This window comes from Flavobacterium rhizophilum (assembly GCF_046000485.1).
GTDB lineage: Bacteria > Bacteroidota > Bacteroidia > Flavobacteriales > Flavobacteriaceae > Flavobacterium > Flavobacterium rhizophilum.
Genome location: NZ_JBELQB010000008.1, coordinates 115,344 through 173,014, shown reverse-complemented (window position 1 = coordinate 173,014; position 57,671 = coordinate 115,344). Strand labels below are relative to the sequence as shown.

Below are 57,671 nucleotides of genomic sequence, written 5' to 3'. Positions count from 1 at the left end.
GAAAAACTGAACGGTTTTTTCAATAGCCTGTGTTGCGGCTCCATCCACATTGGTAGCGGTAATTCCCCAAACTCTTTTACCATACTGTGCCAGCTTTTCTTTTTTAGAATCAAACATTACCCTGTACAGGTTAGGGCCTATTATGGCAAGTGTTCTCGCGTGGTCTATTTCATATAGTGCTGTAAGCTCATGACCAATCATGTGCGTAGCCCAATCGGTAGGAACACCTTTCTGTATAAGTCCGTTAAGCGCCATAGTACAGCTCCACATAAAGTTGGAAGCCAGTTTGTAATCAGTTGGATTCTCAACAACATCAGGACCTATCTCAATTAGTGTTTGCAGTATACTTTCGGCAAAACGATCCTGAAGCAAAGCATCGTGGGGATAGGTTAAGTACTGTTCCATTACATGGGTATAGGCATCTATCACCCCGTTTTGTAACTGTCTTTTAGGTAGCGATGAGATAACGGTAGGATCACAAATGGAGAACTGCGGGAATACTGCCGGTCCGCCAAAGGATAGTTTTTCCTGTGTCTTATCAATAGTTACTACTGCTCCCGAATTCATTTCACTACCTGTGGCAGGTAGGGTAAGCACGGTACCAAATGGCATGGTATTGTTTTCAATTCGTATCCTTTTTACAAGGATATCAACCGGGTCACCTTCAAAGTTTACGGCAGCCGAGATAAATTTTACCCCGTCTATTACCGATCCTCCGCCTACTGCCAGTATATAATCCAGTTTCTTTTCACGGATTAGCGTAACAGCTTTCATCAGGGTCTCATAACGTGGGTTTGGCTCAATACCACCAAACTCGGTAACCTCATATCCTTTTAGTGCTTCGGCAACCTGAGCATGTACACCATTTTTAAAAATACTTCCGCCACCATAGGCTAAAAGTACTTTTGCATTTTGAGGTATAAGTTTAGACAGTTTTGCAATTTGTCCCTTGCCAAATACCATATTGACAGGGTTATAAAGTTCAAAATTCAGCATGATTATAAATGTATTTTACCCAAAGTTACAAAATACCTTAAGATTTGCTGATAATGGAATGTTAAGTGTCTGCTTTGTAGCTATTTTTAAACAGAAGCTATTTTTTGTAGAAAAGATTATGGTCTATGTATTCCCAAACCTTTTGAGGCAGTAATGGTCTTACCTCTTTACCGTCCCTTATACTGTTACGTATAAAAGTAGAAGAGATCTCGATAACCGGAGCGTCAATTTTATGGATTTTATGATTGTTTATAAGCTCTTCGTTGGCATTTTCGTTATTAATGCGCGGATATACATAAATATCATGGTTTTCCAGTATTACCTCATAATTCTTCCATTTGTGAAGGGAATTAAGGTTGTCTTCTCCCATAATCAGGGAAAATTCATACGCCGGGAATTTTTCCTGCAGGTGTGCCAGTGTATGCACGGTATAGTTAGGCTGTGGCAGTCGAAACTCAATATCGGTAGGTTTTAGTCTGTCGTAAGTTTCGGTTGCCAGGAAAACCATTTCCAAACGGTGATGGTCTTCCAGTAGCGTACTTTTCTTTTTAAGCGGATTGTGAGGGGTAACCACCAGCCATACCTGATCCAGGTCGGTAAACTCGGCCATGTGGTTAGCGATAATCAAATGTCCTGTGTGTACAGGGTTAAATGTCCCGAAGTACAATCCTATTTTCATCAGTTTTTATATTTTCAAGTTCTTCAATGAATTCTTTTTCACTGAATTTTTGATTCTTGTATTCAATTGGGTGAACAATATTAATATCGTTATCCTCATGCTTAATTATTAGCAAAAGATCACCATAAATAGTTTTATACACATTTGTATAAAATACAGCTGTGTATTTTAAGCCAATATGATTAAATACATGCTGTTTTTTACAGAAACTAAACCTGTTCTTTTTATCGTAACGATACTCAATAAGGTTTTGTTCAATATAGTTATACGGGCTTTCTGAAAAAAATCTTTTTTCCTTATTGCCTGCTATATAGAAAAGAAGCAGCATGTATGAGGGAACAAATAAAGCAAAAGCAAACGACGCAATAACTGAATATAATAACGGCTTCGGGCTTAGGTTCCCCGTTGATACTATTACAATAAAAGACAAGCCAAAAGTGATAGAAAAAATTAAAGCAAAGATGTTACTCAATGCTTTGCGGTTTCTTTTAATCTCTTCTGTCATAAAGGTTACTTTATTTTATAAACTCTTTTACAAGGTTATAGGCATCTTCCTTGGCAGTATCAAGGTCATAGTTTTTAATAATGGTATCAAACTGAGGGGCTGTAGCTAATTCTACAGATGCCTTTGCGATACGCATATTAATCTTGTCTTCACTTTCGGTCGAACGGTTTTTAAGGCGTCTTTTCAGTTCGTCAATACTTGGCGGTTTAACAAAAACAGCAAGGGTTTCTTCCGGGAATTTCTTTTTAATGCGAAGTCCTCCGGCTACATCAATGTCAAAAATCACGTTTTTGCCCTGTGCCCATATACGTTCTACCTCGCTTTTAAGTGTACCGTAAAAATTATCACGGTATACCTCTTCCCATTCTACGAAGTCTTCCTGCTTAATATGTTTTTTAAACTCTTCAAGTGATATAAAGTAATAGTCTTTCCCGTTTTCCTCGCCATCCCTTGCGCTTCTTGTAGCTGCCGAAATGGAGAACTCCAAATTAAGTTCGGGTTGTGCCAAAAGGTGTCTTACAATGGTGGTTTTACCCGACCCTGACGGAGCGGAAAATACTATCAGTTTGCCTTTGTTCATGTGTAATCTTACGGCGGTGCCGTTATTATAAAATATTTAAAACCTGTTCTTTAATCTTTTCCAGCTCGTCTTTCATCTGTACTACCAGCTTCTGCATTTGTGCATGGTTAGACTTAGAGCCCATAGTGTTTATTTCACGGCCTATTTCCTGAGTTATGAAGCCAAGCTTACGTCCGTTTGCCTCGTTACCGGCAAGGGTTTCCATAAAATAGTTAAGGTGGTTTTCCAGTCTTACTTTTTCCTCGGTAATATCCATTTTTTCAAGGTAGTATATAAGCTCCTGCTCAAAGCGGTTCTCGTCTACATTTACCTCAAGTTCTGCAATAGCGTTGCTTAGTTTGGTTTTTACGTTTTCTATACGCTCGCTGTCATATGAAACCGTTTCTTTCATCAGTTTAAGGATGTTTGATACCCTTATAAGAAACTCTTTTTCAAGTGCAATACCTTCAGAAACACGGAAACTCTGAATGTTATCAAGTGCCTGATCAACAACCCCCTGAATACTGGTCCATTCGTTTTCGTCTATCTCCTCACGTTCTGTTTTAAGAGCGTCGGGCATACGTACAGCCATTTTAAGCAGTTCGGTCTCATCGCCGTCCACTATCTCTTTCATCTGGTTTATATAGGCCTTAACGATAGGAATATTTACTTTTGATGAAGTCTCTTCGCCTGTTATTTCTACAAACAGGGAAAAGTCTACTTTGCCTCTTTCCAGCCTTTGGGCAATCTGGTTGCGTAGCTTCAGTTCCATTTCGCGGTATGCCGATGGCATTCTTACGCTTAAATCCAGTCCTTTGCTGTTTAGGGATTTTATCTCAACAGTAATTTTTTTTGTGGGTAGTTGTAAAGATGACTTTCCAAAACCCGTCATAGATTGTATCATACAAAAAAATTTGTGGACACAAAGTTAAGTAAAATTCACAAACGCACGGTTATGAGTTAAATATCACTTTTCGCAGTTTGGTTTATAACCGCTTTTTTAGGCGGAGCCGTTACCAGATATACTCCGGCAAATATTAATGCGGCCGATATTATTTTAACCGGATTAAGAGTGTCTTTTCCGAGGCTTACCGCAAAAACAGTGGCAAACAAAGGTTGCAGGTAAATAAAAACAGCAACTGTTGTAGGCTTTAGTTCTTTCATGGAAAGTAGGTTAAGCAGGTAGGTTAAAAAAGTAGAAAACAGTACCACAAAGCCAACTTTTATAGCAATATCCACAGGCATGATTTCCCATTGTACCTGCGATAACTGTTCCCAGCCAAAAGGTAGTACCATAATAAAACCAAATAGGTAAATCCATTTTACAAAAGCAAACGGATTGTATTTGTCCATGAGTTTTTTAACTACAATAAGGTAGAGTCCGTAAGAAACGGCGTTTACAAAAACCAGGAAATTACCCCATAGTTCGTTGTTGCCACCACTAATGCTTTTGCCGTAAAGTATAAGCATTACGGTCCCCACAAGCCCCAGTAGTATGCCACCCACTTTTTTGCGGATTATTTTTTCCTTCATGATAATGGCACTTAATATCAGTACTATCATAGGGGTAGTGACCATAAGTACCGATGCCATTATAGGCGATGTTTGGCTAAGTCCTTCAAAAAAGGTTAGCATATTAAAGGCCACACCAAAAAAGGCAGCAGCTATGATACGGGGGAAATCTTTGAGGGCTATTTTTTGTTTAGTGGCAAAAAGAGCCACAAGCCAGAAAAGAATAACCGATCCGCCCACACGAAGAGCTATAAACCCGAAAGGTTTAATAAAACCCGGCATTACATCTTTGGCAATGGTAAAAGTAACACCGTAAATAACAGAGACCATCGTGGCAGCTGTTAAGGCCAAAAAGCGTTTATTCATTACTTAGGTACTCAATGGCTGCGGTTACGTTTTTAGGGCTGTTGCCTACAAATATCTTATCGTTTGTAATAATAACAGGGCGGCTTAAAAAAGTATAGTGTTCCAGTATGTATTGCTTAAAATCGTTTTCTGTAAGGTTCATGTCTTTCATACCACGTTCCTTATAGAGTTTAGCCCTTTTGCTGAAAAGCTTCTCATAGCTTCCTGTCAGGGCATGCATTTCCTCCAATTGCTTTACGGTAATAGGTTCCTCTTTAATGTCCTGTAAAATAAAACCGTCGGTATTTGGTAACGACTTGATTATCTTTTTGCAGGTATCGCAGGTTTTAAGGTAGTATATCTTTTTCATGTTATGTTTTTATACTTGTTTGCAAAAGTAAGATGTTTTTGTATAATTCTGTGTTGTGGGAAAATCGCAAATTGTAATCGTCAGGTTTTAAGCGGGTAAACATTAACTTTTTTTTTAAAATAAATATTCGTTAAAAAAGTTAAATTTTGTAGCAGACCATTAAAGACCAACTAATTATATCCAATCACCGTTATGATAAGAAAGCTTTGTCTAACTTTTGTATTTTTAGCTTTATCTGCTACGGTTAAAGCTCAGGATAAGCAAAAGGATACTATTAAGGACTATTCTGCCTATAACAGGAAAATTTCTACAGCTGTTTTTTTGTAGGGAGGTATAACGTTTCTTTTGATGATAATGTGGATTATAAGGGTACACATCATGCTGACCCTGCCCAATCAATTTCCAATTCTTTCGACCTTAAGTACGTGAGGCTTCAGGGAACTTTTTATCTTAACGATAAGATAAGTACCAGTGTATTGGTTAACCTTGCCGATTTTAAGCAGGAGCCTACCTCTAAAGTGCTAGAAAACGCTTTTGTGAAGTATGCTTACAACAAATATATAGTATTGCAGTTTGGTCAGTTCAGGCCTTATTTCGGGCGGGAAGATGTTTTTGCCTTTCAGCTCGAAAACTCGTACGACTGGTCTAATCAATATTCACTTTTTGGTAAAAACAACTGGCAGTCATTTCAAATAGGTGTTGCTTTTTTGGGTACGCTGGAACAATCAGGTATACCTCTTAGGTACTTTTTTACGATTTATAACGGCAACGGTAAAAACCAGATAAGTGACAATAATGACCAGAAAAACTATACTCTCAGGTTTGAGTACGATTTCTTACCTCATTATACGCTTGGCTTAAACGGAGGTACATCAAGATTGGCTGCTCAAACAGGTACGGCTTATGGTGTAGATATACAGGGGTTGACCAAATTTTCTCCTTTGTTTGAGTTAAAAACCGCTGCCGAGTATAAGAGAGGAACCAACTTTCTGGATTTTACGGCATCAGAACTTGAAAATCCTAATATCAATGATTTTGAAATGCAGGGTTTTTACATTGTCTCTAAGCTTAGGTTTAATTATAACAAGCCACGAATAAGGGCTTTTGAGGCCAGTTTCAGGTATGAAATACTGTATCCTGATATCTCAATTAACAGAAATTCATATCAAACCTTTACACCAATGTTGAGTATAATAGGGTCTGGGGACTATAATGCTAAAATCTCTATCGTAGGAGTTTTTAACCGATACAAAACCAGTATACCAGATAGTAATATGCATAACAGTAGCCTATTTATTACACAAATACAGGTTCACTTCTAACTAAAAGCCAAAGCCTATGAAACTGGAAATAAATTACAAAATGATGCTGCTGGCAGCAGTAATAGGGATAGTTTTATGGTTTATACCAACTCCCGAAGGTTTGAAGGATAATGCATGGCATCTGTTTTCCATATTTGTTTTTGTTATTGTGGGTATAATTGTAAAGGCAGCACCTATGGGTACCATGGCGATTTTAGGTATTGCCCTATGTGCTTTCTCATTGGTACTGGCTTCTCCGGATGCTAAAAATCCGGCAGCAGAGAGTATAACCAATGCACTGAGTGGTTTTGGCAATTCTATTATCTGGCTTATAGGAATGGCATTTTTTATAGCACGCGGATTTATAAAAACAGGACTGGGTTCTCGTATTGCCTACTATTTTGTAAGTCGTTTTGGTAAAACTACCCTGGGGTTATCTTATGGCCTTAACTTTGCAGATTTGCTCCTGGCCCCTGCAGTGCCCAGTAATACGGCAAGGGCAGGGGGTATAGTTTACCCTATAATGAAATCGGTAGCAATGAGCTTAGGTTCTGATCCTGCAAAACCTGAAACGAATAAGAAAGCAGGGGCTTTTTTAACCCTTAGCACCTATAATGCGAACCTGATAACGTCGACCATGTTTTTAACAGGTACGGCCAGTAACCCTATGGCACAACGTTTTGCTGCCGAACTGGGTGTGACCATCACTTGGGGAAATTGGGCAATAGGGGCTTTGGTGCCGGGACTTTTATGTTTGCTTTTAATGCCTTTGGTATTGTATAAGTTTAGTGCTCCTACTATGAAGAATACCGGAGATGCCCCGTTAATGGCAAAAGAGAAATTAAATGAAATGGGACCTGTAACCCGGAATGAATGGATAATGATAGTGGTATTTTTCCTCTTACTTGTTTTATGGATTTTCGGGCAGCAAATATCTATTGATGCTACTACTACAGCTATTTTGGGCCTTTGTATATTACTGCTTAGCAATGTGCTTACCTGGGAAGATGTAAAATCAGAAAAAGGGGCATGGGATACCATAGTATGGTTTTCTTCTCTTGTAATGATGGCAAGCTATCTGGCGAAACTTGGCTTTATACCTTGGCTGTCTGAAAATATTAAACATTATATTAATGGTTTTAGCTGGTATTATGCCTTCCCTATAATTGTGCTTATTTACTTTTACCTGCATTATATGTTTGCCAGCGCCACGGCTCATGTGGCAGCATTGTATTTTGCACTGTTCTCGGTAGGGGTTAGTGTGGGTGTACCTCCTTTAATGCTGGCACTTTTTCTGGGGTATTGCGGTGGTATATTTGGTACATTAACCCATTACGGGCACGGGCCTGCACCTATATTGTTTGGAAGTGGATATGTAGATATTAATAGTTGGTGGAAAGATGGTTTTGTACTTAGTGTGATATACCTCCTTGTATTTTTTATTGTTGGAGGAGCTTGGTGGAAGCTATTAGGCTACTGGTAAGAGGAAAATGTTTTGTAGTATTGTAGTGCTTTTTAAACTATACACATAATGGACTTACAAACTTCTTTTAAAATAACCCGTACCAGCAGGGAAATATATGCAAAATGGCTGGATAGCTATACGCTGGAACAGCTTAACAAAATACCACAGGGTTTTAATAATAACCTTATATGGAACATAGGGCATATTATGGTATCACAGCAAATACTGGTATATGGCGGAGCCGGATTACCTATGAATGTAAGTGAAGAATTATTAGCTAAATACAGGCGTGGCAGTAAGCCTGAAAGCGATGCAACACAAGAGGAAGTAAACGAAATAAAAAATCTTCTGTTCTCTACTATTGAGAAAACAGAAGATGATTATAAAAATGGCGTATTTACAACATATAACGCAAGGAAGTCAGAGCTGGGCTTTGAACTCTCTTCAACAGAAGATGCCATTACGTTTAACAACTACCATGAGGGTATACATCTTGGTATAATGATGCAGTTAAAAAAGTTTATTTAACCTTAAGATATTCATTTACTTCGCTGTAGGGTAAAAGCAATTCCTTTTGCCCTTCGGCGTAAGATGATATTTCGTAAGAGTTGTAGAATAACAGCAATCCGTTTTCCTTAAAGAAAATATTTTGCGGTAGTACGAACTTATCATTCTCAAACAGGAATCCTGTAGCGTTAATGGATTTTCCTGCTGGGATATTAAATTTCTCCCTAAACTTTTTCTCGGCAAACTGTCTAAAGCCATCTACATTGGTAAAAATGTCTTCATAGCTAAGGCTCTTGCCTGTTTCGGCATCAAAAAGCAATGAGCGTTCTCCTCCGTAACCATGAGCTCCGCCGGTAAAGGTGTAATGGTTTAGTTTTATGCTTATTATACTATCAGATGTGTAATCAACAGTAGCATCTATCTTAGCTTCAAATCCGGTCATTACATCATTAGGAAATTCTTTTTTAAGTTCTTCATACGATCCAAGGAAAGAAGCCATTAAATCTTCATAATTATCCGCTTTATAAGGAGTTTCACCAAAGTAAACAATCCCTTTTACGGTATTGAATATTGTTTTATTAATACTGTCGGCTACAACAGGCACGTTTTCGGCCTCAGGCACATTAATGGTTACGCTTGGGCAATATTCATCACATGGCAGTGATGTTTTTTTATAGTAATTTTTTGTAGAAAAGGCCAAGGCAGGTTTTTCTTCATTTAGTACTTCTTCATCATTGTTTTTCTTGTCCTTGCCACAGCTAAAAAGCATAAATGCGGCTAATAGTAAGGTTAAGTGTTTTGGCATGTTTTAAATGTTATTGTTTTGCAAAAGAGTGCTGTTTCTATACAGGGTCAACTAAATTACAGTAAATTTGCCTACTATACGGATAAAGAATAATTAATTATATGAAATTTAACACAAAAACCATTCATGGCGGACAGCACCCTGACCCTGCTACAGGAGCAGTAATGCCGCCGGTTTATCAAACTTCGACTTTTGCACAAAAGAGCCCGGGGGTACATGGCGGATATGAATACAGCAGGGCTGCAAACCCAACAAGAACAGCATTGGAAAACGCTTTAGCTAGCATAGAGAACGGAACACGCGGACTTGCATTTTCATCGGGTTTAGCGGCGACCGACTGCGTGATTAAACTGCTTAAGCCTAATGATGAGGTAATTGCTATGGACGATCTTTATGGCGGCACTTACAGGATGTTCTCAAAAATTTATCAGGAATTCGGTATTAAGTTCCATTTTGTAGACATGAACAATCTTGATAAATTTCAGTCACTTATTAACGAAAATACCAAACTGGTTTGGGTCGAAACACCAACAAACCCGTTAATGAAGTTAGCCGATATTGAGGCAATTGCCAAAATTACAAAAGAGAAAAATCTGCTTTTTGCGGTAGATAATACTTTTGCCACTCCATACCTGCAAAGGCCATTAGATATGGGTGCCGATATTGTAATGCACTCGGCAACAAAATACCTTGGGGGCCATAGTGATGTTATCGCAGGGGCTCTTATAGTGAAAGACGAGCAACTGGGTGAGCAACTTCACTTTGCACAATTTGCAACAGGAGGCACACTTGGTCCGCAGGATTCTTACCTTGTGCTAAGAGGTATTAAAACATTACATTTAAGGATGCAACGCCACTGTGAAAACGGAGAAAAAGTTGCTAATTTCCTTAGCAATCATCCTAAAGTGAAGGCGGTGTACTATCCGGGACTGGAAAATAATCCGTTTTATAATATTGCCAAAAAACAAATGCAGGGCGGTTTCGGCGGAATGGTATCATTCACATTTGAATCAGGTAAAAAGGAAGATGCAATTAAGTTCCTGGAGAGTGTAAGGGTATTTACCCTGGCAGAATCGTTAGGGGGAGTTGAGTCGTTGGCAAATCATCCTGCTTTAATGACGCATGCATCCATACCGGAAGACAAAAGGAAAGAAATAGGTATTACAGATGATCTTGTAAGGCTTAGTGTAGGGGTGGAAGATGCTGATGATTTACTGGAAGATTTACGCCAGGCACTGGGTTAATCCCTTCATTAATAGCTGTTTTTAAAGGTTTTTTTGTAAGCAGTTAAAAGTCAAATGCCTACCTTTGTTTTTTTACAGAATAATGTATATTTGCGCCGTTAACGAAAACGTTTTCTTAAACATTAAAAAACTTCTAAAGTTATGAGTGGAAGCATAGAAACTTTTATTGAATCAGTTTCAAAAAGAAATCCAAACGAGCCTGAATTTATGCAGGCTGTTAGGGAGGTAGCCGAAACGGTTATTCCTTTTGTAGAGAATAACCCAAAATACCAGGGCAAAATGCTTTTGGAAAGAATGGCTGAGCCTGAAAGAGTTGTGATGTTTCGTGTAAATTGGCTGGACGATAAAGGTCAGATACAGGTAAACAGAGGGTACAGAATACAAATGAATTCGGCAATAGGCCCATATAAAGGGGGGCTTCGTTTTCACCCGTCTGTAAACCTAAGTATATTAAAGTTTTTAGCGTTTGAGCAAACGTTTAAAAACAGCTTAACCACATTACCTATGGGTGGTGGTAAAGGAGGTTCTGATTTTGATCCTAAAGGAAAATCAGATAATGAAATTATGAAATTCTGCCAAAGCTTTATGACAGAACTTTCTAAGCATATAGGTCCTGATACCGATGTGCCTGCGGGTGACATAGGTGTTGGTGGTCGTGAGGTAGGTTATTTATTCGGTCAGTATAAAAGACTGAGAAATGAGTTTACCGGTGTGCTTACAGGAAAAGGAATCACTTTTGGCGGGTCATTAATACGTCCTGAAGCTACAGGTTACGGTTGTGTATACTTTGCACAAAGTATGCTTTCTACTATTCATGAAAGCTTTATCGGTAAAACTGTGGTTATATCAGGTTCAGGTAACGTAGCGCAGTATGCAGCCGAGAAGGTAATGCAGCTGGGAGGTAAAGTAGTTACCATGTCAGATTCTTCTGGTTACATTTATGACGCCGATGGTCTTAATGAAGATAAGCTGGCTTATATTATGGAAATCAAAAATGTTAAGTACGGCAGGATAAGCGAATATCTTGACAGGTATCCTGAAGCTAAGTTTGTTGAAGGTGGTAAGCCATGGGAAGTAAAATGTGATGTGGCATTGCCATGTGCTACACAAAATGAGCTTGACGGAGATGCGGCTAAACAACTTTTAGCAAACGGATGCCACTGTGTGGCAGAAGGGGCAAACATGCCTTGTACTCCTGAGGCTGTTGAAGCTTTCCATGAAGCTAAAATATTATTTGCTCCGGGTAAGGCGTCAAATGCTGGAGGTGTTGCCACTTCTGGTCTTGAAATGTCTCAAAATTCACTTCGTCTAAGCTGGACAAGAGAAGAGGTAGATCAAAGGCTTAAAGATATCATGGCAGATATCCATGAAGCTTGTATTACTTATGGTAAAGATGCCAGCGGTTTTACTGATTATGTAAAAGGTGCTAATATTGCCGGATTTGTAAAAGTAGCCGATGCTATGCTCGCTCAGGGAGTAGTTTAGTAACAACCCAAACTAATATATTTAAAAGCCCTCTATTGTTTAAGGAGGGCTTTTTTTATTAACCGTATACAAAAAAGAGGATAAAAGCGTTTTACCTATATTTGCTGAGTAAATAATCACTGATGAAAAGGTTTTTAACCATACTTATACTTTCGATTTATACAATGGCTTTTGCCCAGTCTAACCAAAGCTGGAGAAGCTATTTTTCGTACAACCAGGTTGTTGATATCACAAATAGCCCAAGCAGGATATTTGCTGCGGGCGAGGTAGGGGTTTTCTCTTACAATGTGCTTACTAATGAGCTGGGTACTTTTACTTCTGTTGACGGACTTAAAACCGAAAACATTACAGCTATATATCACAGTAGTATTTACGGCAAAACATTAGTGGGTAATGAGAACGGTTTACTACTGGTTATTAACGATGACAATTCCATATTAAATGTTATTGATATTGTGGAGGAAACTACGGTTGCCCAAAACAAGAAAAAAATAAATCATATTTATGAGTATGAGGGGAAGGCCTATATTTCATGTGATTTTGGAATAGCGGTATTTAACCTGCAAACACTGGAGTTTGGAGACACCTATTATTTAGGGCCTAACGGTGCCGAGATTGCTGTAAAGCAAAGTGCAGTGTACAATGGTTATATATATGCTGCCACTGCCGAAAATGGTATTAGGAGGGCAGTGTATACCAATCCAAACCTTAATGACTTCAGTCAATGGAACGAATTTGCTTCAGGGCAATATACGGGAGTTACTTCTTTTGCAGGGAACTTGTTTGCTACAGATGCTATAGGTACGGTTTACAGGCTTTTAAATGATACTTTTTCATTTTTTACGGCCATGCCCGAGGCTGTTGTTGACTTACGTTCGGCAGGAGGGTATCTGATTATTACGACTCCCGGACTTATAGATGTGTATAACGAGCAGCTTATGCTGATGCAGACTTTAGATTCTATTCCTATTTCCAGTGTAACATTTTCTTGTGCAACTATAGTGAATGAGAAAATTTATACCGGTACAACAGATAAAGGTGTGTTTACGGCAGCTTTGAATAATTTGTCTTTTTTTGTAGATATAACGCCGGACGGGCCGCTCGAGAATAGGATTTTCTCATTGGAAAAATCGGCAAATAACCTATGGGCAGTATATGGAGGTTATAATATTTTTTATACTCCCGATTATGCTCTTAAAGGAATTAGTCGTTTTACACCTGAAGGGTGGAAACATATACCGTATTATACACTTCCGGAATACCCGCAGTCATTATGTGACATAGTAGTGAAACCGGGTTTGGAAAGTCCGGTTTATATAGCCTCATATCAGTCGGGGCTTTTAAAGTTAACAGGTGGAGAACCCGAAATTTTATATGACGACAGTAATACAGGTAATAACGGGCTTGAGTCACTTGTGCTTTCTTCTGCACCTGATTATAAAAGTATAAGGATTAATGGGCCTGCGTTTGACAGAAACGGTAACTTATGGATGACGAATTCTGCTGTACTGAAACCTTTAAAAGTACTTAGGTCAAACGGACAGTGGGCAGAATATAGTTTTGAGGATATAACCTCTGGTCCTGAAAGTGATGATTATGGTCGTTTGGTTATTGATAAAAACGGTACTAAATGGATACCAAGCAGAGATAACGGTATAATAGCGTTTAATGAAAACTTAGGGAACAAATATGTGGTGATTAGGGGAGATGCAAGTAATTTACCCAGTGATTATGTAAAGTGCCTGACGATAGATAATCGTAATCAATTATGGATAGGTACTGTTAGGGGATTAAGAATAATTTCTAGTGTGGAACGGTTTGTTACCGAAAATGAATTAAGCACCAATTCCATAATTATTCTTGAGGACGGGCTGGCTCAGGAACTAATGTATGAGCAGGTTATAAATGATATTGTTGTAGACGGGGCTAATAACAAATGGATTGCTACGGGAGGATCCGGAGCTTTTTTAGTGTCATCTAACGGGCAGCAAACCCTGTTTCATTTTACAAAGCAAAACTCTCCGCTTCCAAGTAATTCCATTTTGGATATAGAGCTGGATCCTGTAACGGGTGAAGTGTTTTTTGCTACCGAAAAAGGTATGGTTTCTTATTTAGGAAATTCTACAGCAGGCGAAGACGATCTTAATAATGTTTATGTATACCCTAATCCGGTGCGTCCGGAGTTTGCAGGAGATGTTACCATAAGCGGACTTATGGATAAGGTAAACCTTAAAATAACAGATATTGAGGGTAACCTAGTATATGAAACCACTTCACAGGGAGGTACCGTTACTTGGGATACCAAAGCTTTTGGTAACTATAAAGTAGCCTCAGGTGTTTATATGATTTTCATATCATCTGACGACGGAACCAAAACCAAAGTGAAAAAAGTAATGATAATAAGAGGGCGTTAAGGTGCTGGTAAAAACAAAAGCAATAGTAATAAGTTCGCTGCGCTATCAGGAAAAAAGTTTGATAGTGAAATGTTTTACTGAGAGTGATGGGCTAAAATCCTACTTTATAAGGGATGCTTTTTCAAATAGGAAAAGCAGCCAGAAAATCGCTTTTTTTCAACCGTTAAACATACTTGAAATAGAAGCTGCCCATAAAAATAAAGGCAGCCTGGAATATTTTAAGGAGGTAAAGCTGGCGCACCCGTATTATACGGTGAATACTGATATAGCCAAAACCACCATTGTTATGTTTCTTTCAGAAATGCTGCATCACAGCATTAGGGAAGAAGAAAAAAATGAAAGCCTGTATCATTTTCTTGAAACCGCACTTTTATGGTTGGACAGTCATGATGAGACAGCCAATTTCCATTTGATATTAATGATGGAAATAACAAAGTTTCTCGGCTTTTTTCCTCAAAAGTCAGATGAGGAAGATGATTACTTTGAAATGACAGAAGGAGTGTTTACCCAATTTCCGTCAGTAAGCTGTCTCACAGCTAATGAAACCCTACTATTAAAAAGGCTAATGACACTAAAGCTGGACAATAGTGCCAAAAGCTTTCATGTAAGTGAGCGACAGGCTTTATTGAAAATCCTGTTGGATTATTATGCTTTTCATTTGGACGGTTTTAAAAGGCCTAAGTCGCTTGATGTGCTTAAAGAAGTATTCAGTTAATCACAGTTACCGTCTATATCACAACTTTCCCCTTTTATGGTCTTGAAAGAGGTTTTAGGATGAGAAGCCTGCCATTCTTCAAAGGCTTTTTCTAACGTTTGTGTAAAGGCCTCGCTTTCCTGAGCTCCCGAAACGGCATACTTGCGATTAAATACGAAAAATGGCACTCCGCGTACACCCAGCTGTTGTGCCTCGTTTATATCGGCTATAACGTCGTTTGTAAACTCACCATTATTCATGGCATCAGCAAGTTTATTGGCATCCAGTCCCATTTCTATTGACAGGAGTAAAAGCGTTTGGGCATCGTCAATGTTTTTTCCTTCGGTAAAGTAAGCCTTGAACAGTCTTTCCTCAGCTTCGTTTTGTTTGCCGTATTTTTTGGCAAAATGCAAAAAGCGATGGGCGTTAAAACTATTGGCAGGTATGGCCTTGTCAAAGTTATAAGTTAGTCCAGCCTGTGCCGCCATATTGGTTACATAATCGTTCATGCCTTTTGCTTCTTCAAGGCTAATATTTTTATGTTCGGCTAAGTACTCGTGTATGTTTTTGGTTGGATCTGTTTTAAGTTCAGGCGAAAGTAAAAAGCTTTTCCATTCTATTTCCACGTCATTTTTCCCTTCAAAAGTTGCAAGGGCCTCTTCAAATCTTCTTTTGCCAATGTAGCAAAAGGGACACATAATGTCACTCCATATTTCTATTTTCATCACAGTAAAATTTATATGGGGTTAGTCACAAAAACTATACCCGTTACCCTTTTTGCGCTCTTTATTTGTGGCAACAATTACGTGCGACTCTTCTTTTTTATCATTCAGTACGTTATTCATAAAGTCTACAACAGTTTGTGGGTCTTTGCCAAACAGCTCATCACTGTATTCGTGTCCGCCATTGCAATAAGTTACCAGTTTGGCGCTTCCGTTAAGGTCAATAATATGATTGTAAATAGAATATGAGCCAAAAAGCATAAGCCATCCCGAAGCATTTGTAGGGCAGTAATGGTGTGCCGCTGTTGCATAAGGTACTGTAGTGTCACAGCTTCCGTGGAAAAGAAGCGTAGGGATAACACTCTCTTTAGTGATGAGGTTAATGTCCATAATGGCACCTGCGCCCGATATCACTCCGGCATATTTAAAATCGTTAGGCAGTTTGTTAGGATAAAGTCCCATTATATCCCTATCCCAATAGGCGGCATGTAATGCGGTTTCGGCACCTGCGCTACTACCCGAAATGAATATTTTTGAAGTATCGATATTGTATTTTTCACTATTATTAATGAAGTATAGCGTAGCCTGCCATAGCTGGTTTGCCGCTATTTGTATGGCTTTCACTTTTTCGGTCAGGATGCCGTCACAGCTAAACTTGCGGTTTTTCATATAAAGTGTGTAGCTTATAGATGCTGCTACATAGCCCTGAGATGCTGCGTGTTTTGAAATAGTGTGTCCCCATTCGCGGGTTCCTCCTGCAAAACCTCCGCCATGAACATGTATAAGCAATGGTTTTTTTTCTTTTCCCTGTGTTTTTGGCAGGAAAAGATCGAGTTCCAGTTTTGTAGAATCGTTTACAAAATAGGTTAGTGTTTTAAAGTCCTGTGCTTTTGCCGAAACGAATAATACAAAGGCAAATAGCAGGAGTGAGAATTTTTTCATGATTTAGATACGGTTTGTTACAAACTTACATAAAAGTTTAAAGTCATTATTTTGATGCTTTTCTTTTAGTCCTAAACGATGTTGTATTGAGAAGTCGCTTTAAGTTTTTTGATTTTATAATTTATTCAACATTGTGAGGTGTTTTTAACAAAAATGATTATTGTTTTTTATGAAAACGTTATTTCTTGCGCAAGTTTGCTGATTATTCCCATTCCTTAAAAAAAATCCTTACATTCGCAGATTATTTTTTAGAATGCAATTTGTAATGAGCAAGAAGTTTACTGAATATAAGGGACTTGACCTGCCAACAGTGGCGGGCGAGGTACTTGATTTCTGGAAGAAGGAAAATATTTTTGATAAGAGTGTAACTACACGTGACGGGAAACCGCAGTATGTGTTTTTTGAAGGCCCGCCTTCGGCAAACGGACTGCCGGGTATTCACCACGTAATGGCGCGTGCTATTAAAGATATTTTCTGCCGTTACCAAACCCAGAAAGGTTTCCAGGTAAAACGCAAAGCCGGGTGGGATACACACGGACTTCCGGTAGAGCTTGGTACCGAAAAGGAACTTGGCATTACAAAAGAAGATATTGGTACAAAAATATCTGTTGAAGAATATAACGAAGCCTGTAAGCGCACGGTAATGCGTTATACAGACGTATGGAATGACCTAACCGAAAAAATGGGTTACTGGGTAGATATGGAAGATCCGTATGTTACCTACAAATCCAAATACATGGAATCGGTTTGGTGGTTACTGAAACAGATTTATGATAAAGGCCTTTTATACAAAGGTTATACTATACAGCCCTATTCACCTAAAGCGGGTACCGGTTTAAGTTCGCACGAGGTTAACCAGCCGGGTGCTTACCGTGATGTGACTGATACTACTATCGTCGCTCAGTTCAAAACAGTGGCAGATACGCTTCCTGATTTCCTTAAAGGTTTTGGAGAGGTTGATATCATGGCATGGACTACTACGCCATGGACATTGCCAAGTAACACTGCACTTACCGTAGGTCCTAATATTGATTATGTGTTGGTACAAACTTTTAATCAGTATACATTTGAGCCAATAAATGTGGTACTTGCCAAAAATCTTATCGGGAAACAGTTTGGTAAAAACTACTTCGAAAGTGAAGATGCTGCCGATTTTGAAAACTTCAAAGAAGGAGATAAAAAAATACCATACAAAGTAGTTGCCGAAGGAAGAGGTAAAGACCTTGTAGGAATCCGTTATGAGCAGTTATTGCCATTTGTATTACCATACCAAAACCCTGAAAATGCATTCCGTGTAATCTCGGGTGATTTCGTAACTACCGAAGACGGTACCGGTATAGTACACACAGCGCCTACTTTTGGTGCCGATGATGCCAAGGTGGCAAAAGAGGCGAAGCCGGAAGTACCGCCAATGCTTGTACTGGATAAAAACGGAAACTCTGTGCCGCTTGTAGATCTTCAGGGAAGGTTTATTGACGGATTGGGCGATCTTTCAGGTAAGTATGTTAAAAATGAATACTATGATAAAGGGGAAGCACCGGAAAAATCAGTAGATGTTGAAATTGCTATCCGTTTAAAAGAAGAAAATAAAGCCTTTAAGGTTGAGAAATATGTTCACAGCTATCCGCACAGCTGGAGGACAGATGAGCCGTTACTATACTATCCGTTAGATAGCTGGTTTATCCGTGTTACCGACGTGAAGGACAGGATGTTTGAACTGAATGAAACCATAAACTGGAAACCTAAGGCTACCGGTGAAGGACGTTTTGGTAACTGGCTTAAAAATGCCAATGACTGGAACCTTTCACGTTCCCGTTACTGGGGTATACCGCTTCCTATATGGAGAACAGAGGATAAGACAGAAGAAATGATTATCGGTTCTGCAGAAGAACTGTATAATGAAATAGAAAAAGCCATAGCAGCAGGTGTTATGAGCGAAAATCCGTTTAAAGGATTTGAGCCGGGTAACATGAGCGAAGATAATTATGAGCTTATCGACCTGCATAAAAATGTTGTAGACGGCTTAATACTCGTTTCACCAAGCGGAAAGCCAATGAAACGCGAAAGCGATCTTATTGATGTTTGGTTTGACAGTGGGGCTATGCCTTATGCACAATGGCACTATCCGTTTGAAAATAAGGAACTGGTAGATAACCATACGGCTTATCCTGCCGACTTTATCGCCGAAGGAGTAGACCAGACAAGAGGTTGGTTCTATACGCTACATGCTATAGGTACACTGGTATTTGATCAGGTGGCTTATAAAAACGTAGTAAGTAACGGGCTTGTACTGGATAAGAACGGACACAAAATGTCCAAGCGCTTAGGTAATGCTGTAGATCCGTTTGAGACACTTGCAGAATATGGCCCTGATGCTACCCGCTGGTACATGATTAGTAATGCAAACCCATGGGATAACCTTAAGTTTGATATAGAAGGAGTGGCCGAAGTAAGACGTAAATTCTTTGGTACTCTGTATAATACATATTCATTCTTTGCGTTATATGCCAATATTGATAACTTCAGTTTTGCTGAACCGGAAGTTCCGCTTAATGAAAGGCCTGAAATAGACCGCTGGATTTTATCTGAGCTTAACACACTTATAAAAGATGTAGATAGCTTCTACGCCGATTATGAGCCTACAAGGGCGACAAGGGCGATATCTGACTTTGTTCAGGAGAATTTGAGTAACTGGTATGTAAGACTTTGCAGAAGACGTTTCTGGAAAGGGGAGTATGCACAGGATAAAATAGCGGCTTACCAAACGCTTTACACCTGTCTTGTAACTGTGGCTAAACTGAGTGCTCCTGTAGCGCCTTTCTTTATGGACAGACTTTATAAAGATTTAACACAAGCTTCACAGAAAGAGACATTCGAAAGCGTACATTTGGCCGATTTTCCACAGTATGCTGATAACTTTGTTGATAAATCGTTAGAAAGCAGAATGGAGAAGGCGCAAACAATTTCATCATTAGTTCTTTCGTTAAGGAAGAAGGAGATGATTAAAGTGCGCCAACCGTTGCAAAAGGTAATGATACCGGTACTTGACGCAAAACAGAAGGGTGAGATTGAAGCAGTTTCAGAACTGATTAAGGCTGAGGTAAATGTGAAGGAAATCGAATTGATGGACGACGCTTCAGACGTGCTTGTTAAGCAAATCAAACCTAACTTTAAAGTACTGGGGCCACGATTCGGGAAAGATATGGGTCTGATTTCCAAAGAGATACAAAATTTCTCACAGGAACAGATCAATGAGATTGAGAAGAGCGGCAGCCTGGATGTTGTTATTTCAGGAAAAAGTATTACTTTAACAAACGAAGATGTTGAGATTTCTTCGCAGGATATCGAAGGCTGGTTAGTGGCAAATTCAAACGGTATTACAGTAGCGCTTGATATTACCATTACCGACGAACTAAGGAACGAAGGTATTGCCCGAGAGCTTGTAAACAGGATTCAGAACATAAGGAAAGATTCAGGATTTGAAGTTACCGACAGGATTAAAGTTTACCTGAAAGATAACGAAGTGCTGGAGCAGGCTGTTAAGAATAACGAGAGTTACATAAAGTCTGAAACCCTTACGGATGAACTGATATTTAATGAAGAAATTGAAAACGGTACAGAAATTGAATTTGATGAGATAAAAACACTAGTATTAATTTCAAAATAATTGAAATATGGTAGATGAGCAGCAAATAAGATATTCGGACGCGGATTTAGCCGAGTTTAAGGAGCTTATTACTAAAAAGATAGAAAAAGCTAAAGCTGATCTTGACTTAATTAAGAGTGCCTACATGAATGATTTAAACAACGGTACAGATGATACATCGCCTACGTTTAAAGCATTTGAAGAAGGTAGTGAGACTATGTCTAAAGAAGCCAACTCTCAGCTTGCTATCCGTCAGGAAAAGTTTATTCGTGACCTTAAAAATGCCCTTATAAGAATTGAAAACAAAACTTATGGCATTTGTAAAGTAACCGGTAAGCTTATTGGTAAAGAAAGACTTAAACTTGTACCTCACGCTACCATGAGTATCGAGGCAAAAAACATGCAAAGATAAATTGTAATATCAGGGCTGCTTTTAGCGGCCCTTACTTTTTTATTTTATCACCTTACTTAACACATCTTGACCTGTAACTTTAAAATCCCGTATACAGGCACGCTTTTTTGCGGTTTATTTCTCCATATTAAACCTTTTGCATTCTATTAACTAAGGTCTGATAATTATTATTTAATAATTTCATTTATTTTTGCGGGTAAAATTTTAAAAATGTCTTTAAAGAAAGCCTACCTTATTGTTATCCTTATACTGATTATAGATCAGGTTTCAAAAATCTACATAAAAACTCATTTCGTGTTGCGTGAAGATATTCCGGTTATGGGTCTAAATTGGTTTAGGATATATTTTATTGAAAATGAAGGTATGGCTTGGGGTGCTGTTATTCCGGGGGCATACGGTAAGCTGATACTTACCCTTTTCAGGATAGTTGCAGTAGGTGGTATAGGGTATTGGTTATATGATTCTGTAAAGAAAAATTACTCCAATTACCTTATTATATCCATATCGCTTATTTTGGCAGGAGCTTTTGGTAATATAATCGACTCGGTTTTCTACGGACTTATTTTTGATTACAGTAGCCCTAACCATGTGGCTACTTTATTTTCAGACAATCCATATGGAACAGTTTTTCACGGTAAGGTGGTAGATATGTTCTATTTCCCTATAATCACCGATGGTAAATTCCCTTCATGGTTCCCAATATGGGGAGGAGAAAGCTTTACTTTCTTTAATGCTGTTTTTAACGTTGCCGATGCTGCAATTTCTGTAGGTGTGGGTATATTGCTTCTTTTCAATAAAAGAGCGTTTGCTAAGCCTCAGGGCGTAGTTACAGAGTAGGTTAAAGTTAAAATCGGTAAATCTCTTTTGGGGTAACACAATAATCCAGTACCATATCGTTTGGATGTGTGTCGTCTATACTTTCTTCGGCTTCAAAAAAGGATAATCCTATTTTTATCACATCCTCTTTGCAACTGGCTAAAAAGCGGTCGTAAAACCCTTTTCCGTAGCCTGTGCGGTGTCCTTTAGTATCAAAAGCTAAAAGCGGAACAAATACCACGTCTATTTTAGTATCGGGTACCTCTATACCGTCAACCGGTTCCGGTATGCCATATTCGTTTTTTTTAAGACGTGTATTATCGGTAAGCAGGTATTGTGTCATGCTACAGTCATCAAAATTAGATTTTGAAATAACTACTTCCTTATCTTTTCCGGCAAGTATTTGTAAAATGTATTCGGTTTGGATTTCCTTATGCTCTTCAATACTAAGAAACAGGTGGAAATAGGTTTTATCCCAAATATTCAGTTTCAGCAATTGGTTTGCTATTGCCAAGCTTTGTTGTTCAATCTCATCAAAGCTCATAGCATTACGAAGTGCCTTATATTTTATGCGGAGTTCTTTTTTAATCATGTTGCAGTTTTTGGGTAATATGGAAAACAGCATCTCCCTGATACACTATAGGGGCATCGTTAGCATTAATAATATATCCGGCGTGTGGTGCTTTTACCTTATGTTCAAACTTACCAAACGGATCGGTTATATAAGCTATTACCTCACCTTTTTCCACAAACTTACCTACATTACAATGTAACTGGAATAATCCGGAAAAACGGGCGCGCACCCATCCTGATCTTTCAATGTAAATAGAAGGTCCGGGAGCTTCCTTAGCGTTCTTTTTGGGGTTAAGCATATCAAAGTGCGCTAAAAAGCGTTTTGCGCCTTTTACACCTTCCTGAGTGATGTCGTTGTTAATATCTAACGATTTCCCTCCCTCAAACAACAACATTTTTACACCCATCCTGCCACAGGCATTTCTAAACGAGCCCGAAATGTTTTTGGAATAAAGGGTAAAGGGTGCATTAAACACATCGGCAAGCTGTTTTAATTCTTCATTGTTTGGTACAATACGAATTTGTGCTGCATTAAATCTGCTGGCACCACCGGCATGGAAGTCTACACAGTAATCTATATGAGGTACGATTTCGTTTAGCAGGTGGAAAGCAAAACGACTGGCAAGCGATCCGCTCTTACTACCGGGGAAAACCCTGTTTAGGTCACGTCCGTCAGGAAATTCACGGGTTTTATTTACAAAACCGAATACGTTAATTACCGGAATACAAATAATGGTTCCGCGTTTGGGTTTGTTTATTTTACGAACTATAAGCTGGCGTACAATTTCAACGCCGTTAATTTCGTCTCCGTGCAGCCCGGCGCTAAAAAGAACAACGGGTCCGTCGATTTTAGCCCTTTCCACAATAATGGGAACCTTAAGTTTTGTCATGGTATGCAGGCGTGCAATTTCCATGTTTATGGTTTTGCTGTCACCCGGTAATACGGTCTCTCCCAGTATGGTAATCTCCCTGTGTTTTGCCATAATTTTACAGAAAGGGTAAAAATAGGAATTATCAGTAATTTTTATGTGTTTAACCTGTGTTTTTTAAGACTCGGGGTAATGATTTGTTTTTTAAATTTGTAATATGCAAACTCCGCTGGAATTACAAATACAAACCCTTCCCGACAGCCCCGGTGTTTACCAGTATTACGATAAAGATGGTAAACTGCTGTATGTGGGTAAGGCCAAGAACCTTAAAAAGAGGGTTTCATCTTATTTTACAAAAGTTCACGACTCAGGTAAAACAAGAGTACTGGTAAAAAAAATAGCCAGTATCAAACATATTGTTGTGCCTACAGAGAATGATGCATTGCTGCTGGAAAACAATCTTATCAAAAAGTACCAGCCACGCTATAACGTTATGCTTCGTGATGATAAGACTTACCCGTGGATTTGTATTAAGAAAGAACCTTTCTCGCGTATTTTTTCTACCCGAAGGCTGGTAAAAGACGGGTCGGAATACTTTGGCCCATACACCAACTTCAAAACGGTACATACATTACTGGAGCTTATTAAGGAACTTTATCCGCTACGTACATGCAATTATGATTTGAGTGCAGGTAATATAAAAAGCGGTAAGTATAAGGTTTGCCTTGAGTACCATATAGGGAACTGTAAAGGACCCTGCGAAGGTTATGAATCGCTGGAACAATACCAAAGCAATGTAAATGCGGTAAGGGAAATACTTAAAGGGAACTTTAAGGAAAGCCTTAAGGATTTTAAAAACCTGATGCAGGAACTGGCCGCCGAAATGAAATTTGAGGAAGCCCAGAAAATAAAAGAAAAGATTGAGGTGCTGGAAAACTATCAGGCGCGCTCTACCGTATTTAATCCGAAGATATCTAACATCGATGTATTTACCATAATATCTGATGAGAGTATGGCTTATGTGAACTTTATACAGGTGTCACACGGTGCCATTATCCGTTCACATACTATGGAAATAAAAAAGAGACTGGAAGAAACAGATGAGCAGTTGCTTGAACTGGCCGTTGTAGAGCTTAGGGCACGCTTTGATTTGCGCTCAAAAGAGATATTGCTGCCTTTTGAACTGGATTTGGGGCCTGATGTAAAAATAACAGTACCTAAACTTGGGGATAAAAAGCAAATTTTAGATTTGTCTGAACGCAACGCTAAGTTTTATCGTATGGATCAGCTTAAGCAAATTAAGATAGTTGATCCCGACAGGCATACTAACCGTATTATGGCACAAATGAAAAAAGATTTGCGCCTTCCGTTTGAGCCAAGGCATATTGAGTGTTTTGATAACTCAAACATTCAGGGTACTAATCCGGTGTCGGCGTGCGTTGTGTTTAAAGACGGAAAACCAAGTAAAAAGGACTACCGTCATTTTAATATAAAAACGGTTGAAGGTCCTAACGATTTTGCTTCTATGGAAGAAGTGGTCTACAGGCGATACAAGCGTCTTTTGGATGAGAATGAACCCCTGCCACAGCTTATTATTATAGATGGTGGTAAAGGTCAGTTATCATCGGCTTTAAAAAGCCTTGATGACTTGGGATTGAGAGGTAAAATCACTATTTTAGGCATTGCTAAAAGACTCGAGGAAATTTTCTATCCGGGGGATTCCATTCCACTGTATCTGGACAAGAAATCAGAGACTTTAAAAATAATACAGCACCTCAGGAATGAGGCGCACCGTTTCGGGATTAATTTCCATAGGGATAAACGTAGCAAAGGAGCGCTCCAAACGTCAATAGAAAGCATACCGGGTATAGGGGAGAAGACAATGATAGCGCTTTTGAAAGAGTTTAAGTCGGTTAAAAGGCTGTCTGCCGCCCCCGAAGAAGACATTGCAAAAGTTGTAGGCCCTGCAAAAGCTAAAAAAATTACAGAATTCTATAAAAGTAAAACGTAATGAATAAACCGCTCCTTACCCTGCTATTTTTAATCACTTTTTATACTATTTCGGCTCAGGAAAACGATACCCTGCCGAAACATAAACCAAAAATAGGGGTGGTGCTGAGTGGAGGAGGGGCAAAAGGACTTGCCCATATTGGTGCTTTAAAAGTACTCGAAGAGGCCGGAATAGAAATATCCTATATAGGCGGTACCAGTATGGGAGCTATAATCGGGGGGCTTTATGCTTCCGGTTACAGTGCAAATCAATTGGATTCCATTTTTCAGAGGGTAGATTCAGATGCTTTGCTTCGTGATTATATTCCAAGAGGTTCCAAAAACTTTTTTGAGAAAAGAAATGATGAAATTTACGCCTTAACACTTCCGTTTAAAAACTTTAAGTTAGGGTTTCCAACAGCTGTTTCAAAAGGACTTTACAATTATGCAATTATAAACAGGCTCACCAATCATGTTAGGCACGTTAGGGAATTTGACAGCCTGCCTATTCCGTTTGTTTGTATTGCTACAGATATTGAAACCGGGGAGGAGGTAGTATTGCATAAGGGTATACTACCGGATGCGATTCTTGCCAGTGGAGCTTTTCCGTCATTATACTATCCGGTGGAGATAGACGGGAGACTGCTTATTGACGGAGGGGTTACCAATAACTATCCGGTAGAGGAAATCAGGAAGATGGGTGCCGATATTATTATTGGGGTTGATGTTCAGGACGGACTGAAATCCCGCGATGAGATTAAAGGTGCAACCGGGGTACTCGTCCAGATCAATAACTACCAGATGATCAAAAAAATGGAAAAGAAACGGAAGGAGACTGATGTATATATAAAACCGGATATTTCGGGCTACTCGGTTATTTCTTTTGATCAGGGGCGGGAAATTATCAGAAAAGGAGAAGAGGCTGCTTTAATATTATATGATACGCTAAAAAAACTGGGTGGTGATAAGCCTATAGTAAAAAGATGTACCGAGGCAAAAGATACTCTTAATATTGAATATATTAATGTGAATGAGTTGGAATATTACACCAAATCATACGTGATAGGTAAGCTAAGGTTTAAAGGAGGTACAAAAATTACTTACGATAAACTTGATGCCGGAATAAGTAGTCTTAGCGCTACACAAAACTTTAATTCCATTTCCTATTCTTTTGAAAAAGGACCTAACGGAGGCGATGTGCTTAATATGAACTTAAGTGAAAATCCTGTGAACCGCTATTTGAAATTCGGGCTTCACTATGACGGGTTGTATAAGAGCGGTATACTGGTTAACCTTACCCAAAAGAAACTGTTGTTTCAAAATGACGTTGCATCGCTTGATGTGATATTGGGAGATCACTTCCGTTATAACCTGGATTATTATCGCGATAATGGTTTTCATATCAGTTACGGTTTCCATTCAAGCTATAGTAATTTCAACAGGAATATATCTGCCGAATATAATGAGGGAGAATTTTTAAGGACATTTGGGGTGAATTCGCTTAACCTTGATTTTACCGATTTTACCAATAAGGTATACCTGCAAACCATTTTTGCACAAAAGTTCCTGATTGGTGCAGGTGCCGAACTAAAGCATTTAAAGATTAAGAGTGAAACGGTAGAGTCTAACAGTATTTTTGACGACAGCGATTATTTCTCACTATACGGTACACTTAAATACGACTCTTATGATAACAAATACTTTCCTAAAAAGGGATGGTATTTTACCGGTGAGGCAAAAACGTTTTTATTCTCATCTGATTACAATAATATTTTTGGGCGTTTCAGCATCTTTAAGGCAGATATGGGTATAGTACATGAGATAGTGCATAACCTGTCGTTAGAATTGCAAACAGAAGGCGGTTTTGCTGTTTCCAGCGATACTACAGTGCCGTTTTTTGATTTTATTTTAGGAGGATACGGATATCTTATGACAAATAACTTCCGTCATTTTTACGGATATGATTTTTTGAGCCTTTCAGGAGACAGTTACATCAAGGGAACTGCAACACTTGACTATGAGTTTGTAAAGAAAAATCATATTAACTTTACAGCAAACTTTGCCAATTTAGGACACAGGATTTATGATGAGGGTAATATATTCAGTGTGCCTCAGTATAGCGGATATGCTTTTGGTTATGGTATGGAAACCATAATAGGACCTATAGAGATAAAACACAGCTGGTCTCCCGATACCAAAAATCACTATACCTGGTTTAGTGTAGGTTTCTGGTTCTAAATTTTCACAGAAGTTTAAAAGGAATATATAAAAAGCCAAAAGGCAGGATTAACTATCCTGCCTTTCTGTTATATCATCATTTTCCGAATAGGAGTCGGGTTCCTGTTTGGGCTTTACAGTCAAAACCTTATAAAAAAAGTATGCTGCCATGGCGACCACAATTCCCTGTGCGCTTACCATTACTATTATTGCTTCTGTTTTCATGCTGTTGCCCTCCCTTCTTTAACTCGTTTTAAATATGCTCTGTACACTACTACGCTAATAAAGATAAACAAAGTTATTAATAATAACCTGCCCAGTGTTTTATACATCACGTGATTCGTGAATTTACCTTCAGCGATTTTATCTTTAGGGTATACTTTATCCCCCTGACTAACAACTGTATGTTGTTTGTCTTTAAATGAGTAGGTTTTATAATCGGTATATTTTACGGTATGTATGTTGCTTTGCGATTTATCAAACACCTGTTTTTCGTTCTCAAAAGCAATTTTTACAAAGTTAGGCGTTACGGAGTCTACTACACCAAATTCGGCAGAGCCATAATCCTCGGCATAATAAGCATCAGCAAACCACTCTTTGTTATGGGTGTCATTATTCATAACCTTATTGGTCATATCCGGTACACTGGCAAGAAGAACCCATCCTAACAGACATGGCGTTACAACAAGTATGACGTATTTAAAGAATACCGGAACTTTAATATCGGCACCCAGGTTGATTTCTTCCCATCCTCTTTTTATACCGAAAATCCATGCAAACAGTACGGTTTCAAGGAAAGCAAACACTACAAGGCTTACGGTACCTGCCCAATAGTCGTATTCATCAAATACACCTTCTTTAAAGAAGATAACGGTTGGTAATCCCATTATGAGGGCAATAAGCCCGAAGGACCATGCTCCTTTGTTGTTTTTCCAGCCAAACTCATCGCGCATAAAGCCAATCCATGGTGTACCCATGGCGAGGGACGAGGTAATACCGGCAAAGAACAATAGCCCGAACCAGAATACCCCTGCAAAAACGGCGAGGACGTGACCCCATTGCTGGAAGAGGTAAGGCATAGTTTGGAATGCCATACCGAAACCTGCGTTTTGAAGTACCCAGTCAAGACCAAGGTAACCTGCAGCGATAGGAATTACTATTGAACTACCTAAAACTACTTCTACAAATTCGTTCATGAAACCTGCGGAAACAGCATTTAAGGCAATATCGTCTTTAGATTTTATGTAGGCCGCATAACAGTGTACGGTACCCATACCTACAGACAGGGTAAAGAATATCTGCCCGGCGGCGGCGAGCCATACCTTAGGGTTGGCGAGGGAGTCAAACTGTGGTGTCCATAAGAAGTTAAGTCCATCCCATGCATTTGCATTAGGGAACAGGTCTGATGCTCCGTCTGTTCCAAGAGTTAATCCTTTAAATGCCAGTACAGCACCAAAAAGGATAAGTAGCGGCATACCTATTTTTGCTACTTTTTCAATACCACCTAAACCTTTAGAGAGTATGTAAGTATTTAATAGTAAGCATATTATGTAAAAAACAACAGCTTCATAAGGAATGCCTGTAGTACTTTTTGCTATTGTGGTATAGGTATCAAAAAATCCTGCCACTTGAGCCTGATCCATACCCACAAAAGTTCCTTTTATTGTGTGGTATACATAAGACATAGTCCAGGATTCGATATAACAGTAGTATGATGCGACGGCGATATTGGTAAATATACCAAAGACACCAATGTATTTCCATATTCGGCCTTTAGCCATGGTGTCCAGAATGTAAGGAGTACTGTGGTTGCCGTATCTTCCTCCAAAACGGCCGGTAGACCATTCAATAAAAAGGAGAGGGATTCCCATTACTACAAAACACACGAGGTAAGGTATAATAAAGGCGCCACCTCCGTTTTGAACTGCCTGTACCGGGAATCTTAAAAAGTTACCTAATCCAACCGCATTACCTGCCATTGCCAGAATTAAGCCAACACGCGAGCCCCACGATTCTGCTTTCGCTGCCATAAAGGATATTTGTTTTTTGGTTATTAAACGGTTTCAAAGATAGAAAAACAAATAGAAAAGTAAAGAAAAGGTCAATTAAATTAAAAATCCGTAAAGTCTTTTAACATAAGTGGTTCATATTTTTCAAACAGCCTAAAATCACATCAACAGATTCATAACCAAAGCCGATTTTAACGTGAAACTCAAATTTTTGCTGAGAATGTGTCCTAAATATAAATATTGTATAATAATTAGGGAGCAAAATTAAATTTTTACGATATTTGTCTTATGAATATGAGTTGGACAGATTTATTAAGCCACCTGAAATTTCTTATCAAGAGAAATCCGGAATGATATATATTATTTGGTATACCCGTTTAATATGTTTAATTAATAAATTTCAATTATGCCTATATATCACAAAGTAGGGAATATCCCTCACAAAAGACATATACAGTTTGAAAAGCCGGATGGCGGGCTTTACTACGAGCAGCTGTTTGGTACCGAAGGTTTTCACGGACATTCTTCTCTGTTGTACCATGTACACAGGCCAACACAGGTTAAGGAGATTTTAAGGTCTTACTCTGTAGAGCCGGAAATTGCCATCGAAAAAAATATCAAATCACTTTTACTTAAAGGTTTTGAGCTTCAGCCTAAGGATGACTTTTTGGAAAGCCGTACCGATATGCTGGTAAACAATGATTGTATCATTGGGCTTGCAGCGCCAAAAAAATCGCTTCGTGAGTATTTTTACAAAAATGCCGATGCCGATGAAATGCTGTTTATTCACAAAGGTAAAGGTACTCTTAGGACTTTTATGGGTAATATTCCGTTTGAATATGGTGATTACCTTGTTATTCCAAGAGGTATGATATATCAGATAGATTTTGAAACCAGCGATAACCGTTTACTTTATGTAGAGTCTACATCACCTTTCTATACGCCTAAGCGTTATAAAAATGAAAGCGGTCAGCATTTAGAGCACTCTCCGTTCTGTGAAAGGGACTTTAAATTACCGGAGCAACTTGAAACTTATGATGAAAAAGGAGATTTCCTTATCAAGATCAAGAAAGAAGGTATGATGCATGAGGTAGTATATGCTACACATCCGTTTGACGTTATTGGTTGGGATGGTTATAACTTCCCTTACGGGTTTAGTATCCATAACTTTGAGCCTATTACAGGTAGGGTACACTTACCACCACCAATTCACCAAACATTTGAAACCGCCGGATTTGTGGTTTGTTCATTCTGCCCAAGGCTTTATGACTACCATCCAAAATCAATCCCTGCACCATACAATCACAGTAATATTGATAGTGACGAAGTGCTTTATTATGTAGACGGAGACTTTATGAGCCGTAACAACATAGAGCAGGGGCATATTACGCTTCACCCTAAAGGTATTCCTCACGGACCAGCACCCGGGGCAATGGAGCGCAGTATCGGTCAAACAGAAACTTTAGAGCTTGCGGTAATGGTAGATACTTTCCGTCCGCTTAAAGTAACTAAAGCTGCTATGGGCTTAGACGATGGTCAATACTACAAATCGTGGGTAGAGTAATTTTTTAAAACTAACAAAAAAACAAAACGTTTTCCTGCCTTGCCGGGAAAACTTAAAATATTGAAACTATGAGCAAAGAAGTAAAGAGCGTAGAATACGGCTTAGAAAAAATATTTGAAGGAGCACAGGATTTCCTTCCGCTTTTAGGAACAGATTATATCGAATTTTATGTAGGTAACGCTAAACAGGCGGCCCACTATTATAAAACAGCTTTCGGATTCCAGTCGCATGCTTATGCAGGTTTGGAAACAGGTTTAAAAGACAGAGCATCTTATGTACTTGTTCAGGACAAAATCCGTTTAGTATTAACAACTCCGTTAAATGCTGATTCTCCGTTAAACGATCATATCGTTAAGCACGGTGATGGTGTTAAAATTGTAGCACTTTGGGTTGAGGATGCAAGAAAATCTTTTGAGGAAACTACTAAAAGAGGTGCTAAAGTGTATATGGAACCAACTGTTGAAACAGATGAATTTGGTGAAGTAGTACGTGCAGGTATCTATACTTATGGTGAAACAGTTCACATGTTTGTAGAGCGTAAAAACTATAAAGGAGCTTTCTTACCGGGATATAAAGAATGGAAGTCTGACTACAATCCTGAGCCAACAGGCCTTAAATTTGTGGATCACATGGTAGGTAACGTAGGGTGGAATGAAATGAATACCTGGGTTAAGTGGTATGAAGAAGTAATGGGCTTTGTTAACTTCCTTTCATTTGATGACAAGCAAATCCATACAGAATATTCTGCTCTAATGAGTAAAGTAATGTCTAATGGTAACGGTAGGATTAAATTCCCTATCAATGAGCCTGCAGAAGGAGCTAAAAGATCTCAAATTGAAGAATATCTTGATTTCTATGGTGGCCCTGGTGTACAACACATCGCTATCGCTACCGATGATATCATTAAAACTGTAAGCGCACTTAAAGCAAGAGGTGTGGAGTTTCTTTCTGCACCACCTCATACTTACTATGAAGAAGTGCCAAACCGTCTTGGTGAGCACATGAGTATTATGAAAGAGGATATTAGTGTACTTGAAAGCTTAGGTATAATGGTTGATGCTGATGAGGAAGGTTATTTATTACAAATTTTCACCAAACCGGTTGAAGACCGTCCTACACTTTTCTATGAGATAATCCAGAGAATGGGTGCAAGAGGCTTTGGTGCAGGTAACTTTAAGGCTCTGTTTGAGTCGATTGAGAGAGAACAGGCATTGCGAGGAACGCTATAAAAGTTACTTATTTTTGTATAGTCAATAATTTTAAACCGTCAAAAGGCTTGTTTTTTGAGGAATATGTGTTAAAGTTGATTTTTTAGAGAGAAATTCTCAATAACCTGTCTACTTTTGCACTCGCAAAAAGGGAGCTGTAGTGAGCTCACTTTTTTGTGAAAAGTAATTTTCATAATTTATAGTTTTTTGGTTGGTTAATAGCATAAAAACCCGGTCATTAATTTTGGCTGGGTTTTTTTGTTTAGTATTTTTGGAACAAAAATTGTAATTTACTATTGTAAAACACCAAAAAGTTAGATAATTGCTATGAAAAAGTTAATAACAGCCATTTTGTTTTTTACAATATGTAATGTTTATTCGCAAAACGCCTTTTCTACAGGCGAGTATTTTAAATTCAGAATCCATTACGGTTTTATAAACGCCGGGTATGCCACCCTTGAGGTTAAAGATGCCGTTCGTGAAAATAAAAAAGTATTTCACGTAGTAGGCAAAGGGTATACCACAGGTGCAGCAAAACTGTTTTTTAAGGTAAAGGATGATTACCAAAGTTACTTTGATAAGGAGACTGGTAAGCCTTATCAGTTTATAAGGAAAATAGACGAAGGCGGGTATACCAAAAACCAGGAAGGTTTTTTTAACCAGTCCAGTAATACGGTAACCGTGAACGACTATAAAAATGATACGAAAAAAACCTTTAAGGTGCCTGAAAATGTGCAGGATATCGTATCGGTGTTCTACTATTTGAGAAATCACCCTGAGGTTGACGACCTTAAAGTGGGGGGCTTTATAGAAGTAGACATGTTTTTTGATGAAGAAGTGACGAAGTTTAAGTTAAAATTCCTTGGTCGAGAGGATATAAAAACTAAATTTGGGACCGTTTCTGCCATGATATTCAGACCCTATGTTCAGGCAGGCCGTGTATTTAAGGAAGAGGAGAGTTTAACTGTCTGGATTTCAGACGATGGTAACAGGATTCCTCTAAGGATAAAGGCCGATTTGGCAGTGGGTTCATTAAAGGCAGATTTGGACGAGTTTAAAGGGCTTAGCCACTCTTTTAAAGTTAAATCTAGATAATACAATGGACATTACACCCGCAATAGAGCAACAGCTTAACGATCTTGAAAAAAAATTTAAGGCAATAAACCAGAAAACAGAAACCCATCTTGAAGGGCTTCTTTGGGCAAAACCCATAACCTACTGGGATTATATACAAACAGATGCATTATTAAACCTGCAGATTCAAAGGACTACGCTTCCTGATGAAATGGTTTTTATAATGTACCATCAGGTAAACGAACTGTTGTTTAAAATGATATTGTGGGAAGTAGAGCAGCTTTGCCATACCGATCAGCCTGAAACGGCTTATTTTACCGAAAAACTAATGCGTATTAGTCGTTACTTTGATATGCTTACCACATCGTTTGATATTATGGGTGACGGTATGGAGGTAGATCAATACATGAAGTTCAGGAATACCTTAACGCCAGCGAGCGGATTCCAAAGTGCGCAATACCGTCTTATCGAGTTTGCTTCTACAGATCTTATAAACCTCATAGACTACAGGTATAGAGCTAATATTGACAGGAATACGCCTTATGAGCACGCATTAGAGCATTTATACTGGCAGGCTGCGGGTAAAGACTATAAAACAGGAGAGAAATCATACCTGTTATCTCAGTTTGAGAAAAGGTACAAGGGTGAATTTCTTCGCTTTATGGAAGAGTACAACACCATAAACATCTGGAGAAAATTCAAACAGCTTCCTGAAGAAACCCAAAAAGATGCTACTCTTGTAAAAGCAATGCGTCATTATGATTATACGGTAAACGTTACCTGGGTAATGGGCCACTACAATACGGCAAAAAAATATATTGAAAGCGTTTCGGGGCCGCAGGAAGCAACCGGAGGAAGCGACTGGAAAAAATATATGCATCCTAAATACCAAAGAAGGATATTTTTCCCTGAATTATGGAGTGAGGAGGAATTAAAGAACTGGGGAGAAAACGTATAATAACCGCATAAAACATCTAATTTGAGATATCTTGCTTTCATATTACTGTTAACCACTTTTATTGCCTGTAAAAAGGAGGAAAAGGACGTTAAGCCCGAACCTGTAGCAAAGAAAGAGGTTAAAAAAATAAGAAAAGAATTTGGCTTTGTTGTAGATAGTTTTCAGGTAGTGCATGATACCATTAAAAGTGGTGACACTTTTGGCGGATTGATGGCTAAACAAAACTTTGATGCAGCAGCTATCCATAATATAACAGAAAAAATAAGGGATACTTTTAACCTTAGGGATATAAGAATAGGTAAGCCCTATACTCTTTTTAAGGATAAAAAAGCACCACACGGCCTTAAGGCGTTTGTATATCAGCCCGATAAACTTAGCTATTATGTTATCGATTTAAGGGATTCGGTAGTAGTACATAAAAAGAAACGTCCTGTAAGCGTAAAGCGAAGGGTAATTGTTGGGGAAATTGAAGGTTCGCTGGCAGGTACACTGCAAAAAGAAGGTGTAGGTCCGGCTCTGGCACAGGAACTATCTGAGATTTATGCCTGGAGTGTCGATTTCTTCAGGATACAAAAAGGCGATAAGTTTGGGGTTATCATTAATGAAACGTATATAAGCGATACTATTTATGCCGGAATAAAAAATATTGAAGGCTCCTACTTTGAATACAAAGGTGATAAAATTTATGCTTTTCCTTTTAAGCAGGACACGCTTGCTAAAACCTACGATTATTATGATGAGAACGGTAAGGCACTAAAAAGTATGTTCCTAAAAGCACCGCTTAAGTTTAGCCGTATTTCTTCGCGTTTTACACCAAGACGTTTTCACCCGGTACAAAAACGCTGGAAAGCACACAACGGTACCGATTATGCCGCACCTACTGGTACACCTATTATGGCGACTGCCACTGGAGTTGTAGAAAGGGCAGGGTATACTGCCGGTAACGGTAACTATGTAAAAATTAGACACAACAGTACTTACTCTACCCAATACCTGCACATGTCAAAAATTTTGGTTAAAACGGGGCAAAGGGTAAGTCAGGGAGAAATAATCGGTAAAGTGGGTAGTACAGGACTGGCAACCGGACCACACGTTTGTTACCGTTTTTGGAAAAACGGGGTGCAGGTTGATGCCCTGAAACAGAAGTTTACAAGCTCTGACCCAATGAAAAAAGAGCATATGCCAAGATATGAGGCCTACATGAAGCCTTTAAAACAAGAATTAGACAGTATCTCAAACCTCAAATTAAATAATAATAAGTAATGGCAATGGAAAATATCAATCCTACAGGTACCGCAGCCTGGACGGAATTACAAAAGCATTTTGCCGATATGCAAAATGCCTCCATGCAGGAGATGTTTGCTGCCGATAAAGGCAGGAGCGAAAAATTCCACATCCAGTGGAATGACTTTTTGGTGGATTACTCTAAAAATATAATAAACGAGGAAACGCTTTCACTTTTACTAAAACTGGCTCAGGAGTCGGGGCTGGCATCGGCTATAGATAGTTATTTTACCGGAGACGCCATTAACAGAACAGAAAACAGGGCTGTGCTTCATACTGCATTACGTGCACCCGAAAGTGCCGGTGTAGAAGTAAATGGTGTTAATGTAATGCCGGAAGTATATGCTGTAAAAAATAAAATAAAAGGATTTTGTGACGGTATTATAAACGGTTCTCAAAAAGGTTATACCGATAAAGCGTTTACCCATGTGGTAAATATTGGTATAGGAGGTAGTGACTTAGGGCCTGCAATGGTTGTAGATGCGCTTGCTTACTATAAGAACAACCTTGAGGTACGTTTTATATCAAACGTAGATGGTGATCATGTTATGGAGAGCCTTAAAGGTTTGAATCCTGAAACTACCCTTTTTGTTATTGTTTCTAAAACCTTTACTACTCAGGAAACACTTTCTAATGCTCAAACGGTTAGGGAATGGTTCCTTAAATCGGCTAAGCAGGAAGATGTGCCTAAACACTTTGTGGCTGTATCTACCAACATACAAAAGGTTACAGAGTTTGGTATTGACGAAAATAACATATTCCCTATGTGGGACTGGGTTGGCGGACGTTTCTCCCTTTGGAGTGCCGTAGGGCTTTCCATTAGTCTTGCTGTAGGTTTTGAAAACTTTGACGGGCTGCTTAAAGGTGCCCACGATATGGACGAGCATTTTAAAACAGCTCCGCATGATAAGAACATCCCGGTTGTACTTGCATTATTAAGCGTTTGGTATAACAATTTCTTTGGTGCCGAAAGTGAGGCTTTAATACCTTATACACAGTACCTGCAAAAACTGGCTCCATACCTGCAACAGGGTATAATGGAGAGTAACGGTAAAAGTATAGACCGTAACGGTAACCCTGTACAGTACCAAACCGGTACTATTATATGGGGTGAGCCGGGCACAAACTCTCAGCACGCATTCTTCCAGTTAATACATCAGGGTACTAAACTTATCCCTACAGATTTTATTGGTTTTGTACAACCGTTATACGGTAATAAAGACCACCATGATAAACTAATGTCAAACTTCTTTGCCCAAACTGAAGCATTACTTAACGGTAAAACTGAAGCTCAGGTTAAAGCCGAGTTTGTAAAGCAGGGTATAGATGGCGATAAGGCGGCGTTTTTACTTCCTTTTAAGGTGTTTACAGGTAACAAGCCTACAAATACTCTTTTAATTGATAAACTTACGGCAGAGACGTTGGGATCGCTTATTGCACTATATGAGCATAAAATATTTGTACAGGGTGTAATATGGAATATTTTCAGTTACGATCAATGGGGGGTTGAGTTAGGCAAACAGCTTGCAAATTCTATCCTTGATGAGATACATTCGGGAGACGTAAAACAGCATGATAACTCAACCGAATTCCTGTTAAATTACTTTCTCAAAAAGAAGGAATACTAATAAAAAACACATGTAATAGTTTTTAAGTTATATATAAAACAAAGGCCCGAAAGCAATTTCGGGCCTTTTTTATGCCCGTAAACAAAAAAAACAGGTTACTAATATGTGAATAAATATTTATCCCAAGGTAAAGCAAAGTATTAATTTTTTAAGTTTTTTTTAATATATAGTTGCTTGATTGTCACTATTTTGTAAACATGATAGTATTTAATAATGCCTTAACCTTGGGTTGCGGGTAAAACATAATTTTTGCGCCCGAAACCTTAAACACACGCAAAAAACATGAGGAATTTTAGACACTTGTTGATGACCTTAACAATGTTGTTGCTGGGAGCAGCATCATTTGCACAGGAAACAATTTCAGGTAAAGTTGTAGATGGACAGGACAACTTACCGTTAATGGCAGCTAATGTAGTGGTTAGAGGAACTGCAGACGGAGCTACTACAAATGACGATGGTAGTTTTACACTTAAAACCAGTAAAACATCGGGAGATGTTATTATCTCTTTTATTGGTTATGAAACAAGGGTTATCCCTTTTACTATTACACCGGGGCAAACGTTTAATGTTGGTGAGATCAAATTAATGGTTGATGCCGAAGAACTTGAAGCGGTGGTAATTGTTGGATCTGGAGTTATTGATATGGAAGAAGACAGGAAAACACCTGTTGCCGTATCTAAAATAAGTTACAAGGAAATTCAGCAGAAATCAGGGAGCCAGGATTTTCCTGAGGTAATGAAAAATACACCTTCTGTTTATGTTGCAAGCCAGGCAGGTGGTTTTGGAGACTCTAAAGTATATGTTCGTGGTTTTGACCAAACAAATACAGCATTTCTTTTAAATGGTCAGCCAATTAACGGTATGGAAGATGGTAATATGTACTGGTCTAACTGGAGTGGTATGACAGATGTTGCAAGCTCTGTACAGGTACAAAGAGGTCTTGGTTCGTCTAAACTGGCCATATCTTCTGTAGGTGGTACTGTAAATATTGTTACAAAGGCTACTCAGCTTAGACAGGGTGGTTTTGCTCAGTCTACAATAGGTAACAACAACTTCATTAAGAATACGGTATCATACAACACCGGTATGATGGAAAACGGATGGGGTTTTAGTGCATTACTTACTAAATGGAGTGGCGACGGATACAACCGTGGTACTTATGGTGAAGGACAAAACTACTTTGTATCTGTAGGTTATAAGGCTAATGAAAAGCACCTTTTTAACTTCCTTATTTTTGGCGCACCACAGCTTCACGACCAAAACTTCACAAAATCGATTTCCAGCTACCTTACAAACGGTAGAAAATATAATAACAACTATGGTTACTACAATGGTGACTATATGACGGAAAGAAGAAATTATTATCACAAACCGGTTGCTAACTTTAACTGGGATTTCAATATCAACGATGCCATGCAGCTTTCTACAGTACTTTATGCTTCATGGGGACGTGGTGGCGGAACCGGTAACTGGGGTAGCGGTAGAGTAAGAACTGCTGACGGCCATGTGGATTTTGATGCTATTGCAGAAAACAACTCTGCTCTTCCGGGAGCTATAGGTTCGTTAAGTAATGGTGGTTATGCTATCCGTAACTCGGTAAATAACCATGCATGGTATGGAGTGGTATCTAACTTTAACCACAAACTAACAGATGAACTTAGCTACAATGCAGGTATCGATTTAAGGACATATAAAGGAGATCACTACAGAACTATAAACCATTTCTTAGGTCTTAACGGATGGGAAACTACTGATAATGCTCAGTACCCAGGAGGTTATATCGTAACAGATGCGTTTAGCGCTAAGCCTTGGAGCTCTTTGTTTGATAATGCTGATGACAACCAGAAAGTAAACTACGACTATAGCGAAAGAATCAGCTACGGTGGTGTTTTCGGTCAGGTAGAATATGCTACTGATAATTTCTCTGCATATGTGCAGGGTGCGGTTTCTAATCAGTCGCACAGACGTTGGGACAGATTTGGTTATGTAGAGGCTGAAGAAGAATCGGCTAAAGTAAACAATACCGGATTCAATATTAAAGGTGGTGCCAGTTATGTTATAACACCTAACCATACAGTATTTGTTAATGCAGGTCATTATTCAAGACAACCATACCATGATAACATCTATCTAAACTTTGGTAATGATGTTAACCCATTAACTAAAAACGAAAAAGTAACAGGTTTTGAAGCCGGTTACAGATTTAGAAGTAGTTATTTTGATGCTAATCTTAACCTTTACAGTACTAAATGGAAAGACCGTGTTACTACAACTTCAGATGGTGATGAGGCTACAGGTGACAGAGTGTACTTTAACAACTCTGGTGTGGTACAGCTTCACAAAGGTGTTGAGATTGATTTCATGGCACATCCGTTCACTTTCCTTGATGTAAGAGGTTTCGGTTCATTTGGTGACTGGACTTATGATGATAACATTTACCAAAGAACTTTTGATCAGGATCAAAACCTTACTGAAGAAGAGGTGATTGATGTTAAAGGTGGTAAAGTAGGTGGTGGGGCACAAACTACTTATGGTTTTGGTTTGGTGTATAAAGCTACCCAAAGATTATCTGTAGATGTTGACTGGAGAAACTACGACAACCTTTACAGTACAGCTGTTGTTAAAGATAATATTGAACTTCCTTCATACGATGTTTTTGACGCAGGAGCAACTTATAAAATCAACTTTACAGAAACATCATTATCATTCCGTTTAAACGTAAACAACCTTTTTGGGGAAGTTTATATGTCAGAAATGACTTCAGCAAGAGCTGTTGAGGATGGAGACGAAACTTATAAAGGAATCAATACAAGTAACAATGTGTTCTTTGGTAATGGTACTACCTGGAACTTTGCTATGAGATTTAATTTCTAATTTCTATATAAGCAGGTTATTAATTTCAGAATAGTCCCCGATTATATCGGGGATTATTTTTTTATAGTATCCAATTATAAAATTTCTATTTTTGTATAAGTAGAAAACAAAAACTAACTTTTATGTACGATTCCGTTTTAGGGTTACACTCTTACTGGGCTTATGCCACTTTAGGACTTCTTTTAATAGCCACTTTAAATGCTTTTGGAGGATTATCTTCAAAAAGGTTATTCACGCCAAAAGACAGGCAAATATCAATGATAGCACTTATTTTTTCACACATTCAGCTTTTGCTGGGATTAGTGCTTTATTTTGCATCTCCTTATTTTGAAACAGCTAAACAGGCTGGTATGGGAGCTGTAATGAAGGACAGTACATTGAGGTTATACCTTGTAGAGCACCCGCTTATTAATATAATTGCTATTGCACTTATCACTATAGGATGGTCTAAGCATAAAAAGACGGAAGACAGTCAGGCTAAATTCAAAAAAATTGGCTACATGTATGCCATTGCTTTAGTACTCCTGTTAAGCAGGATACCGTGGAGCGCATGGTTTAATTAAAATATTTTGGGTCGCTTAGCGACCCTTTTTTATTTTATGGCATTTAATTTGTGAAAAAGGCTTAAATTTATGTCTATGAAAAAAGTATTGCCCTTAACTTTCTTATTACTAGTGGTTTTTGTTTTGAGTAGCTTCTCTGCTCATACTGCTTTTGGTGGGCATACTACAGCTTTTGTAAATCCGGTTACTGATACAGTTTCGCAAAATCTTATCGTTTACAAAACCGATGTGGTTGCCACTTATTATCATGATAAGTTTAACGGACGTAAAACCAGTAGTGGCGAACGCTTTGATAATGCTAAATACACGGCTGCACATAAAAGCCTTCCGTTTGGAACTCAGGTAAGGGTTACAAACCTAACCAACGGAAAATATGTTGACGTAACAGTAAATGACAGAGGGCCTTTTAGTAAAAAACTGGAAATAGATCTCACGAAAAAGGCATTTATGGAGATAACGGGTAACAAAAATTATGGTACTTTAAAAGTAAAAATTGAAATAATAGAATGACTATTAACCGGCTTTATAGGCCGGTTTTTTATTGGTTAAAATTATCTTAAAGAAAAATTAACACAAATTTAGTTCGTTTAGTTCGGTGATTACCGAACTAAAGTTTATATCTTTGCAAAAAAATTCATTAACATGTCAAATTTAAGTAAGGATAGAGATGAATTGGTGGAGTTGTTTGGAATCCATTTCGAAACCAATTACAATTTACCGCCTTTAGCAGGCAGGATATTGGGTACACTTATAGTTGACAACAAGCAGGGGATAACTTTTGATACTCTTGTAGAAAAGCTTTCGGCAAGCAAAAGTTCTATTTCAACAAACCTGAATTTACTTTTAAAAATAGGAAAGATAGTTTACTATACCCTTCCCGGAGACCGTAAAAAATATTTTCGCCCGGCACCATTTAGTGAAAGACTGGAGGGTTATGCAAAAATGGTAGGTCAGGAAAAGGTATTGGTTGAGAAGATGCTTAAGTACAGGGAGGCTACTGCTTCTTGTCCGTTTGAACGTTTTGATATGATGCATTTACAAACGTATAAGGAACACGTTTTAGAGATAGAAAGTCTTTTGCAAAAAACAATACAACAGTTTAAGGAAATAGAGAAAAACAGATTAGATCAATTTAATTCAAGTGTTAGTAATGAGAAATAAATCATTTTTAGGTGCAATAGCCGCTATGCTAATGGTAACGGCATGTGGAAAAAAACAGGAACAGGCTCCGCAAATGGGACCTATGCCTTTCCCTGTTACAACCGTAGCGAAGCAGGATGCAGTTATATATGAAGAATATACGGCAAACCTGCAGGGTCAGCAAAATGTAGAGATTAGGCCTAAAGTTGCCGGTTTTATCCAAAAAATATATGTGGATGAAGGGCAGGAAGTTAAAAAGGGTCAGCTGCTTTTCAGGCTGGAAACCCAAACCCTTAACGAAGATGCTGCCGCTGCAAAAGCCAGTGTAGATGCTGCTCAGGTTGAGGTAGACAGGCTTAAACCGCTTGTTGACCGTAAGATTATAAGTAATGTACAGCTGGAAACAGCAAAAGCACAACTGGCACAGGCAAAAGCTAGCTACAGTGCAATTGCTGCAAACATAGGTTATGCGACTATTACTTCTCCGGTAAACGGAGTGATAGGCGGACTTCCGTATAAAGAAGGGAGCCTTGTAAGTTCTACTATGGAGATGCCGCTTACAACAGTATCTGATACTAAAGTAATGAGGGCTTACTTTACAATGAACGAAAAGCAAATGCTTGATTTTACAAGGATGTTTGACGGTAAATCACTTGCTGAAAAACTTAAAAATACTCCAGATGTTAGCCTTGTACTTGTAGACGGGTCTGTTTATGAGGAAAAAGGAAGACTTAAAACCGTAAACGGATTAGTAAACCCGCAAACCGGTACAACCGAGTTCAGGGCAGAATTCCCTAATCCGCAAAGTATACTTAGAAGTGGTAGCAGTGGTGTGGTTCGCTTACCAATAGAAAAAAAGGATGCTATCCTTGTGCCACAAAATGCGGTTATGGATATGCAGGGTAAAAAGATGATCTATGTTGTTAATAAAGACAACACAGTTAAATCTACTATTATAACAACAAGTACAACATCAGGTCTTGATTATATCGTTTCGGAAGGATTAAATGCCGGCGATGTTATTGTTACCGAGGGAGCTACCAAACTAAGGGATGGTCAGGAAATTGTTCCTCAGTCCGGTGAAAAACAGGCAGCTCCGGCAGCAGGTGCAGAAGCTGCAGCAAAAAAATAAGTTCTGATACTCCGCAAAAAATAATAAATTATGCTAAAAACATTTATAGAAAGGCCGGTACTAAGTACCGTAATTTCGATATTGATAACCATTTTGGGTATACTGGGGCTTATGTCGTTGCCGGTAGAACAGTATCCCGAAATTGCCCCGCCTACGGTACAGGTAACTGCTACCTATACGGGAGCTAATGCAGAAACAGTACTAAATAGTGTTGTTATTCCGCTGGAAGAAGAGATTAACGGTGTGGAAAACATGACCTACATGACCTCTTCTGCCGCAAATGACGGTTCGGCAAACATTAGTGTTTTCTTTGAGTTGGGAACTAACCCTGATATTGCTGCGGTAAACGTACAAAACCGTGTGGCTCGTGCTACAAGTAAACTGCCGCAGGCGGTAATACAAACAGGAGTTACTACTTTAAAGAGTCAAACCAGTGCTCTTATGTTTCTTTCATTATTCTCATCAAACCCAGAGTACGACGGTACCTTTGTACAAAACTATGCCAAAATTAACCTTGTGCCTAAACTGCAAAGGGTTAAGGGGGTAGGTCAGGTAAATGTATTTGGTGCCAAGGACTACTCTATGCGTATTTGGATTGATCCTGAAAAAATGGCTACTTACAATTTATCACCAAGTGATATTCAGTTAGCATTACAGGAACAAAACGTAGAGGCTGCGCCGGGTAAATTTGGTGAAAATGCTGATGGGATTTACGAATATGTAATTAAATATAAGGGACGCCTTTCTACAGTAGAGGAGTATGAAGATATAGTTATAAAGGCTACAGGCGGAGGGAACTTCCTTCGATTAAAAGATGTTGCTAAAATAGAACTGGGTGCTTTTAACTATGGTCAAAAGAACTTTGGTATGGGGCAAAACGGTGTGGCAATTGGTATTTTCCAAACATCGGGCTCTAATGCAAACGAAATTATTGACAAGGTAAATGCTATTCTTGAAGAAAGTAAGACAACTTTCCCTGAAGGGATTGATTATGTTATACCATATAACACCAAAACATTCCTTGATGCTTCTATTGCAAAAGTAAAGTCTACTCTTTTTGAGGCGTTTATCCTTGTGTTTATTGTAGTGTTTATTTTCCTTCAGGATGCACGTTCTACACTTATTCCTGCTATCGCAGTACCGGTGGCTATTATAGGTACATTCTTCTTCCTGCAGGTGTTTGGGTTCTCTATAAACATGCTTACCCTGTTTGCAATGATTCTTGCAATTGGTATTGTTGTGGATGACGCCATTGTAGTGGTAGAGGCGGTACACGCCAAGCTGGATGAAGGAGAGCAATCTGCTAAAAAGGCTACACTTTCTGCTATGAGCGAGATTACAGGAGCTATTGTTTCCATTACCCTTGTAATGTCGGCAGTATTTATTCCGGTATCGTTCCTTAACGGTCCGTCAGGGGTATTCTATCAGCAGTTTGCCATAACCCTTGCGGTAGCGATTCTTATTTCTGCAGTAAATGCATTAACACTAAGTCCGGCACTTTGTGCAGTGTTCCTTAAACCGCATAAAGAAGGGGATCACCATAAAAAGAAAAATATTAAAGACCGTTTCTTCGATGCCTTTAATGCAGGTTTTGATGCAATGAATAATAAATACACCAAATCATTAGGTGTATTGGTAAAAAGAAAATGGATAGCAGTAATAGGCTTACTTCTGTTTACAGGAATAACCTATTTCCTTTTCACTACTACACCTTCAGGATTTATTCCTAATGAAGACCGTGGTATCATCATGGCCGATATTACGCTGCCTCCGGGTACAACTCTTGAGAAAACACAAAAGGCGATGGATCAGCTGGACTCAGTATTCACATCCATGCCTATTGTAGAGTCTAGAATGAGTGTTGTAGGTTTCAGCTTACTTAACAGGGTAAACGGTGGATCTTATGGTTTTGCCATTATCAAACTTAAAGACTGGAGTGAAAGAGAAGGAGACAAATCAGTAGATGATGTTGTGGGTGAACTTTTTGGAAGAACTGCCGGATTTAAAGATGCAAGAATACTGTTCTTTACCCCTCCAAGTGTACAGGGATTTGGTACTGCCGATGGTTTTGAATTAAAAGTAGAAGATAAAGGAGATGACGATTGGGCTACTGTAAGTAAAGTATCTAATGAGTTTCTTGCAGAGCTTTCTAAAAGACCGGAAATACAGTATGCCATTACCAATTTTAACCCTGGCTTCCCTCAATATCAAATGGACATTAATGTGGAAAGGGCTAAAAATGCAGGAGTATCTGTTAGCGATATATTCAATACCATGCAGGGTTACTACGGTGGTCTTTATACAACAGACTTTAACCGATTTGGTAAGCAATACCGTGTAATGATTCAGGCTGAACCGGAAGCCAGAGCCGATGAGAAATCCATAAACAATGTTTATGTACGTAATGCGTCAGGTGAGATGGTCGCAATTAGCCAGTTCGTTGACTTTAAAAAGATATATGGTCCTGAGGCCGTAGCACGTTTTAATATGCTTAAGGCTGTTAACGTAAACGGTAAAGCAAATCCTGGTTACAGTTCGGGTGATGCTATTAAGGCGATTCAGGAAGTAGCCGAACAGCACCTTCCAAAAACATATACTTATGAGTTCTCGGGAATGACGCGTGAAGAGATTCTTGCAGGTAATCAGCAAATGGGTGTATTCCTGTTAAGCTTAATATTTGTGTACTTCCTTTTAAGTGCGCAGTATGAAAGTTACATTGTGCCGTTATCGGTTATTCTTTCGTTACCTGTGGGTATTGCAGGGGCAATCGGATTCGTAAAACTGGCAGGAATGGAAAATAACATTTACTTCCAGGTAGCACTTATCATGCTTATAGGTCTCCTCGCTAAGAACGCCATTCTTATTGTTGAGTTTGCCATCCAGAGGCGACGACATGGTATGAGCCTCGCCGAATCGGCCATAGAAGGTGCTAAGGCGCGTTTAAGGCCAATCCTTATGACTTCGTTTGCCTTTATCTTCGGTTTAATGCCGCTGGCACTGGCAAATGGTGTAGGTGCTGTAGGTAACCGTTCCATTGGTATGGGAGCAGTAGGAGGTATGCTTGTGGGTACCTTATTTGGGGTGTTTATCATTCCTGTACTGTTTGTAATATTCCAGGGATTACAGGAAAGGATTTCGGGCGGACCTAAGTTTGTTGAAACAGAAAATAATGAAGCATAAACTAAGTTTCAGATGAAGAAAAAAAGTTTTAAAATATACAGGATAATTGTTTTGGTAGGTGTTGGCTTGTTAATGCAGTCTTGCCTTGTAACCAAAAAATACGAAAGGCCTGATGTAAAGGCCGAAAACCTGTACAGGACAGAAGTTATAGCTCAGGACAGTACTTCGCTGGCCGATGTGGCATGGGATAAGATTTTTACCGATCCTGTTTTACAGGGGCACATCAATAAAGGGCTTCAAAATAATTTTGACATGCTTGTTGCCATACAAAACGTAACGGCAGCAGAGGCCTACTTAAAACAGGCTAAAATGGGATATTTCCCAACACTTAGCGGTACGGCAAACCTAACGCACCAGGAACTTTCAAGAAACAGCCAGTTTGGTAGTTTCTTTAACGGAGCACTGGATCAGTACCAGTTAAGTGCCACACTATCGTGGGAAGCCGATGTTTGGGGTAAAATACGTAGTAACAAACGTGCTTACGGTGCGTCATATATGCAAACTATAGCTGCAAACCAGGCAGTAAAAACCAGAGTGATTACAGATATCGCTGCAACTTATTATCAGTTGGTTGGTCTTGATGCACAGTTAAAAGTTGCCGAAGAATCGCTTATAAACCGTAATGAGAGTGTAGAAGCTATTCTTGCGCTTAAAGAAGCGGGTAGTGTTAATGAGGTTGCCGTACAGCAAACCGAGGCTCAAAAATATGCTACAGAGCTTATTATTGAAGACCTTAAAACCAACATTACTTTAGTAGAGAATACCATGAGTCTTCTTTTAGGGGAGGCGCCTCATCAAATTGAAAGAAGTGCTTTCAATCCTGATGATCTTAATCCTGAAATTAAGCTGGGATATTCTACTTCGTTATTAAGTAACAGGCCTGATGTGGTTGCTGCCGAATATAACCTTATCAATAAGTTTGAGCTTACTAATGTAGCAAGGACTAACTTCTATCCGCAGTTTACTATAACAGCTACGGGAGGTTTACAAAGTTTAGAAGTTGATAAATGGTTTAACGCTAACTCATTATTTGCTAATATAGTGGGTGGTTTAACGCAGCCTATTTTTAACCAGAGACAAATAAGAACCCAGCATGAGGTTGCTAAGGCAAACCAACAGCAGGCTTATATTCAGTTCCAGCAAACTCTTGTTAATGCAGGGAAAGAGGTGTCTGACGCTCTTGCTCAGTATAACAATGAGACTAAAAAGCTGGACATAAGAAAGAAACAGGTTGAGTCGTTACGAAAAGCGTCTGACTATTCTGATGAGTTACTGGAGTATGGTCTTGTAAACTACCTGGAATCACTTACAGCCAAATACAGTGCGTTAAGTGCTGAGCTTGATTTGGTTAATAATAAATACCAGCAATACCTTGCCATAATTAACCTTTATAAAGCGTTAGGCGGAGGATGGAAATAATATAATTTGGGGTAGTCCGAATTATTTGATTAATTGTTTGTTTTATGTAAAACCGTCTGATAAGGAATTTTTTATCGGGCGGTTTTGTTTTTTTAATGATAAATATGCAACAAAGTATAAAATTATGACACCCAAATTATAAGAATAGTAAAAGTGATAACCCTCTCATTTTGTGATTATTTTTAATATACATTTGTCTCGAATCACTAATAACTATGACTATGAATTTTATGCTGATGATAACAACTGCATTCATTATGGCTGCGTTGTTTTATGTGACAAATGTTTTTGAAGATTCAAATGTTTATTCCATGCGAAAAAAAGCCTTAAAGCTTTTCAGGAATAATAGGGAAAACAGTCATAGATTCTATCTAACTCTCGAACAGTATATAACCGAAAACAATGTGTGGTCGTATAATGCTTTTGAAAATGACGATATTACATTTTCGGAGTTTCTGGACGCCTTTAAGGAGAAACACTGTATCGAATATTCCCATGAGGAAGAAATGAAGCTTACAAGTGCTAAATTAAGCCGCAAGCAGGTAGAAGACTTCCTTATGAAGCTGGATTACCAATACGAATTTATAGTAGCGGTAAAATCATCAATACAGTTTGATGCTCATAGATTCAAAAAGCAGTTAACGGCTTAAAAGAGTTTAATAAGTAAAAAAGTTACTGCTAATAGTATTATAATCGCTATCGTTTGTGTAAGCAAACTTGCCCGTGCTCTTTTTTCTTCAAGTAATTTACCGTTTTTTCTAAACTGTACTTTGTTATCCCATCGGCTGGCATAATCAAAAGCAGTTATTACTTCGTAGTTATCATTTTCGATAACAAATTCATGTCTTGTTCCAAAAAGAGTGTTTTTTTGGGAAACACTTTTTCCGTTAAAGGTTATGGTTTCCTCTAATCCGTTTTGGTATACGGTTATGGCAGTATCGTTAAAGGTAAAATTGGTTGTGGTCATATTTGTAAGTATATATGGCAAATATAAATTATCTGTTTGTTTTTTTAATAACCAAACCTGTTGATAATATTTTCTTTTAATTTATAAGAAAATAATCTTATAGTTTTTATCTTAGCTGAAAATAAGGAGGTAAAGATGAAAAAGGAGATAAAAGGGCAGGGGGCTGTTGCCAATATTCATAACCATTTTGAGAAAAACAGATATGAAAAATCCATTTATGATGATGATTTTAAAGAGGCTGTAGCCAAAACCAAAATACAGTACATATACCCAAAAACCATTGTAAACAAAGTTAAAAATCCTGATTTACCTATGGCTTATTCCATGAATCCGTATCAGGGTTGTGAGCATGGCTGTGCCTACTGTTATGCTCGTCCTACACATGAGTACTGGGGTTATAGTGCCGGGGTCGATTTTGAACGGATGATACTGGCTAAAAGAAATGCACCCGAACTCCTGGAGAAGTTTTTTAAGAAAAAAGGCTACAGGGCAGAACCCATAATGCTATCGGGTAATACCGATTGTTACCAGCCTGCCGAACGGAAGCTTAAAATAACAAGAGGATTGCTGGAGGTTTGTTTAGAATACCGGCATCCGGTTAGCATACTTACAAAAAACGCGCTGGTAACCCGCGATCTTGATATACTTACTCAACTGGCAGAGAAGAACCTGGTAACAGTGGCGCTAAGTATCCCGACTATAAATGAGGATTTGAGAAGAAAGTTGGAACCCAGAACATCATCTGTGAACACTAAATTAAAGGCTCTCGAAACGATATCTAAAACAGGTATCCCAACGTTTGTAATGATAGCACCTATAATCCCCGGGTTAAACAGCATGGATATTTTACCAACAGCCGAGGCTATTTCCAATAGTGGTGCACATAGTTTTGGTTATACACTTGTTCGGCTTAACGATACGGTTGAACCTGTTTTTATTGATTGGCTGGAAGAACATTACCCTGACAGGAAAGACAAAGTATTGAATCAAATAGCATCACTACACGGCGGTAAGCTTGGTGAAAAAAATGTTGCCAAACGAATGGCAGGTGAAGGTAATATTGCAGATGTGATACACAATACCTTTAAGATAGCCCGCCAAAAATATTTTAAGGATAAAAAGATGAAGCCACTGGCCACACATCTGTTTGATGGTACTAAGGGCGAGCAACTCAGTCTTTTTTAGTTGTTGTTTATAATGTTATTGATAATCATATCAGCGTGTACCCTTGAGTTTTCTATAAACCATTTATGAGTTTCCATACCGCCACATACTACTCCGGCAAGATATAGCCCTGTTATATTCGTTTCCATGGTTTCAGGGTTATATTCCGGTGTTAGGTTACTGTCATCGCTTATATTGACACCACATTGCTGTATAAATTCGAGATTTGGCCTGTAACCGGTAAGGGCTAAAACAAAGTCATTTTCAATAGTAACAGTTCCGTTAGGGGTAAGTATGTCCACCTCGTTCTCCTTTATTTCGGTTATGTTTGAATTAAAGTACGCCTTGATACTGCCTTCGGCTATACGGTTTTCAACATCGGGCTTCACCCAGTATTTTACACGCGGGTTAATTTCGTCCTTTCGTATTACCATAGTTACATCGGCACCTTTTCGCCAGCATTCAAGTGCTGCATCTACCGATGAGTTATTGGCACCTACTATGAGTACTTTCCTGAAAGCATATTCATGAGCCTCCTTGTAGTAGTGGCTTACTTTAGGTAGTTGTTCCCCTGGTATGTCCATGTAAATAGGGATATCATAAAATCCGGTGGCAATTACTACATTTTTTGCGGAGTAGTTAGCTTTATCTGTAGTTATTGTAAATATTCTGTCAGCCTTGTTTATGTCTTCAACCTTTTCAAACAGTTTTGTATTCAGATTAAAATAACGCTGAATGTTACGGTAGTATTCCAGTGCTTCCTGCCTGCCTGGTTTTGGAGCTATACAGTTAAACGGAATATTGCCTATTTCCAGTTTTTCGGCGGTGGAGAAAAACGTCATGTATAGCGGGTAGTTAAACAGGCTGTTTACTAAGGCGCCTTTTTCCAGTATAATATAATTAAGTCCCTTTTGATGTGCAGCTATGGCACATGCCATACCTATAGGGCCTCCGCCAACAATAACAAGATCATAAGTGTTTATTTTTGCCATGAGGTATATGGGTTTTGGCTAAGGTAAGAGTTGTAGTACCTGTTATCTCCTGTTACCTCTTCACCCAGCCATGCGGGTTTTAAAAAAGTTTCATTCTCATCGTTAAGCTCTACTTCGGCAATAATAAGTCCGTTATTATCGCCAAAAAACTCATCTACTTCAAAAACATGGTCGCCATAAGGGATTTCATATCTTATCTTGTCAATACTTCCCAGTTCGCATAACTGTAAAAGCTGTTCGGCATCGTGCAAGGGAATTTCTTGTTCCCATTCCATACGGGTAGTGCCCAGTTCATTTCCTTTTCCTTTAACCGTTAGGTAGCCGCAGTCACCTTTAATGCGTACCCTTACGGTTCTTTCAGGGTGAGAATTGAGATAGCCCTGAACTATCCTTTTATGGTTTGAAGCCTCATTTTTGAAGTCGGAGTTAAGTACAAGGAATTTTCGTTCAATTTCAATCATAATCAAATACTAAAAATATATGCAAGGTAGTGAAAATATAAAGTCCTATTTGTATTTTTACGCAAGCATACTAATACCTGCCTCTGCCCTATGAAGTTAAAAAAATCAAGACGTAAAGCTACCCTGAAAGAATTTTTCGAATTAAATTTTGAAGAAAACAACCTGTGGGAATATAAAGCGGATGAGGTTGATTTGCTGGCAGAACTGGTAGATATTATCCGTCCTAAAAAACTCAGTAAGGTTTATTCGGTTGATATAAGTGAACTTATATTACTGCTAAGGGATAATGAGCATTACTGTGCCAGTTTTTCCAAATACTTAAAGGGGATACTGAAACAGAAGAAATTCAGTAAAATACTTACGGATGCGGGTATACTTACGGATGCCGACTTTTTCTACGAGGTTAAAAAAAGGCTTTTTGCCAAATTTATTCCCGATCAACCTAAAAAGGATACACTGGAATATGTTTTGAATCAGGTGTTTTTTGTGAAGACAGATCCGTTATGGATCAGAAAAATACCTTATGAGCAAATTGAGGCAGTTTTTGATTTAATTAAGTTCAGTTCCATTTATACATCGGTAGCAAATAAAAGTCCGCTTGCCGAACTGCTTTTTGCTATAGATGTTACCCTACACCGAATTGCCGGGCGTGCACTGGAAAGTGATGTGATAAAAATGGTTCCCGAATATGAGAACATGGAAAGTCCTTTCCTTGAAATCCAAAAAGAATTTGCCCTGCTTACCGAAAAGCTTATTCAGGATAAAAACAACTTTCTTGATCAGAAAGATTTAGGATACAAGCAGCTCATGATATTGCATAAGCAGTGTATAGATTATGTACAGATTGCCTTTAAGAACAGTGAGAAATATGGTATATCGTTAAGGGTAAACCAAAGCCTGTTACGTATAAGACAACAGTTGTTCAGGCTACAAACACTTTTGCCGTTACTGGTGTTGAACGATGCCGATGATGCCCGAAGACACTCTATTAAACTTGCACTCGACCTGATTGAATATAATTGCGATAAAACCAATGTCAGGAAACTGATTAGTGAAAGTACCCAGTTGCTTTCTTATGAAGTTACCCAACATACTGCAATTACGGGAGAACATTATATTACAAAAGACCGAGCCGATTATTTCAGGATGTTCTGGACGGCAGCAGGTGGTGGTATTATTGTGGGTATAGCATGTATTTTAAAGGTTTTCCTTTCTAAAATGGATAATAGTGCTTTTGGACATGCGTTTTTTTACAGCCTAAACTATGCCCTTGCCTTTATAGGGATTTACCTTTGCGGATTTACACTTGCTACAAAACAGCCTGCCATGACAGCATCGGCACTTATACGTTCGCTGGAAATAGGGCGCAAGTCAGACGATAATGAAGATGAAAAACACAAGGGCTTTGCGGAGTTCTTTGCTAGGGTATTCCGCTCTCAGTTTATTGCTTTTGTAGGGAATGTATTGTTTGCTTTTCCGGTAGCCTTACTGGGTATATGGCTTATTGATATTATTTTTGATTATAATCTGGCTTTAACCAAATGGTATAAGCTTATTAATGATTTGAGCCCTATACATTCGCTAGCTATATTGCATGCTGCGATAGCAGGGGTTTTTCTTTTCCTTTCGGGTATTATTGCAGGTAGTGTTGCTAATAGGGATAAACACGAACAGATGTATTACCGTATTGAGGAGCATCCTCTTTTAAAACTGAGTATAGGTCGTGTTAAGACCAAAAAATTATCTGAATGGTATGAAAGGCGTTGGGCGGGTATTGTTTCCAACTTCTGGTTTGGTGTTTTTATGGGGAGTACTGCTTCCATAGGCATATTTCTTGGACTCAACCTGGATATACGCCACATTACCTTTGCCAGTGGTAACCTTGCTTTAGGACTTTATGGGGCTAACTATAACGTATCGGGCTGGATGCTGTTTTGGGGTATTTTCGGTATAGGGATTATCGGGTTAATAAACTTCCTTGTTAGCTTTGGCCTTTCTATGGGGCTGGCATTCCGTTCCAGAAATATTCCTTTCTCTGAGGTTAGGCCTATAATAAGCTCTATTTGGGCGCATTTTAAGCGCAGGCCTGCCACTTTCTTCTTTCCTCGTATGAAAAGCCAGAATAAGGCTTAATTTTAGCTTTTATGATTTAATTTTACCGTATGGAACTGCAGGAGCCCTTACGAAAGATAATCCATGTGGATATGGATGCGTTTTATGCCTCTGTGGAGCAAAGGGATAATCCAGAGCTTCGCGGGAAACCTATTGCCGTAGGCGGAGGTTCCAGCAGAGGTGTGGTGGCTGCAGCCAGTTATGAAGCACGTAAATTTGGGATACGTAGTGCTATGAGCGGTTATTTAGCCAAAAAGAAATGCCCGCACCTTATATTTGTAAGGCCACGGTTTGAACGTTACAGGGAAGTATCCTATCAGATAAGGAAAATTTTTCTGGATTATACTGATTTGGTCGAACCGCTTTCGCTGGATGAAGCTTATTTGGATGTTACTATAAACAAAAAAGGTAATCCCAGTGCGACTATGATTGCCGAGGAGATAAGGCAGCGTATTTTTGATGCTACAGGGCTAACGGCCTCAGCAGGGATTTCAATCAATAAATTTATTGCTAAAGTAGCGAGTGACTATAATAAGCCGAACGGACAAAAAACGGTTAATCCTGATGAGGTAATGGAGTTTTTGGAAAATCTCGCTATTGGCAAGTTTTACGGAGTAGGTAAGGTGACTCAGGAAAAAATGTATCAGTTAGGTATTTTTACAGGAGCCGACCTAAAAGCTAAAAGTGTTGAATATCTTACAGAGCATTTTGGTAAATCAGGAGCATATTATTATCATGTGGTAAGGGGTATTCATAACAGTGCCGTTAAACCCGATAGGATAGTAAAATCGGTAGGGACAGAGCATACTTTTTTTGAAAATCTTGTTTCGGAAGTGTTTATGGTTGAGAAGTTGGATGATATTTCCAAAGAACTTGATAAACGGCTTCAAAAGAAAAAGATAGCCGGTAAAACCGTAACCCTTAAAATTAAATACAGCGATTTTGCCGTGCAAACCCGTAGCAAAACATTACCGTACTATATATCAGACAGGGCACTTATAATGGAAACGGTTAAAGAGCTTTTGTATCAGGAAAAGATAAAAGATTCGGTAAGATTACTTGGGATATCATTGGCAAACCTTAACAATGAAGAGAAAGAAGGAGAGGAGAAGAAAAAAGAGATTGCCGTACAGCTTAGGTTCGATTTTTAGTAAATAAAAAAGCCGACTAAAGTCGGCTCAAATATTTTTATAAAATTACTTAGTCTCTGCTTGATAGCTTGGCTAATAATCGTAATATTTCAAGATACAGCCATACCAGTGTCACCATTAATCCTATTGCGCCAAACCATTCCATGTATTTAGGAAGTCTTCTTTTGGCTCCGGTTTCAATCATATCAAAATCAAGGAAAAGGTTAAGTGCAGCTATCACAATAACAAAAACGCTAATACCTATACTCATTAGTGAATTGCCATAATGAACCGGTTGCCACGATGTAAACAGGCTGATAATCCAACTAACTAAATAGTAGGTTGCGATGGCAAAAGTTGAAGCTACTACTATTGATTTAAACTGTTCTGTTACCTTAACGATTTTAAACCTGTATAATGCTAAGCATACAATAAAGGTTACAAAGGTACCGGCAACAGCTTGGATAATAATTTCTGAATAGTAATTTTCTGCAAAAACAGCAGATATGGCCCCTATAAAAAGTCCTTCAAATAAAGCATAGGCAGGAGCTAAGTAAGGTGAGTATTTAGGCTTAAATGATGCTATTAAAACCATTACAAAAGCAAGTATTGCACCCATTATGGCTAATGGCATTGGGTTTTGCCCATTTACACCCATCCACCAGGTATATGCTGCACTTCCTATTAACATAACCAGTAGAATGAAACTTTTATTGATTGCTCCGTTAACGGTCATCGTTTCATTATAATCAATTATCTGAACCGGGCGGCCCTGTTCATCAATAATAGTTGTTTCTGCAGGTCTTGCAAAAGACTTATTTTTTAAAAACGGATTGTTAGATTTAAAGTTCATGTGCGATTGTTTTTACAGTATCAAATATATATCTTCTTTACATAATAAAAAAGCCTGCTTGATGGCAGGCTTAGTTAAAATTTATTTTTAGCAGAAGGCTACTCTATTTCAGAAACCCTAAGTGTGTTAACCATTCCTTTTTCTATTACAGGCATGGCAACAAGATTAATTATCATATCACCTTTCTCTACAAAATTCATTTCATGTGCAATTGAATTAACGTCTTCTACAGTTTCGTCAGTGCTTGTTAGTTTATCGTAATAAAAAGCATTAACCCCCCATAAAAGGTTCATCTGTGCAAGTATGCGCTTGTTAGAAGTATATACAAGTATATGTGCATTTGGTCTCCATGCAGAGATTTGGAATGCAGTATAACCACTGTTTGTTAGTGTTGAAATAGCCTTTGCCTTAATAACGTTTGCCATTTGTGCAGCGTGATAACAAATAGATTTTGTTATAAAACGCTTGGTTCTAACCTGTGGTGTATTTTGTGGGACTGAGATTAGTGGAGAATCTTCTACAGATTCGATAATCTGAGTCATTTTCTCAATAACCTGTACTGGGTAATTACCTACAGATGTCTCACCTGAAAGCATTACCGCATCGGCACCGTCCATAACAGAGTTTGCTACGTCATTCACCTCTGCTCTTGTAGGAGTAAGGCTGGTAATCATAGTTTCCATCATTTGTGTAGCGATGATTACAGGGATACGTGCAGTTTTAGCGCGGTGAACCAGTTTTTTCTGGATAAGTGGTACTTCCTGTGCAGGAACCTCAACACCAAGGTCGCCACGAGCTACCATAAGTGCGTCACAAAAAGCAACAATCTTATCTATGTTCTCTACAGCCTCTGGCTTTTCGATTTTAGCAATGATTGGAATTTTATAAGCTGAATGTTCAGAAATAAGATCCTGAAGTTCTTCAAGGTCTTTAGGAGTTCTTACAAATGAAAGTGCAATCCAGTCAACCTCCTGCTTAATAGCAAAGATGGCATCTTTAACATCTTTTTCGGTAAGAGCCGGTAAAGAAACTTTTGTGTTAGGAAGGTTAACCCCTTTTTTCGATTTTAAAGGTCCGCCCTGTACAACAACGGCTTTAACCTCGTCTGTTTTATTGGTTTCAAGAACTTCAAAGATAAGCTTACCGTCATCCAGTAATATTCTTTCTCCCGGATTTACATCGTTAGGGAATTCTTTGTAGTTCATGTATACTTTCTCAGCAGTACCAAGTATATCCTGTGCGGTTGTAAAAGTGATTACATCACCTTTGTCTACCACAACATCTTCTTTCATTACACCCACCCTTAGTTTTGGCCCCTGAAGGTCGGCTAGTATTGCGGTATTATAACCAAATTCGTCGCTTAGGCCCCTGATTATGCTGATGCGTTCTTTTACATCCTCATAGTCGGCATGTGAAAAGTTTATCCTGAAAACGTTTACACCTGCATCAATCATTTCTTTAATTACCTCTCTTGTGCTGCAGGCAGGTCCCAGTGTAGCTACAATTTTAGTTTTTTTATTTGTTGGCATTCTTAAAAAATTAAATTGTTTTTCGATTTAAGTTTTTGGTGGTCAATTTTATAAGCGGTGGTAACGTGACGTATTTTGAGTAGCTTTTCTACAAGCTCCTCTATCGCAAAATTGCCACAAATGTTCTCTATTTTTATAATGTAATCTACTTTTTTGAATTCCGGTAAAAGGAAGACATTAGTGCTCACATCAAACCCTGCGGCATCAAACAGCGAAATACTTTCCTGTTGTTTGCTCACAATGGTGTTTTTGTTTTCCAGAAGGTTCCAGGTTATTTCTTTATCCTCATCCTCATAAATGAACCTTGAAAAACAGCTTTCACCTTCTTTTACCTTGATCTCTATATTTTTTGGGCTTTTTTCAAGGAGAATTGACAGTTCCCGATTAATGAAATATGCCAGCCTGTAGTCTTCCAGAGAAGAGTGTATGGCGATTAATTCATAATCGATTGTAACGAAGTCATCAATCAGCAGTTTGTGAATAGCCATTATTATTCTGAATAATAAGGCGTAAATATACTACTTATAACTTACAAAAAACAGTCTTAAAATTAAGTTAACGGTAAATTATCAACGAAAACGTTATAGTTTGCTGTTAAATTCATTTATTTTTTGTTAATTTTTTCCTGAAATGCAAAGTAGGCTCTTTGAGATGCTTTTTCTTCGGCTTTCTTTTTAGAAGTTGCCCTGGCTTTTGCTACAATTTTTCCGTCAATTTTTAAGCGTACGCCAAAATGCTTAACGTCTTCATTGCCGTTGTCTTCAAAAACATCGTAGTGAAACTGTTTTTTTTCTTTTTGGCACCATTCAATAACCAGGCTTTTGTAGCTAATAACCTTTCCTTCAAGTTTAGGAATGTCTACATAAGGTACAATTACCTTTTTATTGATGAATTTTTCACAGTAAGTGAACCCTCTGTCAAGGTAAATAGCTCCTACAAAGGCTTCAAAAAGGTTACCGTGTATGTTTTCGCCAAAGTGTTGTGCAGATACTTTACTCTCAACCCATTTTATAAGGTTAAGGTCACGCCCTAATTCATTTAAGTGTTCGCGGCTCACAATTTTAGAGCGCATTTTGGTAAGGTAACCTTCGTCTCCGGTAGGTACCTCTTTAAACAGGTGTGCTGCAATTACAGACCCCAGCATGGCATCTCCCAAAAACTCAAGGCGCTCGTAGTTTATAGGGTTGCCGTTTTCATCTGTTTTGTTTGAAGAGCGGTGTGTAAACCCTTTTCGGTAATGTGATAGATCTACCGGGTTAAATCCCAGTATTTTTCTCATTTCTTCAAAAAAAATCCCGTCTTCAGGAGAGCGGGATTTATTAAATATTTTTTTTATAATGCCCATTAAAGGATAATTATAATT

General features: G+C 38.6%; 51 protein-coding genes (2 of these 51 cut by a window edge). 29 read left to right on the top strand and 22 right to left on the bottom strand.

Annotated elements, in window-relative coordinates; translation table 11 throughout:
* The 7 genes from ABS768_RS12005 to ABS768_RS11975 all read right to left on the bottom strand — a co-directional run.
* Positions 1–996: the 5' portion of an iron-containing alcohol dehydrogenase gene (locus ABS768_RS12005; RefSeq protein WP_408075204.1), read on the bottom strand. It extends 165 nt beyond the left edge of the window; only the first 996 of its 1,161 coding nucleotides appear in the window; its start codon is at positions 994–996; its stop codon lies off the left edge, out of view.
* A gap of 97 nt (positions 997–1,093) precedes the next feature.
* Positions 1,094–1,675, bottom strand: coding sequence for a nicotinate (nicotinamide) nucleotide adenylyltransferase (nadD, locus tag ABS768_RS12000; protein WP_408075203.1), 582 nt, complete (start codon positions 1,673–1,675; stop codon positions 1,094–1,096).
* On the bottom strand, positions 1,644–2,180 hold the full coding sequence (locus ABS768_RS11995; protein ID WP_408075202.1) for a hypothetical protein: 537 nt from the start codon (positions 2,178–2,180) through the stop codon (positions 1,644–1,646). Before ABS768_RS11995 ends, nadD begins: the two co-directional genes overlap by 32 nt.
* Before the next feature lie 10 nt (positions 2,181–2,190).
* Positions 2,191–2,760 (bottom strand): guanylate kinase, encoded by a 570-nt coding sequence (gmk, locus tag ABS768_RS11990; protein ID WP_330443186.1) that lies wholly within the window; start codon positions 2,758–2,760, stop codon positions 2,191–2,193.
* Between the two features lie 25 nt (positions 2,761–2,785).
* Entirely contained in the window at positions 2,786–3,643 is an 858-nt protein-coding gene (locus ABS768_RS11985) for a YicC/YloC family endoribonuclease (protein WP_408075201.1), read from the bottom strand.
* 56 nt (positions 3,644–3,699) lie between these two features.
* A complete protein-coding gene (locus tag ABS768_RS11980; RefSeq protein WP_408075200.1) occupies positions 3,700–4,617 on the bottom strand; it encodes a DMT family transporter in 918 nt (305 codons plus the stop codon).
* The gene (locus ABS768_RS11975; RefSeq protein WP_408075199.1) at positions 4,610–4,966 is read right to left on the bottom strand and encodes an arsenate reductase family protein; all 357 of its coding nucleotides are present in this window, start codon (positions 4,964–4,966) and stop codon (positions 4,610–4,612) included. The genes ABS768_RS11980 and ABS768_RS11975 overlap by 8 nt, the downstream gene beginning before the upstream one ends.
* Before the next feature lie 356 nt (positions 4,967–5,322).
* Between ABS768_RS11975 and ABS768_RS11970 the strand changes: the two genes are divergently transcribed.
* Genes ABS768_RS11970 through ABS768_RS11960 form a run of 3 tightly spaced genes read left to right on the top strand, consistent with a single transcriptional unit; the run spans position 5,323 to position 8,260 of the window.
* Entirely contained in the window at positions 5,323–6,288 is a 966-nt protein-coding gene (locus tag ABS768_RS11970; protein WP_408075198.1) for a porin, read from the top strand.
* A gap of 16 nt (positions 6,289–6,304) precedes the next feature.
* Positions 6,305–7,750, top strand: a complete 1,446-nt coding sequence (locus ABS768_RS11965; protein ID WP_408075197.1) for an anion permease — start codon at positions 6,305–6,307, stop codon at positions 7,748–7,750.
* Positions 7,751–7,798: 48 nt separating this feature from the next.
* Positions 7,799–8,260: a DinB family protein gene (locus tag ABS768_RS11960; RefSeq protein WP_408075196.1), complete on the top strand. Its 462-nt coding sequence runs from the start codon at positions 7,799–7,801 to the stop codon at positions 8,258–8,260.
* Here the strand turns inward: ABS768_RS11960 and ABS768_RS11955 are convergent.
* Positions 8,253–9,044 carry a DUF3298 and DUF4163 domain-containing protein gene (locus ABS768_RS11955; protein ID WP_408075195.1) on the bottom strand — a complete coding sequence of 264 codons (792 nt, stop codon included), beginning with the start codon at positions 9,042–9,044 and terminating at the stop codon, positions 8,253–8,255. The two genes, ABS768_RS11960 and ABS768_RS11955, sit on opposite strands and share 8 nt — an antisense overlap.
* 101 nt (positions 9,045–9,145) lie before the next feature.
* Between ABS768_RS11955 and ABS768_RS11950 the strand changes: the two genes are divergently transcribed.
* From ABS768_RS11950 to recO, 4 genes are all read left to right on the top strand, one after another.
* Positions 9,146–10,288, top strand: a complete 1,143-nt coding sequence (locus ABS768_RS11950) for a cystathionine gamma-synthase (RefSeq protein WP_408075194.1) — start codon at positions 9,146–9,148, stop codon at positions 10,286–10,288.
* 141 nt (positions 10,289–10,429) lie between these two features.
* Positions 10,430–11,773, top strand: coding sequence for an NADP-specific glutamate dehydrogenase (gdhA, locus tag ABS768_RS11945; protein ID WP_408075193.1), 1,344 nt, complete (start codon positions 10,430–10,432; stop codon positions 11,771–11,773).
* Positions 11,774–11,895: 122 nt separating this feature from the next.
* Positions 11,896–14,187, top strand: coding sequence for a type IX secretion system anionic LPS delivery protein PorZ (gene porZ / locus ABS768_RS11940; RefSeq protein ID WP_408075192.1), 2,292 nt, complete (start codon positions 11,896–11,898; stop codon positions 14,185–14,187).
* Position 14,188: 1 nt separating this feature from the next.
* Positions 14,189–14,902 (top strand): DNA repair protein RecO, encoded by a 714-nt coding sequence (gene recO, locus ABS768_RS11935; protein WP_408075191.1) that lies wholly within the window; start codon positions 14,189–14,191, stop codon positions 14,900–14,902.
* Here recO and ABS768_RS11930 read toward each other — a convergent pair.
* Together ABS768_RS11930 and ABS768_RS11925 are read right to left on the bottom strand one after the other, a co-directional pair.
* Complete coding sequence (locus tag ABS768_RS11930; protein WP_408075190.1) at positions 14,899–15,606, bottom strand: DsbA family oxidoreductase; 708 nt, start codon at positions 15,604–15,606, stop codon at positions 14,899–14,901. The two genes, recO and ABS768_RS11930, sit on opposite strands and share 4 nt — an antisense overlap.
* Positions 15,607–15,627: 21 nt before the next feature.
* Positions 15,628–16,545 carry an alpha/beta hydrolase gene (locus ABS768_RS11925; RefSeq protein ID WP_408075189.1) on the bottom strand — a complete coding sequence of 306 codons (918 nt, stop codon included), beginning with the start codon at positions 16,543–16,545 and terminating at the stop codon, positions 15,628–15,630.
* Positions 16,546–16,810: 265 nt separating this feature from the next.
* Here ABS768_RS11925 and ileS point away from each other — a divergent pair, with 265 nt between their 5' ends.
* From ileS to ABS768_RS11910, 3 genes are all read left to right on the top strand, one after another.
* Entirely contained in the window at positions 16,811–20,212 is a 3,402-nt protein-coding gene (gene ileS, locus ABS768_RS11920) for an isoleucine--tRNA ligase (protein ID WP_408075188.1), read from the top strand.
* Positions 20,213–20,219: 7 nt separating this feature from the next.
* The gene (locus tag ABS768_RS11915; RefSeq protein ID WP_035133186.1) at positions 20,220–20,603 is read left to right on the top strand and encodes a TraR/DksA family transcriptional regulator; all 384 of its coding nucleotides are present in this window, start codon (positions 20,220–20,222) and stop codon (positions 20,601–20,603) included.
* 210 nt (positions 20,604–20,813) lie between these two features.
* Positions 20,814–21,440 carry a lipoprotein signal peptidase gene (locus ABS768_RS11910; protein ID WP_408075187.1) on the top strand — a complete coding sequence of 209 codons (627 nt, stop codon included), beginning with the start codon at positions 20,814–20,816 and terminating at the stop codon, positions 21,438–21,440.
* A 7-nt stretch (positions 21,441–21,447) separates the two neighbouring features.
* Here the strand turns inward: ABS768_RS11910 and ABS768_RS11905 are convergent, their stop codons facing one another.
* Both ABS768_RS11905 and ABS768_RS11900 read right to left on the bottom strand, forming a co-directional pair.
* Positions 21,448–22,011 (bottom strand): 5-formyltetrahydrofolate cyclo-ligase, encoded by a 564-nt coding sequence (locus tag ABS768_RS11905; RefSeq protein ID WP_408075186.1) that lies wholly within the window; start codon positions 22,009–22,011, stop codon positions 21,448–21,450.
* Positions 22,004–22,975 (bottom strand): succinylglutamate desuccinylase/aspartoacylase family protein, encoded by a 972-nt coding sequence (locus ABS768_RS11900; RefSeq protein ID WP_408075185.1) that lies wholly within the window; start codon positions 22,973–22,975, stop codon positions 22,004–22,006. Before ABS768_RS11900 ends, ABS768_RS11905 begins: the two co-directional genes overlap by 8 nt.
* Positions 22,976–23,078: 103 nt before the next feature.
* Between ABS768_RS11900 and uvrC the strand changes: the two genes are divergently transcribed.
* Complete coding sequence (gene uvrC / locus ABS768_RS11895) at positions 23,079–24,872, top strand: excinuclease ABC subunit UvrC (RefSeq protein WP_408075184.1); 1,794 nt, start codon at positions 23,079–23,081, stop codon at positions 24,870–24,872.
* Positions 24,872–27,088 carry a patatin-like phospholipase family protein gene (locus ABS768_RS11890; RefSeq protein ID WP_408075183.1) on the top strand — a complete coding sequence of 739 codons (2,217 nt, stop codon included), beginning with the start codon at positions 24,872–24,874 and terminating at the stop codon, positions 27,086–27,088. The genes uvrC and ABS768_RS11890 overlap by 1 nt, the downstream gene beginning before the upstream one ends.
* A gap of 48 nt (positions 27,089–27,136) precedes the next feature.
* On the opposite strand, the gene ABS768_RS11885 is transcribed toward ABS768_RS11890, so the two are convergent.
* Together ABS768_RS11885 and ABS768_RS11880 are read right to left on the bottom strand one after the other, a co-directional pair.
* On the bottom strand, positions 27,137–27,292 hold the full coding sequence (locus ABS768_RS11885; RefSeq protein WP_408075182.1) for a hypothetical protein: 156 nt from the start codon (positions 27,290–27,292) through the stop codon (positions 27,137–27,139).
* The gene (locus ABS768_RS11880; protein WP_408075181.1) at positions 27,289–29,097 is read right to left on the bottom strand and encodes a sodium-dependent transporter; all 1,809 of its coding nucleotides are present in this window, start codon (positions 29,095–29,097) and stop codon (positions 27,289–27,291) included. The genes ABS768_RS11885 and ABS768_RS11880 overlap by 4 nt, the downstream gene beginning before the upstream one ends.
* Before the next feature lie 385 nt (positions 29,098–29,482).
* Here ABS768_RS11880 and ABS768_RS11875 point away from each other — a divergent pair, with 385 nt between their 5' ends.
* The 14 genes from ABS768_RS11875 to ABS768_RS11810 all read left to right on the top strand — a co-directional run bounded on the left by ABS768_RS11875 (position 29,483) and on the right by ABS768_RS11810 (position 47,750).
* Positions 29,483–30,640, top strand: a complete 1,158-nt coding sequence (locus tag ABS768_RS11875; protein WP_408075180.1) for a homogentisate 1,2-dioxygenase — start codon at positions 29,483–29,485, stop codon at positions 30,638–30,640.
* Positions 30,641–30,708: 68 nt separating this feature from the next.
* Complete coding sequence (gene hppD, locus ABS768_RS11870) at positions 30,709–31,869, top strand: 4-hydroxyphenylpyruvate dioxygenase (protein ID WP_408075179.1); 1,161 nt, start codon at positions 30,709–30,711, stop codon at positions 31,867–31,869.
* Between the two features lie 306 nt (positions 31,870–32,175).
* Positions 32,176–32,943, top strand: a complete 768-nt coding sequence (locus ABS768_RS11865; RefSeq protein ID WP_408075178.1) for a DUF3108 domain-containing protein — start codon at positions 32,176–32,178, stop codon at positions 32,941–32,943.
* Positions 32,944–32,947: 4 nt separating this feature from the next.
* Entirely contained in the window at positions 32,948–33,880 is a 933-nt protein-coding gene (locus tag ABS768_RS11860; RefSeq protein ID WP_408075177.1) for a tryptophan 2,3-dioxygenase family protein, read from the top strand.
* 21 nt (positions 33,881–33,901) lie between these two features.
* Positions 33,902–35,143, top strand: a complete 1,242-nt coding sequence (locus ABS768_RS11855) for a peptidoglycan DD-metalloendopeptidase family protein (RefSeq protein WP_408075176.1) — start codon at positions 33,902–33,904, stop codon at positions 35,141–35,143.
* Positions 35,143–36,792 carry a glucose-6-phosphate isomerase gene (pgi, locus tag ABS768_RS11850; RefSeq protein WP_408075175.1) on the top strand — a complete coding sequence of 550 codons (1,650 nt, stop codon included), beginning with the start codon at positions 35,143–35,145 and terminating at the stop codon, positions 36,790–36,792. The genes ABS768_RS11855 and pgi overlap by 1 nt, the downstream gene beginning before the upstream one ends.
* A 282-nt stretch (positions 36,793–37,074) precedes the next feature.
* Positions 37,075–39,666, top strand: coding sequence for a TonB-dependent receptor (locus tag ABS768_RS11845; protein ID WP_408075174.1), 2,592 nt, complete (start codon positions 37,075–37,077; stop codon positions 39,664–39,666).
* Positions 39,667–39,788: 122 nt separating this feature from the next.
* Complete coding sequence (locus tag ABS768_RS11840) at positions 39,789–40,229, top strand: hypothetical protein (protein WP_408075173.1); 441 nt, start codon at positions 39,789–39,791, stop codon at positions 40,227–40,229.
* Positions 40,230–40,304: 75 nt separating this feature from the next.
* The gene (locus ABS768_RS11835) at positions 40,305–40,739 is read left to right on the top strand and encodes a septal ring lytic transglycosylase RlpA family protein (RefSeq protein ID WP_408075172.1); all 435 of its coding nucleotides are present in this window, start codon (positions 40,305–40,307) and stop codon (positions 40,737–40,739) included.
* 132 nt (positions 40,740–40,871) lie between these two features.
* A complete protein-coding gene (locus tag ABS768_RS11830; protein ID WP_408075171.1) occupies positions 40,872–41,390 on the top strand; it encodes a GbsR/MarR family transcriptional regulator in 519 nt (172 codons plus the stop codon).
* Positions 41,380–42,501, top strand: a complete 1,122-nt coding sequence (locus ABS768_RS11825) for an efflux RND transporter periplasmic adaptor subunit (protein WP_408075170.1) — start codon at positions 41,380–41,382, stop codon at positions 42,499–42,501. Before ABS768_RS11830 ends, ABS768_RS11825 begins: the two co-directional genes overlap by 11 nt.
* Positions 42,502–42,531: 30 nt before the next feature.
* The gene (locus ABS768_RS11820) at positions 42,532–45,681 is read left to right on the top strand and encodes an efflux RND transporter permease subunit (RefSeq protein WP_408075169.1); all 3,150 of its coding nucleotides are present in this window, start codon (positions 42,532–42,534) and stop codon (positions 45,679–45,681) included.
* A gap of 12 nt (positions 45,682–45,693) precedes the next feature.
* Positions 45,694–47,100, top strand: coding sequence for an efflux transporter outer membrane subunit (locus ABS768_RS11815; protein WP_408075168.1), 1,407 nt, complete (start codon positions 45,694–45,696; stop codon positions 47,098–47,100).
* 215 nt (positions 47,101–47,315) lie between these two features.
* Positions 47,316–47,750 (top strand): hypothetical protein, encoded by a 435-nt coding sequence (locus ABS768_RS11810; protein WP_408075167.1) that lies wholly within the window; start codon positions 47,316–47,318, stop codon positions 47,748–47,750.
* Here the strand turns inward: ABS768_RS11810 and ABS768_RS11805 are convergent.
* Positions 47,747–48,067 (bottom strand): hypothetical protein, encoded by a 321-nt coding sequence (locus ABS768_RS11805; protein ID WP_408075166.1) that lies wholly within the window; start codon positions 48,065–48,067, stop codon positions 47,747–47,749. The two genes, ABS768_RS11810 and ABS768_RS11805, sit on opposite strands and share 4 nt — an antisense overlap.
* Positions 48,068–48,202: 135 nt before the next feature.
* On the opposite strand from ABS768_RS11805, the gene ABS768_RS11800 reads away from it, so the two are divergent.
* Positions 48,203–49,252 (top strand): PA0069 family radical SAM protein, encoded by a 1,050-nt coding sequence (locus tag ABS768_RS11800; protein ID WP_408075165.1) that lies wholly within the window; start codon positions 48,203–48,205, stop codon positions 49,250–49,252.
* On the opposite strand, the gene ABS768_RS11795 is transcribed toward ABS768_RS11800, so the two are convergent.
* Together ABS768_RS11795 and ABS768_RS11790 are read right to left on the bottom strand one after the other, a co-directional pair.
* Positions 49,249–50,223 carry a YpdA family putative bacillithiol disulfide reductase gene (locus ABS768_RS11795; protein WP_408075164.1) on the bottom strand — a complete coding sequence of 325 codons (975 nt, stop codon included), beginning with the start codon at positions 50,221–50,223 and terminating at the stop codon, positions 49,249–49,251. The genes ABS768_RS11800 and ABS768_RS11795 overlap by 4 nt on opposite strands.
* Positions 50,211–50,684 (bottom strand): CYTH domain-containing protein, encoded by a 474-nt coding sequence (locus ABS768_RS11790; protein ID WP_408075163.1) that lies wholly within the window; start codon positions 50,682–50,684, stop codon positions 50,211–50,213. The genes ABS768_RS11795 and ABS768_RS11790 overlap by 13 nt, the downstream gene beginning before the upstream one ends.
* 90 nt (positions 50,685–50,774) lie before the next feature.
* On the opposite strand from ABS768_RS11790, the gene ABS768_RS11785 reads away from it, so the two are divergent.
* Together ABS768_RS11785 and dinB are read left to right on the top strand one after the other, a co-directional pair.
* A complete protein-coding gene (locus ABS768_RS11785) occupies positions 50,775–52,817 on the top strand; it encodes a recombinase (protein ID WP_408075161.1) in 2,043 nt (680 codons plus the stop codon).
* A 29-nt stretch (positions 52,818–52,846) separates the two neighbouring features.
* Positions 52,847–53,947 (top strand): DNA polymerase IV, encoded by a 1,101-nt coding sequence (gene dinB / locus ABS768_RS11780; RefSeq protein ID WP_408075160.1) that lies wholly within the window; start codon positions 52,847–52,849, stop codon positions 53,945–53,947.
* A gap of 49 nt (positions 53,948–53,996) precedes the next feature.
* Here dinB and ABS768_RS11775 read toward each other — a convergent pair whose 3' ends face one another.
* From ABS768_RS11775 to fabF, 5 genes are all read right to left on the bottom strand, one after another.
* Positions 53,997–54,779, bottom strand: coding sequence for a Bax inhibitor-1/YccA family protein (locus ABS768_RS11775; RefSeq protein ID WP_408075159.1), 783 nt, complete (start codon positions 54,777–54,779; stop codon positions 53,997–53,999).
* 98 nt (positions 54,780–54,877) lie between these two features.
* Positions 54,878–56,308 (bottom strand): pyruvate kinase, encoded by a 1,431-nt coding sequence (pyk, locus tag ABS768_RS11770; RefSeq protein ID WP_408075158.1) that lies wholly within the window; start codon positions 56,306–56,308, stop codon positions 54,878–54,880.
* Positions 56,309–56,310: 2 nt separating this feature from the next.
* The gene (locus ABS768_RS11765) at positions 56,311–56,796 is read right to left on the bottom strand and encodes an IPExxxVDY family protein (RefSeq protein WP_408075157.1); all 486 of its coding nucleotides are present in this window, start codon (positions 56,794–56,796) and stop codon (positions 56,311–56,313) included.
* Between the two features lie 116 nt (positions 56,797–56,912).
* Positions 56,913–57,653: a ribonuclease III gene (gene rnc / locus ABS768_RS11760; RefSeq protein WP_330443227.1), complete on the bottom strand. Its 741-nt coding sequence runs from the start codon at positions 57,651–57,653 to the stop codon at positions 56,913–56,915.
* A gap of 10 nt (positions 57,654–57,663) precedes the next feature.
* Positions 57,664–57,671 carry the 3' portion of a beta-ketoacyl-ACP synthase II gene (gene fabF / locus ABS768_RS11755; protein ID WP_408075156.1) on the bottom strand. The gene runs 1,246 nt beyond the window's last position, so 8 of the gene's 1,254 nt are visible here — the last part of the coding sequence; its start codon lies off the right edge, out of view; the stop codon is at positions 57,664–57,666.

What these genes read in the sequence shown, in the direction of transcription:
- nadD (WP_408075203.1), bottom strand. Translation starts at nt 1,675, where the DNA reads ATGAAAATAGGATTGTACTTCGGGACATTTAACCCTGTACACACAGGA.
- ABS768_RS11995 (WP_408075202.1), bottom strand. Translation starts at nt 2,180, where the DNA reads ATGACAGAAGAGATTAAAAGAAACCGCAAAGCATTGAGTAACATCTTT.
- gmk (WP_330443186.1), bottom strand. Translation starts at nt 2,760, where the DNA reads ATGAACAAAGGCAAACTGATAGTATTTTCCGCTCCGTCAGGGTCGGGT.
- ABS768_RS11985 (WP_408075201.1), bottom strand. Translation starts at nt 3,643, where the DNA reads ATGATACAATCTATGACGGGTTTTGGAAAGTCATCTTTACAACTACCC.
- ABS768_RS11980 (WP_408075200.1), bottom strand. Translation starts at nt 4,617, where the DNA reads ATGAATAAACGCTTTTTGGCCTTAACAGCTGCCACGATGGTCTCTGTT.
- ABS768_RS11975 (WP_408075199.1), bottom strand. Translation starts at nt 4,966, where the DNA reads ATGAAAAAGATATACTACCTTAAAACCTGCGATACCTGCAAAAAGATA.
- ABS768_RS11965 (WP_408075197.1), top strand. Translation starts at nt 6,305, where the DNA reads ATGAAACTGGAAATAAATTACAAAATGATGCTGCTGGCAGCAGTAATA.
- ABS768_RS11960 (WP_408075196.1), top strand. Translation starts at nt 7,799, where the DNA reads ATGGACTTACAAACTTCTTTTAAAATAACCCGTACCAGCAGGGAAATA.
- ABS768_RS11955 (WP_408075195.1), bottom strand. Translation starts at nt 9,044, where the DNA reads ATGCCAAAACACTTAACCTTACTATTAGCCGCATTTATGCTTTTTAGC.
- ABS768_RS11950 (WP_408075194.1), top strand. Translation starts at nt 9,146, where the DNA reads ATGAAATTTAACACAAAAACCATTCATGGCGGACAGCACCCTGACCCT.
- gdhA (WP_408075193.1), top strand. Translation starts at nt 10,430, where the DNA reads ATGAGTGGAAGCATAGAAACTTTTATTGAATCAGTTTCAAAAAGAAAT.
- porZ (WP_408075192.1), top strand. Translation starts at nt 11,896, where the DNA reads ATGAAAAGGTTTTTAACCATACTTATACTTTCGATTTATACAATGGCT.
- ABS768_RS11930 (WP_408075190.1), bottom strand. Translation starts at nt 15,606, where the DNA reads ATGAAAATAGAAATATGGAGTGACATTATGTGTCCCTTTTGCTACATT.
- ABS768_RS11925 (WP_408075189.1), bottom strand. Translation starts at nt 16,545, where the DNA reads ATGAAAAAATTCTCACTCCTGCTATTTGCCTTTGTATTATTCGTTTCG.
- ileS (WP_408075188.1), top strand. Translation starts at nt 16,811, where the DNA reads ATGAGCAAGAAGTTTACTGAATATAAGGGACTTGACCTGCCAACAGTG.
- ABS768_RS11915 (WP_035133186.1), top strand. Translation starts at nt 20,220, where the DNA reads ATGGTAGATGAGCAGCAAATAAGATATTCGGACGCGGATTTAGCCGAG.
- ABS768_RS11910 (WP_408075187.1), top strand. Translation starts at nt 20,814, where the DNA reads ATGTCTTTAAAGAAAGCCTACCTTATTGTTATCCTTATACTGATTATA.
- ABS768_RS11905 (WP_408075186.1), bottom strand. Translation starts at nt 22,011, where the DNA reads ATGATTAAAAAAGAACTCCGCATAAAATATAAGGCACTTCGTAATGCT.
- ABS768_RS11900 (WP_408075185.1), bottom strand. Translation starts at nt 22,975, where the DNA reads ATGGCAAAACACAGGGAGATTACCATACTGGGAGAGACCGTATTACCG.
- uvrC (WP_408075184.1), top strand. Translation starts at nt 23,079, where the DNA reads ATGCAAACTCCGCTGGAATTACAAATACAAACCCTTCCCGACAGCCCC.
- ABS768_RS11890 (WP_408075183.1), top strand. Translation starts at nt 24,872, where the DNA reads ATGAATAAACCGCTCCTTACCCTGCTATTTTTAATCACTTTTTATACT.
- ABS768_RS11885 (WP_408075182.1), bottom strand. Translation starts at nt 27,292, where the DNA reads ATGAAAACAGAAGCAATAATAGTAATGGTAAGCGCACAGGGAATTGTG.
- ABS768_RS11880 (WP_408075181.1), bottom strand. Translation starts at nt 29,097, where the DNA reads ATGGCAGCGAAAGCAGAATCGTGGGGCTCGCGTGTTGGCTTAATTCTG.
- ABS768_RS11875 (WP_408075180.1), top strand. Translation starts at nt 29,483, where the DNA reads ATGCCTATATATCACAAAGTAGGGAATATCCCTCACAAAAGACATATA.
- hppD (WP_408075179.1), top strand. Translation starts at nt 30,709, where the DNA reads ATGAGCAAAGAAGTAAAGAGCGTAGAATACGGCTTAGAAAAAATATTT.
- ABS768_RS11865 (WP_408075178.1), top strand. Translation starts at nt 32,176, where the DNA reads ATGAAAAAGTTAATAACAGCCATTTTGTTTTTTACAATATGTAATGTT.
- ABS768_RS11860 (WP_408075177.1), top strand. Translation starts at nt 32,948, where the DNA reads ATGGACATTACACCCGCAATAGAGCAACAGCTTAACGATCTTGAAAAA.
- pgi (WP_408075175.1), top strand. Translation starts at nt 35,143, where the DNA reads ATGGCAATGGAAAATATCAATCCTACAGGTACCGCAGCCTGGACGGAA.
- ABS768_RS11845 (WP_408075174.1), top strand. Translation starts at nt 37,075, where the DNA reads ATGAGGAATTTTAGACACTTGTTGATGACCTTAACAATGTTGTTGCTG.
- ABS768_RS11840 (WP_408075173.1), top strand. Translation starts at nt 39,789, where the DNA reads ATGTACGATTCCGTTTTAGGGTTACACTCTTACTGGGCTTATGCCACT.
- ABS768_RS11835 (WP_408075172.1), top strand. Translation starts at nt 40,305, where the DNA reads ATGAAAAAAGTATTGCCCTTAACTTTCTTATTACTAGTGGTTTTTGTT.
- ABS768_RS11830 (WP_408075171.1), top strand. Translation starts at nt 40,872, where the DNA reads ATGTCAAATTTAAGTAAGGATAGAGATGAATTGGTGGAGTTGTTTGGA.
- ABS768_RS11825 (WP_408075170.1), top strand. Translation starts at nt 41,380, where the DNA reads ATGAGAAATAAATCATTTTTAGGTGCAATAGCCGCTATGCTAATGGTA.
- ABS768_RS11820 (WP_408075169.1), top strand. Translation starts at nt 42,532, where the DNA reads ATGCTAAAAACATTTATAGAAAGGCCGGTACTAAGTACCGTAATTTCG.
- ABS768_RS11815 (WP_408075168.1), top strand. Translation starts at nt 45,694, where the DNA reads ATGAAGAAAAAAAGTTTTAAAATATACAGGATAATTGTTTTGGTAGGT.
- ABS768_RS11810 (WP_408075167.1), top strand. Translation starts at nt 47,316, where the DNA reads ATGACTATGAATTTTATGCTGATGATAACAACTGCATTCATTATGGCT.
- ABS768_RS11805 (WP_408075166.1), bottom strand. Translation starts at nt 48,067, where the DNA reads ATGACCACAACCAATTTTACCTTTAACGATACTGCCATAACCGTATAC.
- ABS768_RS11800 (WP_408075165.1), top strand. Translation starts at nt 48,203, where the DNA reads ATGAAAAAGGAGATAAAAGGGCAGGGGGCTGTTGCCAATATTCATAAC.
- ABS768_RS11795 (WP_408075164.1), bottom strand. Translation starts at nt 50,223, where the DNA reads ATGGCAAAAATAAACACTTATGATCTTGTTATTGTTGGCGGAGGCCCT.
- ABS768_RS11790 (WP_408075163.1), bottom strand. Translation starts at nt 50,684, where the DNA reads ATGATTGAAATTGAACGAAAATTCCTTGTACTTAACTCCGACTTCAAA.
- ABS768_RS11785 (WP_408075161.1), top strand. Translation starts at nt 50,775, where the DNA reads ATGAAGTTAAAAAAATCAAGACGTAAAGCTACCCTGAAAGAATTTTTC.
- dinB (WP_408075160.1), top strand. Translation starts at nt 52,847, where the DNA reads ATGGAACTGCAGGAGCCCTTACGAAAGATAATCCATGTGGATATGGAT.
- ABS768_RS11775 (WP_408075159.1), bottom strand. Translation starts at nt 54,779, where the DNA reads ATGAACTTTAAATCTAACAATCCGTTTTTAAAAAATAAGTCTTTTGCA.
- pyk (WP_408075158.1), bottom strand. Translation starts at nt 56,308, where the DNA reads ATGCCAACAAATAAAAAAACTAAAATTGTAGCTACACTGGGACCTGCC.
- ABS768_RS11765 (WP_408075157.1), bottom strand. Translation starts at nt 56,796, where the DNA reads ATGGCTATTCACAAACTGCTGATTGATGACTTCGTTACAATCGATTAT.
- rnc (WP_330443227.1), bottom strand. Translation starts at nt 57,653, where the DNA reads ATGGGCATTATAAAAAAAATATTTAATAAATCCCGCTCTCCTGAAGAC.